The organism is Hydrogenophaga sp. (assembly GCF_026125785.1).
Lineage (GTDB): Bacteria > Pseudomonadota > Gammaproteobacteria > Burkholderiales > Burkholderiaceae_C > Hydrogenophaga.
In genome coordinates this window covers 1-57671 of record NZ_JAHCKL010000001.1, presented here as the reverse complement: position 1 = coordinate 57671, position 57671 = coordinate 1, and the positions used below count along the sequence as shown (strand labels likewise).

The 57671-nt window shown below is 65.9% G+C and carries 50 protein-coding genes (1 of these 50 running past the window's edge); 17 read left to right on the top strand and 33 right to left on the bottom strand.

Annotation, left to right across the window (positions count from 1 at the left end):
* Positions 1-815, bottom strand: the start of a protein-coding gene (locus tag KIT53_RS00250; protein WP_297745792.1) for an ATP-dependent DNA helicase. It extends 1120 nt beyond the left edge of the window; 815 of the gene's 1935 nt are visible here — the first part of the coding sequence; its start codon is at positions 813-815; the stop codon falls past the left edge of the window.
* A 269-nt stretch (positions 816-1084) separates the two neighbouring features.
* On the opposite strand from KIT53_RS00250, the gene KIT53_RS00245 reads away from it, so the two are divergent.
* Positions 1085-1843, top strand: coding sequence for a protein phosphatase 2C domain-containing protein (locus tag KIT53_RS00245; protein WP_297745787.1), 759 nt, complete (start codon positions 1085-1087; stop codon positions 1841-1843).
* Positions 1844-1963: 120 nt separating this feature from the next.
* On the opposite strand, the gene zapE is transcribed toward KIT53_RS00245, so the two are convergent.
* From zapE to KIT53_RS00200, 9 genes are all read right to left on the bottom strand, one after another.
* Entirely contained in the window at positions 1964-3061 is a 1098-nt protein-coding gene (zapE, locus tag KIT53_RS00240; RefSeq protein ID WP_297745784.1) for a cell division protein ZapE, read from the bottom strand.
* 10 nt (positions 3062-3071) lie between these two features.
* Positions 3072-4499, bottom strand: coding sequence for a dihydrolipoyl dehydrogenase (gene lpdA, locus KIT53_RS00235; protein ID WP_297745781.1), 1428 nt, complete (start codon positions 4497-4499; stop codon positions 3072-3074).
* 30 nt (positions 4500-4529) lie between these two features.
* Complete coding sequence (locus KIT53_RS00230; RefSeq protein WP_297745778.1) at positions 4530-4850, bottom strand: PspC domain-containing protein; 321 nt, start codon at positions 4848-4850, stop codon at positions 4530-4532.
* Positions 4851-4864: 14 nt separating this feature from the next.
* On the bottom strand, positions 4865-6124 hold the full coding sequence (gene odhB, locus KIT53_RS00225) for a 2-oxoglutarate dehydrogenase complex dihydrolipoyllysine-residue succinyltransferase (RefSeq protein ID WP_297745775.1): 1260 nt from the start codon (positions 6122-6124) through the stop codon (positions 4865-4867).
* A 90-nt stretch (positions 6125-6214) separates the two neighbouring features.
* Complete coding sequence (locus tag KIT53_RS00220; RefSeq protein WP_297745772.1) at positions 6215-9106, bottom strand: 2-oxoglutarate dehydrogenase E1 component; 2892 nt, start codon at positions 9104-9106, stop codon at positions 6215-6217.
* A 175-nt stretch (positions 9107-9281) separates the two neighbouring features.
* On the bottom strand, positions 9282-9656 hold the full coding sequence (locus KIT53_RS00215; protein ID WP_297745769.1) for a metalloregulator ArsR/SmtB family transcription factor: 375 nt from the start codon (positions 9654-9656) through the stop codon (positions 9282-9284).
* Positions 9657-9736: 80 nt separating this feature from the next.
* On the bottom strand, positions 9737-11638 hold the full coding sequence (locus KIT53_RS00210) for a propionate--CoA ligase (protein ID WP_297745766.1): 1902 nt from the start codon (positions 11636-11638) through the stop codon (positions 9737-9739).
* 116 nt (positions 11639-11754) lie between these two features.
* Entirely contained in the window at positions 11755-12357 is a 603-nt protein-coding gene (locus KIT53_RS00205) for an isochorismatase family protein (RefSeq protein WP_297745763.1), read from the bottom strand.
* An 88-nt stretch (positions 12358-12445) separates the two neighbouring features.
* Positions 12446-13129, bottom strand: coding sequence for a TetR/AcrR family transcriptional regulator (locus KIT53_RS00200; RefSeq protein WP_297745760.1), 684 nt, complete (start codon positions 13127-13129; stop codon positions 12446-12448).
* A 309-nt stretch (positions 13130-13438) separates the two neighbouring features.
* On the opposite strand from KIT53_RS00200, the gene KIT53_RS00195 reads away from it, so the two are divergent.
* Both KIT53_RS00195 and KIT53_RS00190 read left to right on the top strand, forming a co-directional pair.
* Positions 13439-13996, top strand: coding sequence for a C40 family peptidase (locus KIT53_RS00195; RefSeq protein ID WP_297746900.1), 558 nt, complete (start codon positions 13439-13441; stop codon positions 13994-13996).
* A gap of 86 nt (positions 13997-14082) precedes the next feature.
* Entirely contained in the window at positions 14083-15450 is a 1368-nt protein-coding gene (locus KIT53_RS00190) for a hypothetical protein (protein ID WP_297745758.1), read from the top strand.
* 67 nt (positions 15451-15517) lie between these two features.
* Here KIT53_RS00190 and lpdA (KIT53_RS00185) read toward each other — a convergent pair whose 3' ends face one another.
* Genes lpdA (KIT53_RS00185) through aceE form a run of 3 tightly spaced genes read right to left on the bottom strand, consistent with a single transcriptional unit; the run spans position 15518 to position 21740 of the window.
* Positions 15518-17350, bottom strand: coding sequence for a dihydrolipoyl dehydrogenase (lpdA, locus tag KIT53_RS00185; RefSeq protein ID WP_297745755.1), 1833 nt, complete (start codon positions 17348-17350; stop codon positions 15518-15520).
* Positions 17351-17363: 13 nt separating this feature from the next.
* A complete protein-coding gene (aceF, locus tag KIT53_RS00180; protein WP_297745753.1) occupies positions 17364-19010 on the bottom strand; it encodes a dihydrolipoyllysine-residue acetyltransferase in 1647 nt (548 codons plus the stop codon).
* 15 nt (positions 19011-19025) lie between these two features.
* The gene (aceE, locus tag KIT53_RS00175; protein WP_297745750.1) at positions 19026-21740 is read right to left on the bottom strand and encodes a pyruvate dehydrogenase (acetyl-transferring), homodimeric type; all 2715 of its coding nucleotides are present in this window, start codon (positions 21738-21740) and stop codon (positions 19026-19028) included.
* A gap of 168 nt (positions 21741-21908) precedes the next feature.
* Here aceE and KIT53_RS00170 point away from each other — a divergent pair, with 168 nt between their 5' ends.
* The 3 genes from KIT53_RS00170 to folD all read left to right on the top strand — a co-directional run bounded on the left by KIT53_RS00170 (position 21909) and on the right by folD (position 26020).
* Positions 21909-24464 carry a PAS domain-containing sensor histidine kinase gene (locus KIT53_RS00170; protein ID WP_297745746.1) on the top strand — a complete coding sequence of 852 codons (2556 nt, stop codon included), beginning with the start codon at positions 21909-21911 and terminating at the stop codon, positions 24462-24464.
* On the top strand, positions 24461-25087 hold the full coding sequence (locus tag KIT53_RS00165) for a response regulator transcription factor (RefSeq protein ID WP_297745743.1): 627 nt from the start codon (positions 24461-24463) through the stop codon (positions 25085-25087). The genes KIT53_RS00170 and KIT53_RS00165 overlap by 4 nt, the downstream gene beginning before the upstream one ends.
* A 75-nt stretch (positions 25088-25162) precedes the next feature.
* Positions 25163-26020 carry a bifunctional methylenetetrahydrofolate dehydrogenase/methenyltetrahydrofolate cyclohydrolase FolD gene (gene folD, locus KIT53_RS00160; RefSeq protein ID WP_297745740.1) on the top strand — a complete coding sequence of 286 codons (858 nt, stop codon included), beginning with the start codon at positions 25163-25165 and terminating at the stop codon, positions 26018-26020.
* Between the two features lie 44 nt (positions 26021-26064).
* Here the strand turns inward: folD and KIT53_RS00155 are convergent, their stop codons facing one another.
* From KIT53_RS00155 to KIT53_RS00135, 5 genes are read right to left on the bottom strand one after another with little or no spacing between them, the layout of a single operon-like run.
* On the bottom strand, positions 26065-26979 hold the full coding sequence (locus tag KIT53_RS00155) for an SDR family oxidoreductase (RefSeq protein WP_297745737.1): 915 nt from the start codon (positions 26977-26979) through the stop codon (positions 26065-26067).
* A gap of 52 nt (positions 26980-27031) precedes the next feature.
* Complete coding sequence (locus KIT53_RS00150; RefSeq protein ID WP_297745733.1) at positions 27032-28195, bottom strand: acyl-CoA dehydrogenase family protein; 1164 nt, start codon at positions 28193-28195, stop codon at positions 27032-27034.
* A 27-nt stretch (positions 28196-28222) separates the two neighbouring features.
* Entirely contained in the window at positions 28223-29389 is a 1167-nt protein-coding gene (locus tag KIT53_RS00145) for an acyl-CoA dehydrogenase family protein (protein ID WP_297745730.1), read from the bottom strand.
* A gap of 34 nt (positions 29390-29423) precedes the next feature.
* Positions 29424-30299, bottom strand: a complete 876-nt coding sequence (locus tag KIT53_RS00140) for a CoA ester lyase (protein ID WP_297745728.1) — start codon at positions 30297-30299, stop codon at positions 29424-29426.
* Entirely contained in the window at positions 30299-30796 is a 498-nt protein-coding gene (locus KIT53_RS00135) for a MaoC family dehydratase (protein ID WP_366521877.1), read from the bottom strand. Before KIT53_RS00135 ends, KIT53_RS00140 begins: the two co-directional genes overlap by 1 nt.
* Positions 30797-30858: 62 nt before the next feature.
* Between KIT53_RS00135 and KIT53_RS00130 the strand changes: the two genes are divergently transcribed.
* A complete protein-coding gene (locus KIT53_RS00130; protein WP_297745721.1) occupies positions 30859-31878 on the top strand; it encodes an NADP-dependent oxidoreductase in 1020 nt (339 codons plus the stop codon).
* 21 nt (positions 31879-31899) lie between these two features.
* On the opposite strand, the gene KIT53_RS00125 is transcribed toward KIT53_RS00130, so the two are convergent.
* The 9 genes from KIT53_RS00125 to KIT53_RS00085 form a co-directional block, all read right to left on the bottom strand.
* On the bottom strand, positions 31900-32367 hold the full coding sequence (locus KIT53_RS00125) for a PaaI family thioesterase (protein WP_297745719.1): 468 nt from the start codon (positions 32365-32367) through the stop codon (positions 31900-31902).
* A 2-nt stretch (positions 32368-32369) separates the two neighbouring features.
* A complete protein-coding gene (locus tag KIT53_RS00120) occupies positions 32370-33614 on the bottom strand; it encodes an acetyl-CoA hydrolase/transferase C-terminal domain-containing protein (RefSeq protein ID WP_297745718.1) in 1245 nt (414 codons plus the stop codon).
* Positions 33611-34012: a MaoC/PaaZ C-terminal domain-containing protein gene (locus tag KIT53_RS00115; RefSeq protein WP_297745715.1), complete on the bottom strand. Its 402-nt coding sequence runs from the start codon at positions 34010-34012 to the stop codon at positions 33611-33613. Before KIT53_RS00115 ends, KIT53_RS00120 begins: the two co-directional genes overlap by 4 nt.
* Entirely contained in the window at positions 34005-34466 is a 462-nt protein-coding gene (locus KIT53_RS00110; RefSeq protein WP_297745713.1) for a MaoC family dehydratase N-terminal domain-containing protein, read from the bottom strand. Before KIT53_RS00110 ends, KIT53_RS00115 begins: the two co-directional genes overlap by 8 nt.
* Entirely contained in the window at positions 34463-35977 is a 1515-nt protein-coding gene (locus KIT53_RS00105) for an enoyl-CoA hydratase-related protein (protein WP_297745711.1), read from the bottom strand. Before KIT53_RS00105 ends, KIT53_RS00110 begins: the two co-directional genes overlap by 4 nt.
* A gap of 78 nt (positions 35978-36055) precedes the next feature.
* A complete protein-coding gene (locus KIT53_RS00100; protein WP_297745709.1) occupies positions 36056-36853 on the bottom strand; it encodes an enoyl-CoA hydratase-related protein in 798 nt (265 codons plus the stop codon).
* Positions 36854-36870: 17 nt separating this feature from the next.
* Positions 36871-37641 (bottom strand): glucose 1-dehydrogenase, encoded by a 771-nt coding sequence (locus tag KIT53_RS00095; RefSeq protein ID WP_297745708.1) that lies wholly within the window; start codon positions 37639-37641, stop codon positions 36871-36873.
* A gap of 51 nt (positions 37642-37692) precedes the next feature.
* Positions 37693-38898: an acetyl-CoA acetyltransferase gene (locus tag KIT53_RS00090; RefSeq protein WP_297745707.1), complete on the bottom strand. Its 1206-nt coding sequence runs from the start codon at positions 38896-38898 to the stop codon at positions 37693-37695.
* A 14-nt stretch (positions 38899-38912) separates the two neighbouring features.
* On the bottom strand, positions 38913-40358 hold the full coding sequence (locus tag KIT53_RS00085; protein ID WP_297745706.1) for a 3-oxoacyl-[acyl-carrier-protein] synthase III C-terminal domain-containing protein: 1446 nt from the start codon (positions 40356-40358) through the stop codon (positions 38913-38915).
* 161 nt (positions 40359-40519) lie between these two features.
* Between KIT53_RS00085 and KIT53_RS00080 the strand changes: the two genes are divergently transcribed.
* The 10 genes from KIT53_RS00080 to KIT53_RS00035 all read left to right on the top strand — a co-directional run bounded on the left by KIT53_RS00080 (position 40520) and on the right by KIT53_RS00035 (position 52505).
* Positions 40520-42505, top strand: a complete 1986-nt coding sequence (locus KIT53_RS00080; RefSeq protein WP_297745705.1) for an acetoacetate--CoA ligase — start codon at positions 40520-40522, stop codon at positions 42503-42505.
* A 52-nt stretch (positions 42506-42557) separates the two neighbouring features.
* On the top strand, positions 42558-43463 hold the full coding sequence (locus KIT53_RS00075; RefSeq protein ID WP_297746897.1) for an SDR family NAD(P)-dependent oxidoreductase: 906 nt from the start codon (positions 42558-42560) through the stop codon (positions 43461-43463).
* 63 nt (positions 43464-43526) lie between these two features.
* The gene (locus KIT53_RS00070; RefSeq protein WP_297745704.1) at positions 43527-43991 is read left to right on the top strand and encodes a MarR family transcriptional regulator; all 465 of its coding nucleotides are present in this window, start codon (positions 43527-43529) and stop codon (positions 43989-43991) included.
* A gap of 71 nt (positions 43992-44062) precedes the next feature.
* Positions 44063-45709, top strand: coding sequence for an AMP-binding protein (locus tag KIT53_RS00065; protein WP_297745703.1), 1647 nt, complete (start codon positions 44063-44065; stop codon positions 45707-45709).
* A 178-nt stretch (positions 45710-45887) separates the two neighbouring features.
* Entirely contained in the window at positions 45888-46679 is a 792-nt protein-coding gene (locus tag KIT53_RS00060) for an ABC transporter ATP-binding protein (RefSeq protein WP_297746894.1), read from the top strand.
* Positions 46676-47548 (top strand): branched-chain amino acid ABC transporter permease, encoded by an 873-nt coding sequence (locus KIT53_RS00055; RefSeq protein WP_297745702.1) that lies wholly within the window; start codon positions 46676-46678, stop codon positions 47546-47548. Before KIT53_RS00060 ends, KIT53_RS00055 begins: the two co-directional genes overlap by 4 nt.
* A 3-nt stretch (positions 47549-47551) precedes the next feature.
* A complete protein-coding gene (locus KIT53_RS00050; protein WP_297745701.1) occupies positions 47552-48592 on the top strand; it encodes a branched-chain amino acid ABC transporter permease in 1041 nt (346 codons plus the stop codon).
* Between the two features lie 34 nt (positions 48593-48626).
* Positions 48627-49829: an ABC transporter substrate-binding protein gene (locus KIT53_RS00045; RefSeq protein WP_297745700.1), complete on the top strand. Its 1203-nt coding sequence runs from the start codon at positions 48627-48629 to the stop codon at positions 49827-49829.
* The gene (locus KIT53_RS00040; protein WP_297745699.1) at positions 49826-50638 is read left to right on the top strand and encodes an ABC transporter ATP-binding protein; all 813 of its coding nucleotides are present in this window, start codon (positions 49826-49828) and stop codon (positions 50636-50638) included. The genes KIT53_RS00045 and KIT53_RS00040 overlap by 4 nt, the downstream gene beginning before the upstream one ends.
* A 40-nt stretch (positions 50639-50678) precedes the next feature.
* Complete coding sequence (locus KIT53_RS00035) at positions 50679-52505, top strand: AMP-binding protein (RefSeq protein WP_297745698.1); 1827 nt, start codon at positions 50679-50681, stop codon at positions 52503-52505.
* Between the two features lie 56 nt (positions 52506-52561).
* On the opposite strand, the gene KIT53_RS00030 is transcribed toward KIT53_RS00035, so the two are convergent.
* From KIT53_RS00030 to KIT53_RS00005, 6 genes are all read right to left on the bottom strand, one after another.
* Positions 52562-53059 carry a hypothetical protein gene (locus KIT53_RS00030; RefSeq protein ID WP_297745697.1) on the bottom strand — a complete coding sequence of 166 codons (498 nt, stop codon included), beginning with the start codon at positions 53057-53059 and terminating at the stop codon, positions 52562-52564.
* On the bottom strand, positions 53056-54093 hold the full coding sequence (locus tag KIT53_RS00025; RefSeq protein WP_297745696.1) for a phosphotransferase family protein: 1038 nt from the start codon (positions 54091-54093) through the stop codon (positions 53056-53058). Before KIT53_RS00025 ends, KIT53_RS00030 begins: the two co-directional genes overlap by 4 nt.
* Before the next feature lie 17 nt (positions 54094-54110).
* Entirely contained in the window at positions 54111-54704 is a 594-nt protein-coding gene (locus tag KIT53_RS00020) for a histidine phosphatase family protein (RefSeq protein ID WP_297745695.1), read from the bottom strand.
* Between the two features lie 21 nt (positions 54705-54725).
* Positions 54726-55604 (bottom strand): SDR family oxidoreductase, encoded by an 879-nt coding sequence (locus tag KIT53_RS00015; protein ID WP_297745694.1) that lies wholly within the window; start codon positions 55602-55604, stop codon positions 54726-54728.
* A gap of 23 nt (positions 55605-55627) precedes the next feature.
* Positions 55628-56776, bottom strand: a complete 1149-nt coding sequence (locus KIT53_RS00010; protein WP_297745693.1) for an acyl-CoA dehydrogenase family protein — start codon at positions 56774-56776, stop codon at positions 55628-55630.
* Positions 56777-56881: 105 nt separating this feature from the next.
* The coding region (locus tag KIT53_RS00005; protein WP_297745692.1) for an enoyl-CoA hydratase-related protein at positions 56882-57671 on the bottom strand (790 nt) is incomplete at its 5' end.

Genomic DNA, 57671 nt, shown 5'->3' with positions numbered 1-57671 from the left:
CACCGGCTGCGCTGGCCGGGTGGCCTGGGCACCGTCGCCAACGCACGGCTGGCCTGCTCCAACGCCAGCGCAAGGTGGTTCCAGGGGCGCATGCCGCGCGCCCATTGCCCACCCTGCGTGGCCACGTCGCGGGCGAGCTCGCGCAGGGCGCCCGAACTCAATTGCTGCCCCAGGAAACCGATGCCAATGTCGTTGAGCTGATGGGCCTCGTCGAACACCACCACCTCGGCCGAAGGCAGCAATGCGGCCACGCCCGACTCGCGCACGAGCTGGTCGGCAAAAAAAAGATGGTGGTTGACCACCACCCAGTCCGCCGCCAGTGCCTCGCGCCTTGCCTGGTTGACATGGCATTCGCCATGGCGCGGGCATGCGGCACCCAGACAGTTGTCACGCGTCGAGGAGATCAGTGGCCGCAAAGGCGAGCGTTCGTCCAGGCCCGCGAGTTCGGCCAGGTCTCCGGTGCGCGTGGTACGCGCCCAGTGCGTCACCTGCAGGAGGCCTGCCGACACGGCCGGGTCGCGCAAGCCCCGCGACGGAGCCCCGGTCAGCGACCGCTCCAGGCGGTGGAGGCAGAGGTAGCTGCCGCGACCTTTGAGCAGCGCCACACGCACAGGCAGGTTCAGCGCCTGGACGACGGCGCGGACATCGCGCGCAAACAACTGGTCCTGCAAGGCCTGCGTCGCGGTGGACAACAAGGCTCTTCGCCCACTGAGCAGGATCGGTACCAGATAGGCGAAGGTCTTGCCCACCCCGGTTCCCGCTTCCACGACCAGATGCCCACCCGATTCGATGGCCTGCGCCACCGCACGTGCCATGGCCATCTGTCCCGGGCGTTCGCGCAGGCCGGCAAGCCCCCGGGACAGGGGGCCCTGTGCGGCAAAAACCGCCTCGACTTGGGACTCCAGCGTGCTCAGCTTGCGTGCTCCTTGCCCTCCAGGCACCCAGCATGGTGGGCAAATGTCACGGGCGAAGCGCCGTCGCGCGGACTGGAAGGGCGTTTGATCATATGCCGGGCCCTGCGCCGGGCATAAATGGATAACATGGCGACGACCTTTTCCCCCACCCTTCGAGCCCGCCAACGCACATGAGCAAAGGCTACCGCATTCAGGCCTCCACCGGCATCCACCGGGGCGACCGCGACTACCAGCAAGACCAGGTCGCGTTGCTCAGCCATCCGCGCCACAGCGGTTGCATGCTGGCGGTGCTGGCCGACGGTATGGGCGGTCGCAGTGGCGGTCGCAAGGCCTCGGACCAGGTCATGCTCACGGCCCGCCAGCTTTTCGAGCGCTACGACCCTGATACCGACGACGCGGGCGCACTTCTGCGCCAGATCGTCGAGGAGTCTCACCTCGTGATCAAGCTCACCGCTGTGTCGGCCGAACAGGAGCCCCACAGCACCATTGCAGCCTTCGTGATCAATCCGGGCGGCGACAGCCATTGGGTGCACGCCGGGGACTCGCGCATCTACCACTTCCGCAATGGCAAGCTGGTGTTCCGCACCATGGACCATTCGTATGTGCAGACCTTGGTGAACCAGGGCGAGATCAGTGAAGAAGAGGCGCTGGACCATCCACACGCCAACATCCTGATGGGTTGCCTGGGCACGGAAAACGATCCTCCCGTGGACATCCATGTCGTGCCCCAGCTTCACCCTGGCGATGCCCTGATGTCCTGCAGCGACGGCATCTGGCACTACTTCACCCCGGAAGAACTCTCCAGCACGATCGCCATGCTCTCCCCGCGCGAAGCCTGTGAGTTCCTCATCCAGAAGGCCCGTACACGCGCCAAGGGCATGGGCGACAACCTGTCGCTGGCCATCGTGAAGCTGGAGCCGTTGGGGTAGGTGGCCCCCACGCTCCGCCGCTGCGCGGGTCGCTGCCCCCCAAGGGGGCTGACCCCGCCTTGGGAGCGGCCCGGCGGCGGGGTCCGTGGCCCCCACGCTCCGCCGCTGCGCGGGTGGCGTTCAGGTCAGTCCGGTATCCACCAGCCGGTGTTCCAGCGCCAGGAATTCGGCCGACTGCATTTCCGTCAGGCGCGAGACCGTGCGCGGAAACTCGTGTGACATCGGGCCTTCCAGATACAACTGCTCAGGTGGCACGGCGGCGGACATCACCAGCTTGACGCGCCGGTCGTACAGCACGTCCACCAGCCAGGTGAATCGCCGAGCCTCCGAAGCCTGGCGCACCGACATCTGCGGGACGTTGGAGAGCAGCACAGTGTGGAACTGGGAGGCAATCTCCAGGTAGTCGTTCTGGGAGCGTGGCCCGCCACAAAGGGTGGCGAAATCGAACCAGATCACGCCGCCGGCCCGGCGCAAGGCCCGTATCTGCCGCGCCTCGATGTGCATCACCGGATCCTCGTCACCGATTTCCGCGAGCTGGTCGAAGGTCTTCGCCATGGCGGCGTCCGCCTCGGGTCCCAATGGGCAGTGATAGAGCTCGATGTGGGTCAGCGTGCGCTGGCGGTAGTCGGTGCCGTTGTCGACATTGATCACCTCCAGGCGCTCCTTGAGCAAGGCGATCGCCGGCAGGATGCGGTCGCGGTGCAGGCCATCCGGGTACAAGCCATCGGGATGGAAGTTGGAGGTGGTCACGAAACCCACACCCGCCTTGAACAGTGCGTCCAGCAGGCGGTGCAGGATCATCGCGTCCGTCACATCCGCCACGTGAAACTCGTCGAAGCAGATCAGCTTGTAACGCTTGGCGATGCGGGCACCGAGCTCATCCAACGGGTTGACGGTGCCCTGCAGCTCTCTCAGTTCGCGGTGCACCTCCCGCATGAACTCGTGAAAATGCAGGCGGGTCTTGCGCCGCAAAGGAACGGCATTGAAGAAGCAGTCCATCAGGAAGCTCTTTCCGCGCCCAACCCCGCCGTACATGTAGACCCCGCGAGGGATCTCAGGGTTGACGAAGAGCTTCTTGAATGAGTTGGAACGGCGCTGCTTGTAAACCGTCCAATCGGCGGCGCAGCGCTCCAGCGCCGCGACCGCGCGCTCCTGGGCGGGGTCGGACGTGTAGCCGCGCTCCTTGAGCGCGGCCTCGTAGGCGCTGCGGACGCTCAAGATGCGCAGATCAGAAGTTCAACGTGCGCTTGTCCACCGCGAGCGCCGCTTCCTTGGTCGCTTCCGACAAAGATGGGTGCGCATGGCAGATGCGGGCAATGTCCTCGGCGCTGGCCTTGAACTCCATGGCCACCACGGCCTCCGCGATCAGCTCCGATGCCATCGGACCCACGATGTGCACCCCAAGGATCTCGTCGGTGGTGGCATCGGCCAGGAACTTCACCATGCCTGTGGTGTCGCCGAGCGCGCGCGCGCGCCCGTTGGCCAGGAACGGGAAGGTGCCCGCCTTGTAGGCCACGCCGGCTTCCTTGAGCTGCTGCTCCGTGCGGCCCACCCAGGCAATTTCAGGGCTGGTGTAGATGACCCAGGGAATGGTGTTGAAGTTGACATGGCCATGCTGGCCCGCGATGCGCTCGGCCACCGCCACGCCCTCTTCCTCTGCCTTGTGGGCCAGCATGGGGCCCCGCACCACATCACCCACGGCCCACACGCCCTTGAGGCTGGTGCGGCATTCGTCGTCGACGACGATCGCGCCGCGCTCGTCGAGCGCCAGTCCCACCGCTTCGGCGTTAAGGCCCGTGGTGTTGGGCACACGGCCAATGGAGACGATCAGCTTGTCGGCCTCCAGGGTCTGGGCTTCGCCCTTGGCGTTGGTGTAAGCCACGCTCACGCCCTTCTTGGCGGTCTTGACTTCGCCCACCTTCACACCGAGTTCGATCTTGAGGCCTTGCTTGTCGAAGGCCTTCTTGGCTTCCTTGGCAATCTGCTGGTCCACCGCACCCAGGAAGGTGGGCAGCCCCTCGAGGATGGTCACTTCCGCGCCCAGGCGGCGCCAGACCGACCCCATCTCCAGGCCAATCACACCGGAGCCGATGAGAACCAGTTTCTTGGGCACGGCGCCGATGCGCAGAGCACCGTCGTTGGAGAGCACCAGTTCCTCGTCGAACGGCACACCGGGCAGCGCGCGCGCATTGGAGCCGGTGGCCACGATGATCTGGCGACCCACCAGCAGTTCTTCCTGAGCGCCCTTGACCTGGATCTCGTACCCGGCCTCGACCGCCTTCACGAAGGAGCCGCGGCCGTGGAAGAAACTCACCTTGTTCTTCTTGAACAGGTAGAGAATGCCGTCGTTGTTCTGCTTCACCACCGCGTCCTTGCGGCCGACCATCTTCGCAACGTCGATCTTCACGTTGGTCGCGCTGATGCCATGGTCGGCGAAGTGCAGGTTGGCGTGCTCGAAGTGTTCGGACGACTGCAGCAGCGCCTTGCTCGGGATGCAGCCCACGTTCGTGCAGGTACCACCGGGCGCCGGGCCGCCAGCCGCATTCTTCCACTCGTCGACACAGGCCACCTTGAAGCCGAGTTGGGCTGCGCGAATGGCGGCAATGTAGCCACCGGGACCGCCACCGATCACGACGACGTCAAATGCTTGAGACATGATGTTGAAACTCTCGTGTTGTGGCCCGCCTCATTCGGCGGGCACGAATATCCACAGCAGGACGTAGAGCACAAGGCCCGTGCCGCCCGCAAAAAACAGCAGCGCCAGCAGCAGGCGCCAGATCCAGGCCTCCACGCCCGTGGCTGCGGCAATACCGCCGCAGACGCCCGCGATCCATTTGTCCGATGAAGACCGGCGCAGGCGATTGAGCGACTGCGCCAGCTTCGGCGGAAAGGGCTCACCACCGGCCTCGTTGAGCAAGCGGGCCTTGGCACGCTCGAACTCCGCCGCACTGAGACTGCCACGCTCGCGCAGCTGCTCCAGTTTGAGGAGTTCGTCGGCCAGTGACATCGTGCAGCGTGGACTCAGATGTCGAACAGCAGGCGCGCCGGGTCTTCCAGCGCCTCCTTCATCGCCACCAGGCCCAGCACGGCCTCCCGGCCGTCAATGATCCGGTGGTCGTAGGACATGGCGAGGTAGTTGATCGGACGAATCACGATCTGTCCGTTCTCGACCACCGGGCGATCCTTGGTCGCGTGCACGCCCAGGATGGCCGATTGCGGCGGGTTGATGATGGGCGTGGACAGCATGGAGCCGAAAGTGCCGCCGTTGGAGATGGAGAAGGTACCGCCGGTGAGATCGTCCAGGCCGATCTTGCCTTCCTTGGCCTTCTGGCCGAATTCGGCAATCTTCTTCTCGATGTCGGCAAAGCTCATCTGGTCGGCGTTGCGCAGGATGGGCACCACCAGGCCGCGGGGCGAACCCACGGCGATACCGATGTCGAAATAGCCGTGGTAGACGATGTCATTGCCATCGACCGATGCGTTGATGATCGGGAACTTCTTGAGGGCGTGCACCGCGGCCTTGACGAAGAAGCTCATGAAGCCGAGCTTGACGCCGTGCTCCTTCTCGAACTTCTCCTGGAACTTCTTGCGCATCTCCATCACCGGCGCCATGTTCACTTCGTTGAACGTGGTCAAGATGGCGTTGGTGGATTGGGACTGCAGCAGGCGCTCGGCAACGCGTGCACGCAGACGGGTCATGGCCACACGCTCTTCGGGGCGGTTGCCCAGGTCGGGGCCGGAGACCGCCACCTGCGGCAGCACCTTGGTCGGCGCGCCGGTGGGAATGGCCACGGGAGCGGGCGCAGCCTTGGATGCGGCGCCACCGCTTGCCACGGCAGAGAGCACGTCACCCTTGGTCACGCGGCCATCCTTGCCAGACCCGGCGACCGAGCCGGGGGCGAGGTTGTTGTCCGCCATGAGTTTGGCTGCAGCCGGCATGGCGACACCTGCCTTGGATGGGGACGCAGCGGCGGCCTGCGCAGCAGCAGGCGCGGTCACCGCTGCGGCCGGTGCGGGCGCGGCACTGGCACCAGCGACGGCTTCGGTATCGATGCGCGCGATCGGTTGCTCGGCCGTGACCGTGGCGCCATCGCCTTGCAACACTTCAGCCAGCACGCCGGCCGCCGGTGCCGGCACTTCCAGCACCACCTTGTCGGTCTCGATCTCGATCAGGATTTCATCGGCGGCGACGGCTTCGCCTGCCTTCTTCTTCCACGTCAGCAGCGTGGCCTCGGCCACCGATTCGGAGAGCTGCGGAACCTTGACTTCTACGATTGCCATTTCTTTTCCTGGGTTATGCGTTCAAGGCTGGGCGTTGAGCGCGCGCTGGCATGGTCATATGCCCAGCGCCGCCACTTGAAGCCCAACGAATTACTTGGTGAGGATGAAGCCCTTGAGCTTGCCGAAAGCGGCTTCGATCAGGTTCTTCTGCTGCTCCTGGTGCAGGTGGGCGTAACCCACCGCCGGCGACGCCGACGCCGCACGGCCTGCGTAGCCCAGCCGCTGACCATCGAGCATGTTCTCGTGGATGTAGTGCTGCACGAAGAACCAGGCTCCCTGGTTCTGAGGCTCGTCCTGGCACCACACGATGTCGGTCGCGTTCGGGTACTTGCGGATCTCGGCGCCGAAGCTCTTGTGCGGGAAGGGATACAGCTGTTCGATGCGCAAAATGGCGACATCGTCCGAACCGCGCTCCTCACGCTTCTTGACCAGGTCGTAGTAGACCTTGCCCGAGCAGCAGATGATGCGCTTGACCTTCTCGGCCTTCTTCACCACGTCCGCGTCGTGTTCCGGGATCACGGTCTGGAAACCACCTTTGGTGAATTCCGACAACGGCGAAGTGGCGTCCTTGTTGCGCAGCAGAGACTTGGGCGTGAAGATGATCAGCGGCTTGCGCAAACCCCGAATCATCTGGCGGCGCAGTACATGGAAGATCTGGCTCGCGGTGGTGGGTTGCACGATCTGCATGTTGGTATCGGCAGCCAGCTGCATGAAGCGCTCCAGGCGGGCCGAGCTGTGCTCAGGCCCCTGGCCTTCGTAGCCGTGTGGCAGCATCAGGGTGATGCCGTTGACGCGGCCCCACTTCACTTCGCCAGAGGCGATGAACTGGTCGATGACCACCTGGGCACCGTTGGCAAAGTCGCCAAACTGGGCTTCCCAGACCACCAGCGTGTTCGGGTCGTTGGACGCGTAGCCATACTCGAAGCCCAGCACCGCCTCTTCGGACAGGATGGAGTCGATCACCACGAACGGTGCCTGGTTGTCGGCCACGTTCTGCAGCGGCACATAGGTGCCCTCGTCGTACTTCTCCCGGTTCTGGTCGTGGATCACCGCATGGCGGTGCGTGAAGGTACCGCGGCCGCAGTCTTCGCCCGAGAGGCGCACCGGGAAGCCGCTGGCCACCAGCGAGGCGAACGCCATGTGTTCGCCCATGCCCCAATCCACCGGAATCTCGCCACGGCCCATGGCCGCGCGGTCCGCATACACCTTCTTGACCAGTTGGTGCGGCGTGACGTTGTCCGGTATGGTCGTGAGGCGGTCGGCCAGGCGCTTCCACTCGGCCAGCGGAATGGCGGAGTCGGCGTTGTCGGACCATTTCTTGCCCAGATACGGGCTCCAGTCGACCGCGAACTTGCTCTTGAAATTGGTCAGCACCGGGTCCACCGTGTGGCGGCCCGCGTCCAGCGCGGCGCGGTAGGTCTTGACCATGTCGTCGCCCAGCGTTTCGCCCAGACCCTGCGCCGCCAACTTGTCGGCATAGAGCTTGCGCGTGCCCGGGTGAGCCGCGATCTTCTTGTACATCAGCGGCTGGGTCAGGCTGGGCGTGTCCTGCTCGTTGTGACCCAGTTTGCGGAAGCAGACGATGTCGACGACCACGTCCTTCTGGAACGTGGTGCGGAACTCCAGCGCGAGCTGGGTGGCGAACACCACCGCCTCGGGGTCGTCGCCGTTGACGTGCAGCACCGGCGCTTCGATCATCTTGACCACGTCCGAGCAGTACAGCGTGGAGCGGCTGTCGCGCGGATCGGAGGTCGTGAAGCCGATCTGGTTGTTGATGACGATGTGCACCGTGCCGCCGGTGGAATAGCCTCGGGTCTCGGCCAGCGCCAACGTCTCCATCACCACGCCTTGGCCTGCGAAGGCCGCATCGCCGTGCACCAGCACCGGCAAGACCTGCTTGCCCAGCGGATCACCGCGGCGGTCCATGCGGGCACGCACAGAGCCTTCCACCACCGGATTGACGATCTCCAGGTGCGAGGGGTTGAACGCGAGCGACAGGTGAACCGGACCTCCGGGGGTGGTCACGTCGGAGCTGAAGCCCTGGTGGTACTTCACATCGCCCGCAGGCAGGTCCTCAGGGGCCGTGTGATCGAACTCGGCGAACAGGTCCTTGGGCATCTTGCCCAAGGTATTCACCAGCACGTTCAGGCGGCCGCGGTGGGCCATGCCGATCACGATCTCCTGAATGCCGATCTGGCCAGCCTGGCTGATCAGCTCGTCCATCGAAGCGATGAAGCTCTCACCACCTTCGAGCGAGAAACGCTTCTGCCCCACGTACTTGGTGTGGAGGAAACGTTCCAGGCCTTCTGCCGCAGTCAGGCGGTCCAGGATGTGCTTCTTCTTTTCCGCATTGAACGCCGGCTTGGTGCGCGTGGCTTCCAGGCGTTCCTGCCACCAGCGCTTTTGCGACTGGTCCGTGATGTACATGTACTCGGCCCCAATGGAGCCGCAGTAGGTCTCGCGCAGCGCGTTCAGCAGATCGCGCAGGGACATGGTCTCCCTGCCGAAGAACGTGTTGCTGGTATTGAATACCGTCTCGAGGTCGGCGTCGGTGAAGCCATAGAACGACAGTTCGAGCTCGGGAATGTGGTCGCGCTCGGCGCGCTTGAGCGGATCCAGGTCGGCCCAGCGGGCACCCACATTGCGATAGGCCGCGATCAGTTGCTGGACGGCAACACGCTTGCGACCCAGTTCAGAGTCGGCTCCCGTGGCCATGACCACCTGCGTGCCGCCCTGCTTGGCGCGCTCGGCAAAGGCGTTGATGACGGGCTGGTGGGGAACGTCGCGCGCGTCGCTGCCATCGACGGCCGGCACATGCTGCAGCGCATCGAAGTAGCCGCGCCAGTTGTCAGGGACGCTGCCGGGGTTTTCCAGGTAGTTCTCGTACATCTCTTCCACGTAGGGCGCGTTGCCGCCGAAGAGATACGAGTTGTTCTTGTAGGCAACGTAGACGTTGCCCCCGTTCGATTGGGAATCGCTCATGGATTCGCTGACCTCCGTTTCCCTTGGGGAAACATTAGCTGGTTAAGAAAACCTTCCGCGGCCCGGCTGAACCGTTTGGCGGATGCGACAGTGACTGTGGAAGGACCTGACTGCAATCCGGGATTGTGCCACCTCGGAGGCCATCAGGGTAGAAAGTTTGCGTGACGAATGTGCGTCAGGATGCAACCCGCGGCGACAGACGCTCGGAAGCAGGCACCGAACTGGGCTCATCCATTTCGATCGCGATCTGCGTGCACACCGTACGGCACAGCGTCACCGCCTTCTCGCTCTGCACTCTGTAGATGACCTGTGTGCCTTCCTTGCGCTTGGCCAGTACGCCAGCCCGGTACAGCAGATTCAGGTGCTGCGACAGGTTGGGCTGGGTGGTGTCGATCTCCTGCAACAGTTGCGAGACGGATTTCTCCTTGTCGCAGAGCGCGCTGAGGATTCGCAGACGCATGGGCGTGGCCAGCACGCCAAACAGCTCGGCAGCCAGTTCGAACACCCGTACCTTCTCCACCTGCCCGGAGGACTCGATCATTTGTTCCATGGCGATCTTCGCTAGTGTCTATATAAGCATGGATGATACTTACAAAGACCTGCGGCGACCACCCGGAGCCCATACGGAGATCAGGCGAGCAAATCCTTGATCTGCTGCAATGCAGCAGGATCATCCATGGTGGTCAGGTCGCCCGGATCGCGGCCTTCACAGACCGCCTGGATGGCGCGGCGCAGCAGCTTGCCGCTGCGCGTCTTGGGCAGCACGCTGACAAAACGCACACGCGCCGGGCGGGCCACCGCTCCGAGCTGTTCGTCGACGAGCTTCATGACCTCGCCCTCCAGCTTGAGACAACCCGCGTCGGTGTCCAGCGCCGAGGCATCCTTGGCCACCGCGAACGCCATCGCCACCTGGCCCTTGAGCTGGTCGGCCACGCCAACAACCGCCACTTCCGCCACGTTCGGGTGGCTGGCAATGCTCTCCTCGATCTCGCGGGTACCCAGCCGATGACCCGCCACGTTGATGACGTCGTCGGTACGGCCCAGGATGTAGAAATAGCCGTCCTTGTCGCGCACGCCCCAGTCGAAGGTGCTGTAGACCAGCTTGCCCGGGATGCTCTTCCAATAGGTGTTGACGAAACGCGCGTCGTCTCGCCAGACGGTCTGCATGAATCCCGGTGGCGTTGGCCCCTCGATCACGACGACCCCCTTCTCGTCGGCCCCGGTCAGTTCCTCGCCGGTGTGCTCATGCAGCAGTTTGACGGCATAGCCATACATGGGCACACCCGGACTGCCAAACTTGCTGGCCTTCTTCTCCACGCCGTTGGCAATGGTCAGAATGGGCCAGCCGCTCTCGGTCTGCCAGTAGTTGTCGATGATGGGCACGCCCAGCCCGTCGCTGATCCAGCGCGCGGTGGGCTCATCCAGCGGCTCCCCAGCCAGGAACAGCGCTCGCAGGCTGGAGAGGTCGTATTTGCCCAGGAAGGCCGGGTCCTGCTTCTTGAGCACCCGCACCGCCGTCGGGGCGCTGAACATGACCGTCACCTTGTACTTCTCGACCAGGCTCCACCAGATGCCGCCATCGGGCCGGATGGGCAGCCCCTCGTACATGATGGTGGCCATGCCCGCGATCAGGGGACCGTAGACGATGTAACTGTGCCCCACCACCCAGCCGATGTCGCTGGTGGAGAAATAGGTTTCGCCCGGCTCGCCCATGAAGATGTGCTTCATGCTGGCCGCCAGCGCCACGGTGTAGCCTCCCACGTCACGCTGCACGCCCTTGGGTTTGCCCGTGGTCCCGCTGGTGTAGATGGTGTAGCTGATGTCGGTAGACGCCAGCCACTCACAGGGCACCTGGGCATTCAGGTGCTGCGCCCGCAGCGCGGCATAGTCCTGATCGCGACCGGCCACCAGGTCCATGGGCGCCAGCCCGCGGTTGACCAAAATCACCGAAGCCGGCTTGTGGCTGGAGAGGCGGATGGCCTCGTCGAGCAGCGGCTTGTAGGGCACCACCTTGCCGCCGCGCGAACCCGCGTCCGCGCTGACGATGGCAACCGGTTCGGCATCCTCGATGCGGTTGGCCAACGAGTGGCTGGCGAAGCCACCAAACACCACCGAATGGATGGCGCCGATGCGCGCGCAGGCCAGCATGGCAAACGCTGCCTCCGGGATCATGGGCATGTAGATCAGCACCCGGTCGCCGCGCCGCACGCCCTGCGCCTTGAGCACGGCTGCCATGTGCTGCACTTCGGCATGAAGCTCGCGAAAGCTGTAGGTCTTCTCGGTATCGGTCTCCGTCGAGACAAAAATCAGCGCCGCCTGATCCCCACGGTCCTGCAAGTGGCGGTCCACGGCGTTGTGGCACAGGTTGAGCAGGCCACCCTCGAACCAGCGGGTGAAAGGCGGGTTGTCGTGGTTGCAGACGCGGCTGAACGGTTGGCGCCAATCCACCAGCGCCGCCTGCTCGGTCCAGAAAGCGTCACGGTCTTCAATGGAGCGGCGGTAGAACTCGGCGTAAGCCTGGGGCGCGGTCATGGGTGTCTCCTGCAGTGGAATGACGAACGGGATCAAACTGAATTCATAATTATGAGAACCAGCCTTGCGACAGGCTGACACAGCCCCGTCTGGGTACCCGCTGTTCTGCGAGCGGGCTACTTGATCAGCGCCTGAACCTCCTTGAAAGCGGGGTGTTCGGCGGACCTCAGCCACTCGAACGCCACCATCTCCGTGGTCAACAATTCCGCCCCGGCGCCGGCCAGCCGGTCAAAAGCGGCATCGCGGTTGCGCTCCGTGCGCGAACTGCAGGCGTCGGTAACCACCCAGACCTCGAACTCCTGCTCCAGCAACTCCAGCGCCGTCTGCAGCAGGCAGACGTGGGCCTCACAGCCCGCCAGCACGATGCTGGCGCGTTCGGGGGCTGCGGCGGCGGGCTTCTGCAGGTGCTTGGGCAGGCTGCGTGCGTTGCCTTGACTGGCGCGCGCAGCGGGCCTGAGCCAATCGGCCAGGCCTTCGGGCACGGCGCTGAAATGCATCTTGGCCAATGTCTTGCGGCACAACCCGCGCAGCTCCGGCGGGTTCTGGCCCAGCCTGTCGGGGTTCTGCTCCGTTCCCAAGGTGGGCACCTTGAGCAGGTCGGCGAGGCGAGCCAGGCGCAGGGCATTGGCCAGCACCAGCGGGCCTTCGTGGAGTGCGGGCATCAGGCGGGCCTGGTAGTCCACCAGCACCAATTGGGATTCGGAAGCGTCCAGAAGCATCGGTATCTTTCGGTCTGTGCGTCGTGTGGTTCAGCGCGATCGGTGCGGCATTCTCGCAGCGCTAGCACCACCACGCACATGAGCGGCGTCAAAGATCGAACAGATCGCCCTGCTCTGCTTCAGGCGTTGCCGGGGGCATCGCCGGCCCGACGCGCTCCAGCAACTGAGCGAGGTAGCGATCGAACAGGATCTGCGCCTGTGGCTCGCCCCCAGGCAAACCGACCTGCCGCAGCACCAGCAACCCCAGGCCATAGGCCAGCAAGGCGGTTCGCTCCTGTACAGCGGCCTCTTGGTCGAGGCCCAGCGACAGCAGCGCCTGCTCGCACGGACGCATGGCCTCCAGCACCCGCGCATCCAGCAGCGACTGCGCGCCACCCTCCGGTCCATGCGTGCGCAACAGCGCCAGGTCCAAATCCTGCGGGTGCGCGACATAGAAGGCGAACCAGGCACGTGCCCGGGCTTCCAATGCGGCACGGTGCTGACCACGCGGCACGCGAGGTGCCTCCATCGCCAAGCGAAGGCGCTCCAGCGACTCCCCCAGAAGCGCCACGTGGATCGCCTCCTTGCTGTCGAAATAGCTGTAGATGGCCCCGGCCGTGTAGCCCGCGCGCCGCGCGATCTCCCGGATGCTGGCACCGTCCAGCCCCCGCTCGGCGAACACCCGGCACGCAGCCTCAAGCACCAGACCACGTCTTTGCATGGATTGCGCGGCCTGTCGCTGCTGACGTTGAGCCTGGTGCTCGCGCAGGGCCAGCATCTCCGTCTCGCTCAAGACAGGTTTGAGATCGTGGATTTGCACCCGCATAGGCATACCCTTTTTCAACCAGGCACATAAAAATGAATCCCGGATATTTTATTGAACGATGTTCAAATTTTTATCGAAAGATCAAAATTTCAAGGTGATCTCCAGCTGTCCAACAGGCTTCAGCTGCTTCTATGAGGTTCAATTTACCGTCGGTCAGACATGGTTTGCCGTTGACCATTCCTCACTGTCGCAACGCCTTGAAAAGCCAGGAAAATCAAGGAGTTGATTGAAGATCCTCACTTGACTTCGAACGCCATCCCCGATACGCTGCGCGCCATGATTCGCTGGCTTCCCGCCCTCCTCCTGACTTGCTCGGCCGTGGCACACGCCGCGCCGGGAAACAGCGGCTTCAACGACATCGACGGCTTTCTGGCGGAGAAGGGCCTGATGTCCCGGATGGGCGATCAGATCCAGCAGGCCCGCGACACCGTGAGCGAACAGGCTTCCAGCCTGGTCATCAACGCACTGGCGTTCCTCGATATTCCCTACCGCTACGGCGGCAACAGCGCCGATACGGGTTTTGACTGCAGCGGCTTCGTGCGCGCGGTCTACGAACAGTCGCTGGGCAAGGTCTTGCCACGCCGCTCGGACGAGCAGGCCGCCGCCACCCAGACCATAGACCGCAGCGAACTCAAGCCAGGTGATCTGGTGTTCTTCAACACCATGCGCCGCGCGTTCAGCCATGTGGGCATCTACGTGGGCGAAGGCAAGTTCATCCATTCTCCGCGTGCCGGTGCCCAGGTGCGCATGGAAGACATGCGCATGAGCTACTGGAACTCCCGCTTCAACGGCGCCCGGCGTGTGCCATTGAACGACAAGGACAAAGCCCCCTGATCCCGCCTTGGCGTTGCGGCATTTGACGCAAGCGCCCCCCTGGCCCTATCGTTCAGGCCACGCGCCGACCACGACAGGAGACCGACATGCCCTTTCATGCCTTCGGCCGCCGGCTGGCCATCCGTGCCGCAGCGGCAGCCGTGCTGCTGAATGCCAGCTTCGTCTTGGCGCAGGGTCCGTCAGTGCCCCAATCCCGTCCCTGTCCTGCGGAGGTGCCAACGGGCTCATCCTGCTTCAGCGGTGAGGATGGCCTGGGTGGCTTTTATTGGATGGCACTGCCTCCCGGGTGGCGTGCCAGCACGGGCGTACTGGTCATGCATGCGCACGGAGGGCCGGCCGACACGGGTCCGGCCAGACCAGAACGCAGCGAAGAGGACCTCCAACGCTGGGCGGTAACCGTCAAGGCCGGGTACGCCTGGGCGGGCGCCACCTACCGGCGCGGCGGCTACGGCGTGAGCATGGCGGCGGAAGACACCGAGCGCCTGCGCCGCCTGTTCGTCAGACAGTTCGGGCCACCGCGGCGAACGCTGCTGCATGGACAGAGCTATGGCGCAGGCGTGGCATCCAAAGCCGCCGAACTCTATGCGACGGTCGATGGCCCCCATGGCCCCGTCAAAGGTCCCTACGACGGTGTCCTGCTCACCAGCGGCGTGCTGGGAGGCGGCACCAAGGCCTATGACTTCCGTCTGGATCTGCGTGTGGTCTACCAATACGTCTGCAAGAACCACCCGCGCGCCGACGAACCGCAGTACCCCTTGTGGCAGGGCCTGCCGATGGGCACCCGCCTCAACCGGGCAGAACTCGCCGCCCGCGTGGACGAGTGCACCGGCGTGCGCAAGCCGGCAGCTCAGCGCACCGAACAGCAGAAAGCCAACTTGGCTACGCTGGTGAAGGTGATCCAGATTCCCGAACGCTCGCTGATTCCTCACCTCAATTGGGCCACCTGGTTGTTCCGCGACCTGACCCAGTTGCGCCTGGGCGGGCGCAACCCGTTCGACAACACGCGCGCGGTGTACAAAGGTTCCGCGGACGATGCGGCACTCAACGCAGGCGTCCTGCGCTACGCGGCCGACCCCGCCGCGGTGGCGGAATTGGCGCAGGACAGCGCGCCACAAGGCCGAGTGAACATGCCGATCATCACCTTGCATGCCGTGCACGATCCCACAGCGTTCGTCGAGCTGGAGTCTGCCTACCGCGACGAGTTGGAGCGCGCGGGCAATGGCCACTGGCTGGTACAGAACTTCAGCGACGAATCCGAACACAGCTACCTGGCCGACGCCCAATACCCCGCACTGTTCACGGCATTGCTGGACTGGATAGACCACCGCCAGAAACCCACGCCGCAGAAAGTCGCGGCGCTCTGCAAGGGCTATGAGGCGACGTATGGCGGCTCGTGCAAGCTGTTGCCCGACTACAGGCCTCCACCGCTGGCCAGCCGCGTCGCTCCACGCTGAAACCGAAGGCATGAAAAAGCCGCCGCCCTTGCGGGCTGGCGGCTTTTCTGCCTGTGGCGCAGCCTGGTTAGCGGCGCTGCGGCGGCACGTCGGTGCAGGAGCCGTGCGCCACCTCGGCAGCCATGCCGATGCTCTCGCCCAGCGTCGGATGGGGATGGATGGTCTTGCCGATATCCACGGCATCGGCCCCCATCTCAATGGCCAGCGCGATCTCCCCGATCATGTCGCCTGCATGCGTGCCCACCATGCCACCGCCCAGAATGCGGCCATGGCCGTGCGCCTCAGGCGAGTCATCGAACAGCAGCTTGGTCACGCCTTCGTCCCGGCCGTTGGCGATGGCACGGCCCGAGGCGCTCCAGGGGAACAAGCCCTTCTTGACCTTGATGCCCTGCGCCTTGGCCTGGTCTTCGGTCAACCCGACCCAGGCGACCTCGGGATCGGTATAGGCCACGCTCGGAATCACGCGCGCGTTGAAGGCGGCGGATGCCAACGCCTTGTTGTCCTGGAGCTCGCCAGCGATCACCTCCGCCGCCACATGCGCCTCGTGCACCGCCTTGTGTGCCAGCATGGGCTGGCCCACGATGTCGCCGATGGCGAAGATGTGCGGCACGTTGGTGCGCATCTGGATGTCCACCTCGATGAACCCACGGTCGGTCACCGACACCCCCGCTTTGTCCGCACCAATCTTCTTGCCGTTGGGTGTACGCCCCACCGCTTGCAGGACCAGGTCATAGGTCTGCGGCTCGGGCGCCTTGCCCCCCTCTTCGGCCGGCGCAAAGCTCACCTGGATACCTTCGGGCGTGGCCTTCGCCGCCACCGTCTTGGTTTTCAGCATGATGTTGTCGAAGCGGCGGGCGTTCATCTTCTGCCAGATCTTCACCAGGTCGCGGTCGGCGCCCTGCATCAGACCATCGAGCATTTCCACCACGTCCAGGCGAGCACCCAGCGTGCTGTAGACCGTGCCCATTTCAAGGCCGATGATGCCGCCGCCGAGGATCAGCATGCGCTTGGGGACTTCCTTGAGCGCCAGGGCGCCGGTGCTGTCCACCACACGGGGATCGTCCGGCATGAAGGGCAGGCGAACCGCCTGCGAGCCGGCGGCGATGATGGCCTTGCGGAAGCCCACCACCTGCTTCTTGCCCGTGCGCTCCTGGCCGGTGCCGCCGGTCTCCTCCACCTCCAGGTGGTTGGGGCCAACGAAGCTGCCGTAGCCGCGCAGCACAGTGACTTTGCGCATCTTGGCCATGGCCGCCAGGCCGCCGGTGAGCTTGCCAATCACCTTTTCCTTGTGAGCGCGCAGCTTGTCGATGTGGACCACGGGTTGGCCAAAGTCCACGCCCAGGTCGGCCATGTGGCTGACCTCGTCCATCACGGCGGCAACGTGCAGCAAGGCCTTGGAAGGGATGCAGCCGACGTTGAGGCACACCCCGCCCAGCGTGGCGTAGCGTTCGACGAGCACCACCTTGAGGCCCAGGTCGGCCGCGCGGAAAGCGGCGCTGTAGCCGCCCGGACCACCACCGAGCACGAGCACGTCGCAGTCGAGGTCGGCTGGGCCGCCGTAGTTCGCCGCCGCCGGCGCCGGACTTGCGGCGGGACCGGCCTTGACCTGCGCGGGCGCAGGTGCTGCCGGGGCGGCTGCCGGTGCTGCAGCGGTGGCGCCTTGCGCCGCGTCGAGGGACAGGATCACCGAACCCTCGCTCACCTTGTCGCCGATCTTGACCTTGATGTCCTTGACCACACCCGCGTGCGACGAAGGGATCTCCATCGACGCCTTGTCGCTCTCGACCGTGATCAGGCTCTGCTCGGCCTTGACCGTGTCGCCCGGCTTGACCAACAACTCGATGATGGCGACCTCCGAGAAGTCGCCGATGTCGGGCACCTTGATATCCACAATGGCCATGTCTGCTTCTCCCTTACAGCAGCACGCGACGGAAGTCGGCGAGGATCTGCCCCAGGTAGGCGTTGAAGCGCGCAGCCGCGGCACCGTCGATCACGCGGTGATCCCAGGTCAGCGACAGCGGCAGCATCAGGCGCGGCTGGAAGGCCTTGCCGTCCCACACAGGCTCCATCTGGCTCTTGCAGACACCGAGGATGGCCACCTCAGGGGCGTTGATGATGGGCGTGAAGTAGCGCCCACCGATACCACCCAGGCTGGAGATGGTGAAAGTCGCGCCACTCATGTCGGCCGGCCCGAGCTTGCCTTCCCGCGCCTTGGCCGCGAGTTCGGACATCTCCTTGCTGATGGCCAGCACCCCCTTCTTGTCCGCGTCCTTGATGACCGGCACCACCAGGCCATTGGGCGTATCGGCGGCAAAACCGATGTGCCAGTACTGCTTGTAGACCAGCGCGTCACCGTCCAGGCTGCTGTTGAATTCGGGAAATTTCTTGAGCGCGGCCACGCAGGCCTTGATCAGGAAAGCCAGCATGGTGACCTTGACGCCGCTCTTCTCGTTCTCCTTGTTGGTCGCCACGCGGAAGGCTTCCAGCTCGGTGATGTCGGCATCATCGTGGTTGGTGACGGCCGGGATCATGACCGCGTTGCGCAGCAGGTTGGCACCGCTGATCTTCTTGATGCGCCCCAGCTCCTTGCGTTCGATGGGGCCGAACTTGGCGAAATCCACCTTGGGCCAGGGAATGAGGCCCAGGCCCGCGCCATCGCCCCCACCCGCAGGGGCCTTGGCGGCCTGTGCTTTGGTCTGCACGGCGCCAGCCATGACCGCCTTGGTGAAGCCTTGCACATCCTCCTGCGTGATGCGCCCCTTGACGCCACTGCCCTTGACCTCTTCCAGCGGCACGCCGAGCTCGCGGGCGAACTTGCGCACCGAGGGCGAGGCATGCGGGAGGCCCATGGGGGCATTGGGCGTTGGTCGCTCGGTGCTGAGCGCTGCCGGGGCGGGCGCAGCGGCAGGCGCCGGCGCCGCGGTCGCCGGGACCGGTGTTGGTGAAGCGGTCGCCGGTGCGGCGGCGGCTGGCGCGGCTCCCGTACCTTCGAGGACTGCCAGCAGGTCTCCGATGTTGACCTTGTCACCCACCTTGACCTTGAGTTCCTTGAGCACGCCAGCGGCGGAAGACGGAATCTCCATCGACGCCTTGTCGGACTCCACGGTGATCAGGCTCTGTTCCTGCTTGATCGAATCACCGGGCTTGACCAGCACCTCGATGACGGCCACATCCTTGAAGTCGCCGATGTCGGGCACCCGGACCTCGACCGGGCCGGCCGCAGGCGCAACCGTGGCGGCAGGTACCGGGGTGGAGGCAGGTGCCGCCGCGGGGGGCGCGGAAACAGGTGCAGACGCAGGCGCGGGCGCGGCTGCCGCAGCCTCGGCGGCATCGAGCACCACCAGCACCGAGCCTTCCTTCACCTTGTCGCCCAGGGCCACCTTGAGTTCCTTGATCACCCCGCCATGGGACGACGGAATCTCCATGGAAGCCTTGTCCGATTCCACGGTGATCAGGGACTGCTCGGCCTTGACCGCGTCGCCCACCTTCACCAGCAGTTCGATGACCGCCACCTCGTCGAAATCCCCAATGTCCGGGACCTTCACTTCGATCAATGCCATGTTCTTGTCTCCGGGTTATGCGTAGAGAGGATTCACCTTCTCGGTCTGGATGCCGTACTTCTTGATCGCCTCGGCCACCTTGGCCACCGGCACGGTGCCCTCCTCGCTCAGGGCCTTGAGCGCGGCGACCACGATGTAGTGCCGGTTCACCTCGAAGTGCTCGCGCAGCTTGCTGCGGAAGTCGCTGCGGCCAAAGCCGTCGGTGCCCAGCACCTTGTAGCCACGCCCCTTGGGTATGAAGGGACGGATCTGCTCGGCGTAGTTCTTCATGTAGTCGGTGGAAGCCACCACCGGGCCGGTGGTGGCACCGAGTTGCTGCGCAACGAAAGACACGCGCGGGGTCTCGGTCGGGTGCAACAGGTTCCAGCGGTCCACGTCCTGGCCATCGCGCGCCAGTTCGTTGAAGCTCGGGCAGCTCCACACGCTTGCACTCACGCCCCACTCCTTCTCCAGCAATTCCTGCGCGGCAATGCTCTCGCGCAGGATGGTGCCACTGCCCAGCAGTTGCACCGTCGGCACCGACCTGCCCTTGATCGCAGGCGCCTGCCTGCAGCAGTACATGCCCTTGATGATCTGCTCTTCCGTGCCCGGCTGGAGGCCCGGCATGGCGTAGTTCTCGTTGAGCAGCGTCAGGTAGTAGAAAACGTTCTCCTGGCGTTCCACCATGCGCTTGAGGCCGTGGTGCAGGATCACCGCCACTTCATGCGCGAAGGTCGGGTCGTAGCTGATGCAGTTCGGAATGGTGCCGGCCAGGATGTGGCTGTGCCCGTCCTCGTGCTGCAGACCTTCGCCGTTGAGCGTGGTGCGCCCGGAGGTGCCGCCCAAAAGGAAGCCGCGCGCCTGCATGTCACCCGCGGCCCAGGCCAGATCACCAATGCGCTGGAAACCGAACATCGAGTAGTACACGTAGAACGGCACCATGATGCGGTTGTTCGTCGAGTACGACGTCGCCGCCGCGATCCAGGAACTCATGCCGCCGGCCTCGTTGATGCCTTCCTGGAGGATCTGCCCGGCCTTGTCTTCCTTGTAGTACATCACCTGGTCCTTGTCGACCGGGGTGTAGAGCTGGCCCTTGGGGTTATAGATACCGATCTGGCGGAACAGGCCTTCCATGCCAAAGGTACGGGCCTCGTCCACTAGGATGGGCACCACGCGCGGCCCCAGCGCCTGGTCACGCAGCAACTGCGTCAGAAAGCGCACGTAGGCCTGGGTGGTGGAAATCTCGCGGCCTTCTGCGGTCGGCTCCAGCACCGCCTTGAAGGTCTCCAGCGCCGGCACGGTGAAGCTTTCGTCAGCCTTCGCGCGGCGGTGCGGCAGGTAGCCACCCAGCGCCTTGCGTCGCTCATGCAGGTACTTCATCTCCGGCGTGTCGTCGGCCGGCTTGTAGTACGGGATCTTGGGCAGCTCGCTGTCGGGAATCGGGATGTTGAAGCGGTCGCGGATATAGCGGATGTCCTCGTCCGACAGCTTCTTGGTCTGGTGCACGGTGTTCTTGCCTTCGCCGGCCTTGCCCATGCCATAACCCTTGACCGTCTTGACCAGCAGCACCGTGGGCTGGCCCTTGTGTTCGTTGGCCGCGTGGAAGGCGGCATAGACCTTGGCCGGCTCGTGGCCACCGCGGCGCAACTCGAACACCTCCTCGTCGGTCATATGCTCGACCAGCTTGAGCGTCTCGGGATAGCGGCCGAAGAAGTTCTTGCGCACGAAAGCGCCGTCGTTGGCCTTCATGGCCTGGTAGTCGCCGTCCAGCGTCTCCATCATGAGCTGTCGCAGCTTGCCCGTCTTGTCTCGGGCCAGCAGGGTATCCCAACCATTGCCCCAGAGCAGCTTGATGACGTTCCAGCCGCTGCCGCGGAACTCGCTCTCCAGTTCCTGGACGATCTTGCCGTTGCCGCGCACCGGACCGTCCAGACGCTGCAGGTTGCAGTTGATCACAAACACCAGGTTGTCCAGGTTCTCACGTGCCGCCAGGCCAATGGCGCCCAGCGATTCGGGTTCGTCCATCTCGCCGTCGCCGCAGAACACCCAGACCTTGCGGTTCTCGGTATTGGCGATGCCACGCGCATGCAGGTACTTGAGGAAACGGGCCTGGTAGATCGCCATCAGCGGCCCCAGGCCCATGGACACGGTGGGGAATTGCCAGAACTCCGGCATCAGCTTGGGATGCGGGTAACTGGAGAGACCCTTGCCGTCCACTTCCTGGCGGAAGCTGTCCAGTTGCTCTTCGGTCAGGCGGCCCTCCAGGAAAGCCCGTGCGTAGATGCCAGGCGAACTGTGGCCCTGGATGTACAACAGGTCGCCGCCATGGTTCTCGCTCTCGGCGTGCCAGAAATGGTTGAAGCCGGCGCCGAACATGCTGGCCACCGAGGCGAAGGAACCGATGTGCCCCCCCAGGTCCCCGCCGTCGGCGGGGTTCAGGCGGTTGGCGCGCACCACCATGGCCATGGCGTTCCAGCGCATGTAGGCACGCAGGCGCTTCTCGATGGCGATGTTGCCGGGGCAATGCGCCTCCTGCTCCGGTTCGATGGTGTTCACGTAGCCGGTGTTGGCGGAGAACGGCATGTCGATGCTGCTCTGGCGGGCCTGCTCCAGCAGTTGCTCCAGCAGGAAATGGGCCCGTTCCGGCCCCTCCTTCTCGATCACGGCGGCCAGGGCCTCCATCCATTCACGGGTTTCCTGGGCGTCCACGTCCTCGGCGTTGAGGCCGTTGCGAGCGTCATTGGCTGACATGCTTGTCTCCTTGGGTTGCGATCGAGCTTACGGAGGTCTCTCCGCAGTGTCACGGATTTTTCCACAGATCGTTTTTCATTTCAATATGTGCCTAACAATTTCTCATAATGAAATTTCAACCGGATGCCAGAGGGAGTTTCCAGGCTCTCACGTAGACTTGCACGCTTCATGATCCCCTTGCCCAAACCCTCCAGCGCCGAACGCCCGTTCCCGCAGGCCGTGTGGTGGAAACGCTGGTGGCGGCGCCTGCCGCCCTCCCGCCAAGACCGCTTTGCGACGCTGGGGCCTTTGCTGGCGGTATTGCTGTTCCTCTCGGCCATCGTGGTGGCCATCACCTACCTGCGGTACGAAGAGCTCGAACGCGAGCAAGAGGCCGTCACGCGCGACGTGGAGTACGCCCAGCAACGCCTGCGCCTGCGCCTGCTGGAGCGGCAAGAGCAGCTCATGCGCCTGGCGCGAGAGATCGGCAACAAGGAGATCGAGAACGAGGAATTCGAGTTCCAGGCCGAGTCACTGGTCAGTCAGTTTCCGGAATTGCTCGCCATCAGTTGGGTGGACAGCCGCCGCAACGTGCTGGCCAGCTACGCCTCGCCGAGCGCCCCTTCGATGCTGACGCGGCCGGTGGGCAGCGTGCTGGCGGCGGGCGAGACGGACGGCACCTTCGAACTGGCGCGGGACCTGCGCCAGCCGGTCTACTCCCGCCCGCTGGGCGAAGACGCGCGCAATGCCACGCTGATGCTGCACGTGCCCCTGAGCGAACAGGGCCGCTTCTCCGGCACCATCATGGGCGAGTACGCCATCGACGGCCTGATGCGCTTTGGCATCCCGCCGGAAATCATGGCGCGGTATGCGGTCGCGCTGGTGGACGATCGCGACCGCGTGCTCGCGGGCAGCCTGCAGACACCGGAATCGGTGCTGCGGCTGCTGCCGTGGTCCAACCCGCCGCTGGAGCATGCGGTACCGGTGTCGCCCGTGGGCAACGGCCTGATCCTCAAAGCACAGGGCTACCGCACCTCACAGGACATCGTGGGCAGCGGTTTCTTCTGGGTGATCGGTGCGCTCAGCGTGCTCACCGTCTGGATGTTGCTGGGCACCTGGCGCCATACCCGGCGGCGCGTGCAGGCCCAGCAGGCCCTGATGGCGGAGACCAACTTCCGCCGCGCGATGGAAAACTCCATGCTCACCGGCATGCGCGCACTGGACATGCAGGGCCGCATCACCTACGTCAACCCGGCCTTCTGTTCCATGACCGGCTGGACCGAAGGTGAGCTGGTGGGCCGCACGGCACCCTTTCCCTACTGGCCGGAAGAAGACCACGACCAACTCGCTGCCAGACTGGAGGACGAGCTGCGAGGGCGCTCCACGCCGGGAGGTTTCGAGGTGCGCGTGCGCCGGCGCAACGGCAGCATCTTCGACGCACGCATGTACGTCTCGCCACTGATCGACCCGAGGGGCCACCAGACCGGCTGGATGACCTCGATGACCGACATCACCGAGCCCAAGCGCATCCGGGAAGAGCTTTCCGCCTCGTACGAACGCTTTACCACCGTGCTGGAAAGCCTGGACTCGGCGGTGTCGGTGGCGCCGCTGGGCAGCGACGAGATGCTGTTCGCCAACAAGATGTACCGGCTCTGGTTCGGCACGCGCGGCCAGGGCCACCGGCACCTGGTGGACCTCGCGGGCAACCAGCCGTCCCCCAGCCCGGACGATGGCGATGCGGTGGACGCGTTCGCCGGCATGCCGACGGAAACACTGACCGACGCCGGGGCGGAGAACGCGGAGGTCTTCGTGGAGGAGCTGGACCGATGGCTCGAGGTCCGCACCCGCTACCTGACCTGGGTGGATGGCCGCCTGGCGCAGATGGTGATCGCCAGCGACATCACGCCGCGCCGCTTCGCCGAGGAACAGGCGTCCCGCCAGGCCGAACGCGCGCAGACGGCCAGCCGCCTGATCACCATGGGCGAGATGGCCTCCAGCGTGGCGCATGAACTCAATCAGCCGCTCACCGCCATCGCCAACTACTGCAATGGCATGATCTCCCGCCTGCAGGAGCAGCGCATCAGTCCGGACGAGTTGCTGGGCGCGCTGGAAAAGACGTCCCGCCAGGCCCAGCGCGCGGGCCAGATCATCCAGCGCATCCGCGCCTTCGTGAAACGCAGCGAACCCAACCCGACGCTGTCGGACGTGGGCCAGATGGTCAACAACGCCATCGAACTGGCCGACATCGAGCTGCGCCGCCAGCAGGTGCGGCTTTCACCTTACGTCGCGGCGCGCCTGCCCCATTTGATGGTGGACCCCATCCTGATCGAGCAGGTGCTCATCAACCTGCTCAAGAACGCTGGAGAGGCCATCGTGCAGGCTGCGCGGGCGCCGGGCGAACGGTATGTGGAACTGCGCGTGGGCCCGCGCCACCTCGATGGCCAGGAGGTGGTCGAGTTCTCGGTGCGCGACTCGGGCAATGGCGTACCCGACGAGCTCATTGAACGCATCTACGAAGCGTTCTACAGCACCAAGAGCGAGGGCATGGGTATCGGCCTCAAACTGTGCCGCAGCATCGTCGAATCGCACCATGGGAGGATGCAGGTTCAGAACATCTACAATGGTGAAGAGGTGGTGGGCTGCTGCTTCAGCTTCTGGATCCCCGTGGTGTCCCGGCTCCAAGGCCAGGGTGCCGCAAGCGGGCCTGCCGCCAAGCCTCTGACGGACACAGAAAGAGCGAGATGAGTTTGATCCCCAAAAAAGGCAGCGTCTACGTGGTCGATGACGACGAAGCCGTTCGCGACTCTCTGCAATGGCTGCTCGAAGGCAAGGACTACCGGGTCCGCTGCTTCGAATCGGCCGAGGCCTTTCTCAGTCGCTACGACGCCCGCGAAGTGGCCTGCCTGATCGCCGACATCCGCATGGGCGGCATGAGTGGCATGGAACTCCAGGAGCGGCTGATCGAACGCCAGTCGCCTCTGCCCATCGTGTTCATCACCGGGCACGGCGATGTGCCCATGGCGGTGGAGTCGATGAAGAAAGGTGCCCTGGATTTCATCCAGAAGCCCTTCAAGGAAGACCAGTTGCTGGCCCTGGTCGAGCGCATGCTCGAACATGCCCGCGAAGCCTTCGCCACCCACCAGCAGGCCGTCAGCCGCGACGCCCTGCTTTCCAAGCTCACCAGCCGGGAGGCCCAGGTGCTCGAACGCATCGTTGCCGGCCGGCTGAACAAGCAGATCGCCGACGATCTGGGCATCAGCATCAAGACGGTTGAAGCCCACCGCGCCAACATCATGGAGAAGTTGGGCGCCAACACCGTGGCCGACCTGCTCAAGATCGCCCTCGGCCAGACACCCGCCAAGGCCTGAGCGCCCGACCGCCACCTCAACGACGCCCGCCCTCGCGGGCGTTTCCTTTTTTCCGCAAGCCCCGAGCACCATCCCATGACCGCCCAACTGATTGATGGCAATGCCCTCGCCAAGAAAATCCGCGCCGAAGTCGCCGGCCGCACCCAGGCTCTGCGCGCACGGGGCATCGTGCCCGCGCTCTCCATCATCCTGGTGGGCGAGGACCCGGCCAGCCAGGTCTACACCCGGCACAAGGTCAACGACAGCACCGAGACCGGCTTGCAAGCCACGCTGGAGCGCTACCCGGACAGCATGACCGAGGCCGAGTTGCTCGCCCGCATCGACACCCTCAACGAGGACCCTGCCGTGCACGGCATCCTGGTCCAGTTGCCCCTGCCCCGTCACATGAATGCGCACAAGGTGATCGAGACCATCTCGCCGTCCAAGGATGTCGATGGTTTTCACGTGGCCAGCGCGGGCGCGCTCATGGTGGGACAACCCGGCTTCTGGCCCTGCACCCCGTACGGCTGCATGAAGATGCTGGAAGACATCGGCTACGACCTCAAGGGCAGGCATGCGGTGGTGATCGGGCGCAGCAACATCGTGGGCAAACCCATGGCACTGATGCTGCTGCAGAAGAACGCCACGGTGACCATCTGCCACAGCGCCACGCAAGACCTCAAGTCCTTGACGCTGCAGGCCGACGTGATCGTGGCCGCAGTGGGCAAGCGCAATGTGCTCACGGCCGACATGGTCAAGCCCGGTGCCGTGGTGATCGACGTGGGCATGAACCGCAATGACGAGGGCAAGCTCTGCGGCGACGTCGACTTCGACGCCGTGAAGAACGTGGCCGGCTGGATCACCCCGGTACCCGGGGGTGTGGGCCCGATGACGCGCGCGATGCTGCTGGTGAACACGCTGCATGCGGCAGAGGCGTTGAGCGTTGAGCGTTGAGCGTTGAGCGTTGCCCCCCTCGCCGTACGCTCAACCCGCCCCCCTCAACCCGCGCTGCGCTGCGCTTTTTCCTGTTCGGCCTTGCCGCGCACCAGGGTCTTGGCTTCGGCCCAGTCTTCGGGCGTGAGCTTGCCGAGTTCGGCGAAGGTGCTGGGCGCGGCCAGGTGGTGACCGCCGTCGATGGCGATGTTTGCGCCGGTGATGTAGTCGCAGGCGTCGGACTGCAGGAAGGTCAGCAGGTTGCAGAGTTCAGGCATGCGGCCGTAGCGGCCCAGCGGAACCTGCTCGGCAGATGCGGCGCCCACGTTGGCCTTGGGAATGGGAGCCAGCTTTTCCCAGGCGCTCTCGGTGGGAAATGGGCCGGGCGCCACCGCGTTGACGCGGATGTTGTGGCGCCCCCATTCGACGGCGAGTGACATGGTCATGGCGTGCACCGCCGTCTTCGCCATGGTGGAGGGCAGCACGTAGGCCGATCCGGTCCAGACCCAGGTGACCAGCATGCTCACCACGGAGCCCGGCAGGCCTTGCGCGATCCAGCGCCGGCCGCAGGCCAGGGTGGCGAACAAGGCGCCGTCCATGACGGTGGAGCGCACCGCGGCGAAGCCGCGCGGGCTGATGTCCACGGACGGGGAAATGAAGTTGGCCGCCGCGTTGTTGACGAGGCCGGTGAGCGGGCCGTCTTGCCAGAACCGCTCTACCATGGCTTCGATCTGATCGGCATCGCGCACGTCGCAGATGGCGGACTCCACACGGCCGCCATGGGCGGCGCTTTGCATCAGCTCCGCCACGGCAGCGTCCAGCACGGCCTGGCGACGGCCACAGATGTAAACGGTTGCGCCCTGGGAGACGAAGGCGCGCGCGAGCTCCTTGCCCAGTCCCGTGCCGCCGCCGGTGATGAGGATGCGTTTGCCAGCGAGTACGTCTTCTCGGAATGGGGTCTGCTTGCCAATGGGGGACATGGAAAACCTCGTGAAGGGGGTGGAGTGCGTCTGCGGCATTGTGCCGGCAGTGTCAGGCGTTGTTTTTGCGGTAGTCGGCCACCAGTTGGCGACCGATGATGTGCTTCATCACCTCGATCGATCCGCCCGCGATCTTGACGATACGGGCGTCGGCATAGGCTCGTGCGATCGGGTATTCCCACATGTAGCCCCAGCCGCCAAAGAGCTGGAGGCATTCGTCGACCACCTTGCAGTGCAGGTTGCTCAGCCACATCTTGGCCATGGCGGCGTCGACCGCATCCAGCTCGCCTTTCATGAACAGCTCGATGCACTTGTCGGTGAACTGGCGGCCCACCACCGCTTCGGTCTTGAGCTCGGCCAGCTTGAACTGGGTGTTCTGGAAGTCGGCGATGGTCTGATTGAACGCCTTGCGTTCTGCGGTGTAGGCCACGGTGTAGTCGATCACCGTTTCGCTCACGGTGGCGGACCGGATCGCCTGCGCCAGGCGTTCCTGGGACAGCTTGGTCATCATGAGCTGAAAGCCTTCGCCCTCGCCCCCCAGCATGGCGGAGGCGGGAACACGAACTTCGTCGAAGAACAGTTCCGACGTGTCCTGTCCCTTCATGCCCAGTTTCTCCAGGTTCTTGCCGCGGCGGAAGCCCGGCAGGCTGGTGTCCACGAGGAACAGGGTCACGCCCTTGGCACCGGCGTTGGAGTCGGTCTTGGTGGCCAGCACGATCACGTCGCACAACTGGCCGTTGGAGATGAAGACCTTCTGGCCGGAGATCACGAAGTCGTCGCCATCGCGCACCGCGCGGGTCCGGATGGCCTTGAGGTCGGACCCCGCGTGCGGTTCGGTCATGCCCAGCGAGCCAATGGCTTCTCCACGCACCATCTTGGGCAGCCAGTGGCTCTTCTGCGCCTCGGTGCCGAAGGACTTGATGTAGGTGGCCACCAGGTCGCAATGGATCAGGAAGCCCGGTCCGGTGAAGCCGGAACGGGCCATCTCCTCGAACACCACCACATCAAAAAGGTAGTCCAGCCCCAGCCCGCCGTATTCCTCCGGGATGGTGCAGCAGAGCATGCCAGCGGCTCCGGCCTTGAGCCAGAGTTCGCGCGGCACGACGCCGTCGGCTTCCCATTGGGCGTGGTAGGGGGCGATCTCTTTGTCGATGAAGCGGCGTACCGTGTCACGGAAGGCCTCGTGCTCCTCGTTGAACAGGTCTCTCTTGATCATGTCGGGCCTCGCGTGGTGGGTTCGGGTTCAGTAGGACTTGGGCAAGTCCAGCACCTTCTCGGCGATGAACGAGAGGATGAGCTGCTCGGTGATGGGCGCAATGCGCGTGATGGTCACCTCGCGCAGCAGCCGCTCGACGTGGTATTCCTTGGCGTAGCCGAAGCCGCCATGGGTCATGACCGCCTGCAGGCAGGCATCGTGTCCTGCGCGCGCGCCCAGGAACTTCGCGGTGTTGGCTTCGGCGCCACAGGGTTGGTGGCTGTCGTAGAGCCAGGCCCCTTTCATGGTCATGGCCCAGGCGGCTTCCAGCGACATCCAGCGCTCGGCCAGCGGGTGCTGGATGCCCTGGTTCATGCCGATCGGCCGGTCAAAGACGATGCGTTCGCGCGCATACTGCGTGGCGCGCCGCAGCGCATCCTGCCCGATGGCGATGGCCTCGGCGGCAATCAGGAGGCGCTCCGGGTTCAGGCTGTGCAGGATGTAGCTGAAGCCCTTGCCCTCCTCGCCGATGCGGTCGGCCTCGGGAATGAACAGGCCGTCGATGAAGATGGCGTTGGAATCCACCGACTTGCGACCCATCTTCGGGATCTTGCGGACCTCGATCTTGCTGCGGTCCAGATCGGTGTAGAAGATGGTGATGCCGTCGGTGGGCTTCTTGCAGTCTTCCAGGCGGGTGGTCCGCGTGAGCAGCATGATCTTGTTGGCCACCTGGGCGGTGGAGGTCCATACCTTCTGGCCGCGCACCAGGTAACCGCCCGGCACCTTTTCGGCGAAGGTCTTGATGGCCGTGGTGTTCAGGCCGGCATCCGGTTCGGTAAAACCGAAACAGCATTGGTCCTCGCCCGCGATGAGGCGCGGCAGCCAGCGCTGACGCTGTTCATCGGTTCCGAACACCACGATGGGGTGCGGACCGAACAGATTGATGTGCACGGTGGAAGTGGCAGACATGCCGCCGCCATGGCTGGCCACCTCGTGCATCATGATCACCGCCTCGGTCACTCCCAGGCCGGCACCGCCATACTCCACCGGCATGGTGATGCCCAGCCAGCCCGCGTCCGCCATCGCACGGTGGAAGTCACGCGGAAACTCGCCGTCCTCGTCGCGCGCAAGCCAGTACTCGTCGCCAAAGCGGCGCGCGACGGCGCCAACGCCCTCGCGTATGGCCCGGTGATCCTCGCTGATCGAAAAGTCCATCCGGCTGTCTCCTGCTGTTCGGTATGAGGTCTGGTCAGGCGGGCAGGCCCAGGGTCCTGCGCGCCTGCTTGAGGTGCGGCATGTCCAGCATCGCGCCGTCGAGGCTCAGCGTGCCGGCATCCGGGTTCAGGGCAAAGGCCTCGACCACGCGGCGCGCATGCGCCAGTTCGGCCTCGCTCGGGGTGAATGCGTCGTTGATGGTGGCCACCTGGTCCGGATGAATGGCGATGCGGCCGCCAAAGCCGCGTCGGCGTGCTTGGCGGCAGGTGGCCGCCAAGCCCTCGGAGTCGCGAAAGTTGGCGTGCAGCGTGTCAATGGCCACCGCACCCGAACTGGCCGCCACGCACAGGCACAAGGATTGCGCCCAGACGTAGAGCGGCGAGAACTGGCCGTCGTCATCGCGGTTGCTCACCGCGCCAATCGCGGCAGAAAGGTCCTCGGCGCCCCAGGTGACGGCCACCACGCGCGGCTGCGGCGTGCTGAACGTGTTCATGTTCAGCATGGCCTGCGGTGTCTCGGTGATGACCGGCATCACACCCACGCTTGCGGGCGCCATGCCGGCGCGCACCTCGAGCGCTTCAAGCATGTGGTGCAGACGCAGCAGGTCCTGGGCCGAGGTCGGCTTGGGCAGCACCAGGCCATCGAGCCCCGGTTGCACCACGGCGGCCAGGTCTTCGAGCGCGAGGCCGGAATCCAGCGGATTGATGCGCACGAAACGGCGCGGGCCCTCGCCGTGCGCGCTGGCCTGCCGGCCCAGCCAGTCGCTGGCCATGCGGCGCGCTTGGGGCTTGTTGCTCCAGGCCACCGCATCCTCCAGGTCGAGAATGAGCGCATCGGCGCCGCTGTCCACGCCCTTGGCCAATTTGCGTTCGCTGTCGGCCGGCACGAACAGGAAGGAGCGCAGCGGCATCACGCCTCCCGCCGCAGCATGAGCGCCTGGCGCTTGCAGCGCGCCACTTCCTCGCCGCGCTGGTTGAGACCTTGATGCAAAAAGGTCACGATGCCCGCGTTGGGGCGTGACTTGCTCTCCCGTGTTTCAAGCACCGTGGTGCGCGAACGCAGCGTGTCACCCGCAAACACCGGCTTGGGAAAGGTCACATCGGTCATGCCCAGGTTGGCCACCGTGGTGCCCAGGGTCGTGTCCTGCACCGAAAGGCCAATGACCAGGCCGAGCGTGAAGATGCTGTTGACCAGCGGCTGGCCGAACTCCGTGCCCTTGCAGTACTCGGCGTCGATGTGGATGGCCGCCGGGTTGTACGTGGCGTTGCAGAACCACATGTTGTCCGCCTCGGTCACCGTGCGCCGGATCTCGTGATCGAACACCTGCCCGATCTGGAAGTCTCCAAACCACAACCCTGCCATGTCTCTGTCTTTCGTTTCGTTAGTGTTCGTACCTGTATCGTACACCTGCGTACTTTACCACACGAGTACAATTAGCATGTTGGTAGAAACCATGATCGGAGACACGCATGACCACGCCCCGGAACCGCCAGGTACTGCTCGCACGCCGCCCCGCAGGGGTCCCGCAGGCCGATGACTTCGAGCTCACCAGCACTCCGGCGGTGGAGCCGGGGCCCGGCCAGGTGCGGGTGCGCAACGCCTACCTGTCGGTGGAGCCCGCCATGCGAGGCTGGGTCAGCGCCGTGGCCAACTACTCGCAGCCCGTGCCCATCGGCGGTGTGATGCGTTCGTTCGCGGCCGGCTGGATCGACCGCTCCAACGTGCCTGACCTGCCCGTCGGCACGCGGGTGACAGGGTCCTTCGGCTGGCAGGACTACGCCGTGGTGGAGCCTGCCGCCATCGAGCAGGTGGTGGCCGACGAGGGCCTGCCCCTGCAGGCGTACCTGGGTGTGCTGGGCATCAACGGCGTGACCGCGCACTACGGGTTGCTGGAACTGGGTCGTCCGCGCGCTGGCGACACCGTGGTGGTCTCCACCGCTGCGGGGGCCGTAGGCTCCTGCGCCGGGCAGATCGCGCGCTTGCACGGTTGCCGCACCGTGGGCATTGCGGGTGGTGAGCACAAGACGCGGCTGTGCAAGGACACCTTCGGCTTCGATGTCGCCATCGACTACAAGGCGCCCGACTTCAACGAGCAACTGGCGCAGGCTTGTGCCGGCGGCGTGAACGTGTACTTCGACAACACCGCGGGACCGATCAGCGACGCGGTCATGGGCCATCTCGCCATCGGCGCGCGGGTGGTGGTCTGCGGGACGGCCGCGCTGTCCAGCTGGAGCCCCTGGCCCCAGGGTCCACGGGTCGAGCGCCATCTGCTGGTCAAACGCGCCAGCATGGCCGGCTTCGTGATCTTCGACCATCCGCAACACCAGCCGGTGGCGCGGCGCGACCTCGTGCAGTGGATACGCGCGGGTGACCTGGTGTACCTGGAGGACGTGCTCGATGGCCTGGAGCAGGCGCCGGACGCCATCGCCGGTCTGTACCGGGGCGAGAACCTGGGCAAACGGCTGATCCGCATCGCCGAGCTGCCCTGACGCGCTACCCGGCGCGCTACCCTACTTGCGGTGCATGCCGGGCAATGTGAGGAAGGTGTCGCTGGCGCTTTCAGGCAACAGAGGGCCTCGCTTGAACACCCCACTGGCGCGCACCACGGGCTCGCCATCGGCGGTGATCAGGCCTTGGGAGAAGATGAGGTTGCGCGTGACCTTGAGCACATCGGCCCGGCCCTCGATCCAACTGCCCAGCGGCGCGCCTGCAAGGAAATCCAGGTCCAGGCTGATGGTCGGCAGGAACTGGCGCGGGATGTCGGTCTGGTACTGCGCCGCGGTGGAGATGAAGATGTCCGCGAACAGACCCAGCATCCCTCCATGGCACTGGTTGCCGGGGTTGGTGTGGCGCTCCTCGACGCGAAAGCCCAGCACCAGGCGCTGGTCGGTCGTCCAGCGTGCGAAGAGCGGTCCGTTGTGGATGGCGAACCGGCCGCCCACGGGGGCTGGATGGAAACCTTCGGGTGGTGTGTGCATTTTCAGAGCTTACCCCGCATGCCCGACCAGGCCTCGGACAGCGCGGCACGGTGCTCAGGCGCGGCGATCTCGATCAACGCCTGCGCGCGGCGATCCACGTCGAGGTCCCGCACATCGGCCACGCCGTGTTCGGTGACGACGATGTCGGCCATGTGGCGCGGCAGCGTGCACAGGGCCGAATCGCTCAGGCTGGGCACGATGCGCGAGACCGAGCCGCCGCGTGCGCTCGCGGCCAGGCAGATCAGCAGACGCCCGCCGCGCGAAGCCCTCGCGCCCAGCGCGAAGGCAGGCAGGCCACCAGGGCCAGCCTGGATGCCCTGGGCCATGCGCTCTGCATTCACCTGGCCGAAAAGATCCACCTCCACCGCGCTGTTGATGGCCATGAAGCGAGGGATGGCGGCCAGCGTGGACAGGTCGTGGGTGCGGTCCACCGAGGTCAGCCGCAGGGGGCTCAGCCGCGCAGCGAACTCGCGCAAGCCGGCATCGCCGAGCACCACGCCGGTGGTCACCACGGAGGGCTCGTGCATCGCGCCGGCTTCCCAGAGTTTCTGCACCCCGCCACTGATGAGTCCGCCATGAAAGCGCAGGCGGCGGTGGCCGACGAGGGCATCGGCCAGGGCCAGGGGCACCGATCCAATGCCGAACTGCAAGGTGTCGCCGTCGTCCACCAGGCCGGCCACGTGCGCGCCTATGCGCCGTTCCACCTCTCCCGCGGTGGGCTCCTTGAAGTCGAGCAAGGGTTCTGGCGAAATCACCTGGGCGTCGAGTTCAGACACGTGCACACGGAAACTGCTCTGCAGGCTCGGCATCAGCGGATTGAGGTGGGCCACGCGGCGACGCGCGCGCGGCCACACGAGCGGCAGGAAGTCGGCGGCCATGCCCGGGGAGCACCAGCCGTCGGCGTCGGGCAGGCTCAGGTGCGCGATGGCGAGGTCCATGGGCTCACCCGTCTGCAGGTGACGAGCCAGCGCCACGTAGTCCATGGACACCAGCTCGGCGCGACCTTCTCGCAGGCCGGTGCGCAGGCCTGGCGTCATGAAGGCGGACCACTGGCGCGCCCGCGGATGCAGGGCGAGCGGGTCGAAGCTGTCGATGCCGGGAAACTGCACGCCGCAGAAGGTCACGCCGGCCGCGCGCTCCGGGTCTTGCGTGAGCTCACGCACCAGCAGTGCAGACTCGTTGGACATGCCGGGCTGGAACACCCGCATACCGGGCCGCAACCCATCGGTGAGGTGTAACGCGCTCATTGCAGGGGCTGGCCGCGCACCAGGGCCTGGCCGTCGATCAAGGCGGTACCCGCCTGGTTGCGGGCCTGCAGGCGGTAGCGCGCCGTGCCGTCCTTGCGCACTTCTTCCCGATCGGCCCGCAGGGTGATGGTGTCCCCGAGGCTGGCGGCGGCGGTGAAGCGGGTCTGCAGGTGCGCCAGCGCTCCTGGGCCCCAGCGCGTGGTGAACAGGCGCCCGGCGAAAGCCATGCTGAGCATGCCGTGCACCACCGGACGCTCAAAGCCCGCCGCGCGCGCCACCTCGGCATCCAGATGCAGGGGGTTGTGGTCGCCCGAGGCGGCGGCGAACAGCGCCAGGTCGACCGCCGACACCGGCCCGCACCGCAGCTCCAGCGTTTCGGGGAATGTGGTTTCACTCATGGGTGGGTTGCGGGTTGCGCACCAGGATGGACTGGCGGCTGCTGGCCACGGCGCGTTCGCCGACATGGTAGTCGGTGTCCACCAGTACGAAGGTCAGCGCCCCACCCTTCTTGTCCTGAATGTCGCTGATGCGGCGGCGGATGCGCACGCGCTGGCCCACGTACAGCGCGGCGAAGTAGTCGAAGCTCTGCTCGGCGTGCAGCACACGCCGCACCGGCACCTGCAGGTGCTGCAGGATGGCGGCGCTGCTGAAGTGCTCGCCTTCGAGCGCCTTGAGAAAGGTGGGGGGGACCGGGCAGCCGGGCAGGCCACGCTCGCGCGCCACGCCGGGCTCCCAGTACACGGCGTCGGTCTCGCCGATGGCCTGGCAGAACAGCTTCACGCGCCAGGCGTCCACCACCGCCTCGGTGGGTTCGGTGGTGAAGCCGATGTGGGCGCGGTCCACAACGCTCATGCGAAATCGCGTGCCAGACGCGGCCGCACCGCTTCCAGGTTTGCGCGGGCCCGCGTGTCCAGTGCGACCTGCGCCTGCTCGTCCCAGAACCAGGCCAGGGGCCCGCCGCTCCATCCGGGCGACACACCGGCCAGGCAGGCGGCCACGTCGTAGAACGCGGGCTCGCCAGCGCCAGAGCGGGCCACCCAGGCCAACGCCAGCGCGGCCTGCGCCGGCAGATCCTGGCCGGCCAATGCCCGCAGCTCGCTGGCCTGCCCTCCCGAAGGCCAGGGCAAGGCCCAGAGGCGCTGGGCCAGCGCGGCGAGCAGGCTGGCGGCCTCGCCGTCCCCCTGCCCCACGATCTCCATCACCCGTCCATACGGCCCGGCGGGCGCGAGCACCGCCACCGTTTCCTGCGCAGCCGCGTGCACCTCGTCACCCAGCACACGGGCCAGAACGTGGTGCGAACCGTTCAGCACCAGCGTATCGGCGGGCAGACTGGCGTCCTCGGCCACGTCCAGTTTCTTTACCCGGGCCAAGGCTTGCACCCAGGACTGCCGGCCGGCACCGAACGCGCCATGGCGCACGGACGTCAGCTGTGCACCCGGCGGCGGAGCCAGTTCGCGCTCTGCGCGCAAACGCTCCAGGAACAGGGTGCGCACCATGCGGCCAGCCACCGGGCTGAACATCAGGCGCAGGAACTCGTTCATCTCGGTGGCCGTGGCTTCGGCCAGCGGCTGTCGCGCCCCCTTGAGCACGCTGTCGATGATCGAGCTGTAGGCGGGATAACGGTCAAAGGTTTCGGCGTCAACGCCATGCTGGCGCGCCAGGGCGCGCGCGGTGTCTTCGCTGTACGCGGGGACGTCGGCCTGCCCGAGGTGTGCGAACTTGCGCGCGGGATCATGGGCCTGCCCCATCAGGGCACGCGCCCGGGCACGGGCAGCGTCGAGCAGCTTGTCGCCCGGCACGGCCTCGGCAAACAGGCCACTGGTGACCGCCTCCGCAGGCGCCATGGAGCGCCCGCTGAGCAACATCTCCAGACCACGCTCGAAGCCCAGCAGCCGCGGCATGCGCTGCGTACCACCGGCTCCGGGCAGCAGGCCCCAGCGGATTTCCGGCAGGCCGAGCTGGATGCGCGGGTCGTCGGCCACCAGGCGTTCACGGCAGGCCATGGCCAGTTCCAGCCCCCCACCCATGGCCAGCCCGTTGACCGCAGCGACCCAAGGCTTGGCACTGGCTTCCAGACGAACGAACTGGCGGCCCAGGCGACCGCAGCGTTCGAACATGGCCTCGTGCGTGGCGGAGCGCGCCTCCGCGCAGAAGCCCTTGACCATGACCAGGTCGGCACCGGCCAGAAAGCTCGCCTTGCCCGAGGTCAGCACCACGGCACGCACCGCCTCGTCGTCCTCGACGCGCGCCATCAGCGCGTCGAGCGCGTCCATGAGCTCGAACGAGAACACGTTCATGGTGCGGCCGGGCATGTCGATGGCGGCCAGCAGCACGCCATCCTCTTCCAGGTTGGTATGAATCATCGGTGCCCTATCAATCGTTCATGGCGTCGAGCGCCGCCCCGCGCGCCCCAGCCGCGAAGCGGCGCAGGAGGATACACCTCAACTTGCGTACTTCTTGAAGTCGGGCTTGCGGCGCTCGTTGAACGCGCGCACACCCTCCTTGGACTCTTCGGTCTGGTAGTAGTGCTTGACGGTCTGGATACCCTGGAAGCTGATGCCGCGGATGTGCTCGGTATCGGCCGCGAAGGAACGCTTGACGATGGTCAGCGCCGTCGGGCTCATCTCGTTGATTTCCTTGCACCATTGCGCCACTTCGGCATCGAGCTGGTCGTGCGGCACCACCTTGTTCACCAGCCCCATGGCCGCAGCCTCGTTGGCGCTGTACTTGCGGCACAGGAACCAGATTTCCCGCGCCTTCTTTTCGCCCACGATACGCGCCAGGTAGGCGGTTCCCCAGCCAGGATCGGCCGAGCCCACGCGGGGGCCCACCTGGCCGAAGGTGGCCTTCTCGCTGGCGATGGTCAGGTCGCAGATGGTGGCGAACACATTGCCGCCGCCAATGGCAAAGCCCTGTACCTTGGCAATGGACACCTTGCGCAGATCGCGCAGCGCGGTCTGCATCTCTTCGATGGGCATGCCCACCGTGCCGCGCGGGCCGTACAGGCCATCCTCGCTCAGGTGGACCTTCTGGTCGCCGCCGGTGCAGAAAGCCTTGTCACCGGCGCCGCTGAGCACCATCACGTTGGCGCTGCGCTCCTCGTCGGCGCGCCGCAGCGCGTCGATCAGTTCTTCCAGCGTCTGGTTGCGGAAGGCGTTGTAGACCTCCGGCCGGTTGATGGTGATGTGGACGACGCCATCGCGCACGTCATAGAGGATGTCCTTGTAGGTCTTGCTCATCGTCTGTTCTCCAGTTCTCAACCGTGCATGGAAAGGCCGCCCGAGACGCTGATGGTCTGGCCGGTCATGAAAGCGGCGTCGTCGCTGGCGAGGAAAGCCACGAGGCCAGGGTAGTCGTCGGGCAGGCCGATGCGGCCCAGCGGCACGCCACGCACCATGGCGTCGCGGATTTTCTGGCCCTGCTCGCCGGTGCCCACGAAGGCATCCATGGCGGGGGTGTCGGTCGGCCCGGGGCAGACGGTGTTGATGGTGACGTTGCTGCGCGCCAGCTCGCGCGCCAGCGCTTTCGCAAAAGCGATGGTGGCGCCTTTGCAGCCCGAGTACACCACCTCGCCGGTGGAGCCCACGCGGCCGGCGTCGGAAGCGATGTTGATGATGCGGCCACCCTTGCGCGCGGCCATGCCCTGGGCCACCGCATGCGTGACGTGCAGCGGACCGAACCAGTTGATGGCGGTGACCTTCTTCCAGAACGCTTCGTCCGTCTTGAGGAAGGGCATGGGCGTGTCCCAGCCGGCGTTGTTCACCAGGATGTCGGCCGGGGCACCTGCGGCCTTCTCGAACTCGGCCACGGCCGCCGTGACGCGCGCATAGTCGGTGATGTCGCAACTCACGGCCACACCGCGCCCGCCCTCGGCAGCGATCGCCGCCACGGTCTCCTCGGCAGCCTCCGCACGGATGTCGAACACACCGACCACGATGCCTTCCTGCGCCAGGCGGCGTGCGATGGCACGGCCGATGCCGCTGCCGGCACCCGTGACGATGGCGGTCTTTCCCTTCAGTCCTCGCATGAAAAGTCTCCTGATTGAGCGATGTAAAACGAAAAAGCGGGTAAACAGGCCCTAGGCGCCATGGCGGCCAACGATGGACACCGAACACACATTCTGATGGGGGTGTCCGCCCAGGTTCTGGGCCAGCCCCAGATCGATGCGCGAAAGCTGCCGCTCGCCCGCCCGTCCCAGCAGTTGCAGATAGATCTCATAGACCATGCGCAGGCCCGAGGCGCCCACCGGATGCCCGAAACACTTGAGGCCGCCGTCGGGCTGCACCGGCAGGCGGCCCGCATGGTCGAACACGCCGTCCAGGATGTCGTGCGTGGCGCGGCCCGGCGCGCTGAAGCCCAGGTCCTCCATCAGCACCACCTCGGTGATGGAGAAGCAGTCGTGCACTTCGGCCATGTGGATCTGCGCGCCGGGATCGGTCACGCCCGCGGCATCGTAGGCGCGCGCGGCGGAGCGGCGCGCGGTGGCGATACTGGCGCCATCCCATTGCTGGAATGAGGCCTCTTCCCCGTTGCTCACCGAGATCTCCAGCGCCTTGACGGTCACCAACTCCTGGCCCGGCTTGAGCGCCCGCGCGATATCAGGCGTTGTGACGATCGCGCAGGCCGAGCCGTCGCTGACCCCGCTGCAGTCGTACAGCCCCAGAGGCGCGGCGATGGTGGCCGCGCGCAGCACATCGTCTTCGGTGATGCGGTTGCGCAGATGGGCCTTGGGGTTGCGCGCGCCGTTGTCGTGGCTCTTGACCGACACATGCGCCATGGCGCGCTTGAGGTCGCGCATGTCGATGCCGTGGCGCGCGGCGTACGCCGATGCCAATTGCGCGAAGGCGCCCGGGGCGGTGCTATTGGGCAGCCAGAGATCGTTGTTCACGCCGCGCGTGCGCACCGGCAGGCCACCGTATCCGGTGTCCTTGAGCTTCTCCACGCCCAGCGCCAGCACGATGTCGTAGGCGCCGGATGCCACCGCGTACGCGGCTCCGCGCAAAGCCTCGGTGCCGGTGGCGCAGGCGTTCTCCACCCGCGTGACCGCAATGCCGGGCAACCGCAGAGCCTGGGCCAGCGGCCCGGCGGTCTTGCCCACGTTGTTTTCTTCCAGGCACACGCCCAGCCACGCGGCCTCGATCTGGCGCGGCCCGATGCTGGCATCGGACAGCGCCTCATTGAAGGCCTCGACCATCAAATCCTCGGGACTGGCATCCCAGCGCTCGCCAAAGCGCGAACAGCCCATGCCGACGATGGCGACCTTGTCGCGAATTCCACTGGCCACGGTGTGCTCCTTGTTCAGGCAGCGGCCGCGCGCACCGGCGTGGCCTTCCAGAAATAGCGGCGAAAGCCCCGCTTGCTGTCGTATTCCTTGATGCGGTAGACCATGCGCACGGCCAGGCCCGGCTTGAGTTCGTCCTGGTCGGTGTCGGTGAACTCCATCAGCACGCGCCCACCGCCGTCGAAATCGATATGGCCGAACTGGAACGGGGGGTGTGGCGTGTAGGCCAGAAAGTCGCTGGTGTGCGAGAGCACGCGCGCCGGCGCCTGCGCTAGGCTCACCGGGTCCTGGCTGTCCTGCTGGTTGCAGTCCGGGTTTACGCACACGCGCAGCGACGGGAACTGCACGGTGCCGCAATGCCGGCAGCGGCCTCCCATGAACCGCGCCACGCGGTCGTGGTCGCGCCAGGCCGCGGTCAGTGCGGTCTTGTTGTCCATCTCGGCACGCATGCCCCATTCCAGGTCGAGCTGGCCGGTGAAAGACAGGTACTTGAGGTAGCTGGTCTCGGGCTTGCCCGCTCCCGGCACCGAACCCGGGCAAGGCACCTCCGTGCGACGCAGCAGCAGCACGTCGCAGCCGCCGCCAAAAGCGGTGAGCACGATCAGCGCGCCAGGCGCAGCGCGGCGCATCACCTCGTCCAGCATCGCCAGGGGCTGGGCACAGCCCAGGTCACCGACGTCATCGGCCAGCGTGGGCGCCACCGCCTCGGGTCGAATGCCAACGCGCTTGGCCACGGCGTCGTTGACGCGCGCGAGCACCGCGGGCATCACGAAATGATCCACGTCGGCCGCCTCGACACCATGGCGTTTCAGCGTGTCGCGGATCGCACCGGCACCGATCTTGAGGTACCCCTCCTCGCGCACCCAGCGCTCTTCCCAGCCATAGTCGTAGCGCTGCCCGCTCTCGCGGAAATGGTCGACGAAATCGGCATGCACGGTGTGCGCACCCACCAGCGTCGCGATCGGGGCGCCCCAGCCCACGGATACCGCGGCGGCACCATCGCCGCTGATCATCTCCAGCACGCTGGCGGGTCGGTGCGCCCGGCGTTCCGCCGCAGCCACCCAGCACGGCCCCACGCCAGGCTGCGGCAGGGTCAGCGCGCTCAACAGTTCGGTGGTGGCCGCGCGCGCGCTGGACGTCACGTCGCGCACCTGAGCCGCAGCCGGCAGGCCCAAGGCACTGGCCACGATGCCGGCGTTGATGCGTTCGGCGAACGGCAGCGACGTGGAGGCCAAGGTCAGGCCACTGGCGTCCTCGACAGAGCCACCCGATCCACGCACCGCCTCCAGCGCCATGGTCACGGCATCTTCGTCCCAGTTCGCCATGGACCGCTGGCCACGCGCCCGGGACTTGAGACCCGGTGCCATCCAGCGGTGCTGGGCAAAAATCTCGCTGCGCTCCAGCCGCAGCCGGGGCACATAGCGGCCGGTGGTGAGCAGGCCATGCTCGGGTTGCTTGCTCATGGTTCGACGTTGTCTCGATAGGTATTTGTTGCGAACTTTGCTACACCACATGATACACTAGTGAACAACAAATGCGGCAGTACCGAAGCATGCGCAACCGCTAGGGTTTTCCCCATTGGACGCGCAGAAGCAAGGACCAGAGCAACGACAACGGAGACAAGATGAAGGCCAACACGCAAGGGTTCCGCGAATGGGTGAATGCCCGGCACGGTCTGACGCTGTCGGACTACGACGCCTTGTGGCGCTGGTCGGTGGCCGATGTGGGCGTGTTCTGGCAGGCCATCTGGGACTACTTCGACATCCAGTCCCCCTCGCCCGCCCGTCAGGCCCTGGCCTCGGTCGCCATGCCGGGAGCGCGCTGGTTCGAGGGTGCGCAACTCAACTACCGCACGCAGGTTTTCCGCCATGCCGAGGCCGCGCAGTCCTCGGACGTCCCGGCCATCGTGTTCCGCAATGAGCGCCTGCAACGGGAGGGCCGCTCGCTGGAGATCAGCTGGGACGAACTGGAGCGCCAGGTGTCCGCGCTGGCCGGTGCACTGCAGGCCATGGGCGTGCAGCGCGGCGACCGGGTGGCGGCCTACCTGCCCAACATCCCGCAGGCGGCCATCGGCCTGCTGGCCTGCGCCTCGCTGGGCGCCATCTGGAGCCTGTGCGCAACCGACATGGGCGTGGCCACGGTGCGCGACCGCTTCCGCCAGATCGAACCGAAGGTGCTGATCGGTTGCGACGGCACGGTCTATGGCGGCAAGGTCGCCGAACGTGTCGGCCTGCTGGAAGAACTGCTGGGCGAACTGCCCAGCGTGCAACACCTGGTGCTGGTGCCCTACCTGGCGCAGGCCGGCGCGGCGCCCGCACAGCCGGTGCCCGCACGCTGGCCAGGCCAGCGCCACGCCTGGGCGGACTGCCTGGCCCATGCGCCGCTGACCGAGGTGGAGCCGGTGCCTTTCGACCACCCTCTGTGGATCGTCTACAGCAGTGGCACCACCGGCATGCCCAAGCCCATCGTGCACGGTCACGGCGGGGTGGTGCTGGAGATGCTCAAGCTGCACCACCTGCATCTGAACCTGGGGCCGAGCGCCGAAACCGGTGACCGCTTTCACTGGTACAGCAGCTCAGGCTGGGTGATGTGGAACCTGCAGGTGTCCGCGCTGCTGCTGGGCACCACCATCTGCCTTTACGACGGCCACCCTTCCCTGCCGCAGGCCGACACGCTCTGGCGCTTCGTCTCCGACACCGGCACCACCTTCCTCGGCGCTGGCGCCGCCTACTACACGGGCTGCATGAAAAACGGCGTGCAGCCCGGCGCGCTGCCAGGCATCCGGGCGCTGCGCGGCCTGGGCTCCACCGGTTCGCCGCTGCCGTCCGACGCCTACCAGTGGGGCGCCTCGGTGGTCCGCGACGATGTCTGGTGGGCCGTCATCTCAGGGGGTACGGACCTGGCCAGCGCCTTCCTCGCCGGAACGCCCGAACTGCCCACGGTGCCCGGCGAGATGCAGGGCCGGGCCCTGGGCGCCGACATTCAGGCCTGGAACGAGCAGGGACAACCCGTCGTCGACGACGTCGGCGAAATGGTCTGCCTGCAGCCCATGCCATCCATGCCGCTGATGTTCTGGGGCGACGACGGACACCGCCGCTACCGCGACAGCTACTTCGACCTGTTCCCTGGCGTCTGGCGGCACGGCGACTGGCTGCGCATCACGCCCACGGGCGGTGCCGTGGTGTACGGCCGCAGCGACGCGACCCTTAACCGCCATGGCCATCGCATGGGCACGAGCGAGCTGTACCGCGTGGTCGAGGCCCTGCCCGAGGTGCTGGACAGCCTGGTGGTGGACATCGAGTACCTGGGCAAGCCCAGCTACATGCCCTTGTTCGTCGCGCTGCGCGATGGCGTCACGCTGGACGACGCGCTGCGTGCGCGCATCCGGCAGGCCATCCGCGACGACCTCTCGCCGCGCTTCGTGCCCGACGACGTCCTGCAGGTGCGGGAGATCCCCCGCACCCTCACGGGCAAGAAGCAGGAACTGCCGGTCAAGAAGCTGCTGCTGGGCCGTGCGCTGGCCGAGGTGGTGAACAAGGACGCCTGCGCCAACCCGGGCGCCTTCGACTGGTTCGAACGCTTCGCCAGGGACCGCCAGGCCGGGACCTGAACCTCTCAAACCCATACGTACTCACCGACGGGAAGAAAGATCCATGAAGAAACTGCTGGAAGGAAAGGTCGCGCTGGTCACCGGCGGCGGCCGCGGCGTGGGCCGGGGCATCGCACTGGCCATGGCGGAGGCCGGCGCCTCCGTGGTCGTCAACGACCTGGGCGCGACGCTGGATGGCAAGCCGGAGAGCGGCGAGCCCGCCGCCGAGGTGGTCGCTGCCATCGAAGCCATGGGCGGCAAGGCCATTGCGGACGGCGGCTCGGTCTCGGACTGGGTGCAGGCTCAGCGCATGGTCAAGACCGCGGTGGACACCTTCGGCCGCATCGACATCGTGGTCAACAACGCCGGCATCCTGCGCGACGTGATGTTCCACCGCATGTCCGAGCCCGAGTTCGACGACGTGATCGCGGTGCACCTCAAGGGCAGCTTCAACGTCAGCCGCGCGGCAGCGCCCTTCTTCAAGGAACAGGCCGGCGGCGCCTTCGTGCACATGACCTCCACCTCCGGCCTGATCGGCAACTTCGGTCAGGCCAACTACAGCGCGGCCAAGCTGGGCATCGCCGCGCTGTCCAAGTCCATCGCGCTGGACATGCAGAAGTTCGGCGTGCGCTCCAACGCGGTGGCGCCATTTGCCTGGACGCGCATGATCGACTCGATTCCGAACGAGACGCCCGAGCAGAAGCGCCGCGTGGAAGGCCTGAAGAAGCTGGTGCCCGAGAAGGTGGCACCCTTCGTGGTGGCGCTGTGCGCGGACGAAGCCCGCCACGTCAGCGGGCAGATCTTCGGCGTGCGCAACAACGAGATCTACCTGTTCAGCCAGCCCCGCCCCATCCGCAGCGCCCATTGCGGCGAAGGCTGGACACCACAGGCTGTGCTGGACACGGCCATTCCTATGCTCAGCGCGGACTTCTTCGCGCTCGATCGCTCGGGCGACATCTTCACCTGGGATCCGGTATGAAGAGATCCTAGAATGTACGCTTCTTTACTTTATAGGTGAGCCCGAAAAGGCTCTCAGATCCACATGGCACCTCAGGTCACCACCACCGACTGGGAATTGCGTCTGGGCTTCCTGATCCACGACGTCTCGCGCCTGCGCCGCAGCGCGTTCGACCGCTGCCTCAAGCCCCTGAGCGTCACGCGCTCTCAGTGGTGGGTGCTGGCCTATCTCTCGCGCGAGGACGGCATGACGCAGTCCCAGCTCGCAGAAGAACTGGATCTGGGCAAGGTGGCCATCGGCGGCCTGATCGACCGGCTGGAAAAGTCCGGCCTGGTGCGCCGCCAGCCTGATGCGACGGACCGCCGCGTCAACCGGGTGTTCCTGGAGCCACAGAGCAAACAGCTCATCGCCAAGATGCGCAAGGTCAGCCACCAGATGAACGAGCTCATCCTCAAGGGATTGGCCGAGTCGGAACTGGAAACCACGGCACTGACCTTGGACATCATGAAACACAACCTGCTCGACTACCTCAACAACGCCGATACCTGAGCGGGTGACCGCGCAGGCCCAGGCCGGCGCAGGCTCGCGTTCGGGCAAAGGCCCAACCCAGAAGAAGGCCAATGGAGACCACCGCGTACGACCCGAACAACCGAGGCCCCGCCATGCGTGCGGCGGGTCTGTGGATGGACGAGACCATGGACGATTTCCTGGCGCGCCATCTGCAGGCCTTCCCCGACAAGCAGGCGGTCGTTGGCTACCGCGTCGACCGCGCGCAACCCTTTCGCCTCAGCTACCGGGAGCTGGCCGACCGCGTGAACCGCGCTGCGGCGGCCATGCACCGCATGGGCATAGGCCGTGGCGACGTGGTGTCGGTGCAGATGCCCAACTGGTGGGAATTCGCGGTGCTCGCCCTGGCTTGCGGGCGTGTGGGTGCGGCGCTCAACCCCCTGATGCCCATCTTCCGAGAGCGTGAACTCGGCTTCATGCTGGACTCCGCCCAGAGCAAGCTGCTGGTGGTGCCCAAGACCTACCGCGGATTCGACCATGAAGCCATGGCGCGCGACCTCAAGGCGCAACTGCCTGGCCTGCGGCATATCGCGGTGGTCGATGGTGAAGGACCCGATGGTTTCGAACAGAGCATGCAGGCCGGCCCCGCCACCCAGGGCATCGTGGTGCCCGAGGGCGCCACGCCGCTGGCGCCGGACGACCTCGCCGGACTGATGTTCACCTCGGGCACGACCGGCTCGCCCAAGGGCGTGATGCACAGCAGCAATACCATGATGGCCTGCATGCACGCGCTGAGCACACGCTTCGGCATCGGCGCCGACGACGTGTACCTGGCCTCGACCCCGGTCGGGCACACCACCGGCCACGTCGCCGTCGTGCTGATCGGCTTGCGCCAGGGCGGTACCGTGGTGATGCAGGACCTCTGGGATGGCCGCAAGGGCGTGGACATCATGCGCGAGGAGAAAGTCAGCTACTTCGCCGGCTCCACACCGTTCCTCAACGACGTCTGCGATGCCGTGGCCGAAGGGCGCCCCGCACCGACCGCGCTGCGCATCTTCCTCTGCGGCGGCGCGCCCATTCCTCCGGTGCTGGTGGAGAAAGCCCGCGACCAAGTCGGCATCACCGTGTGTTCGCTCTGGGGCATGACCGAAGTCCTGTCCGGCACCCTGACCGAACCGCAGCGCGCCTCGCAGAAATCGGCGTCCACCGACGGCAGACCGCTCGAAGGCATGGACATCCGCATCACCGACGACGACGGCCGCGAAGTACCCGCGGGCCAGGCCGGCCGGCTCAAGGTCCGGGGCGCACAGATGTTCCTGGGCTACCACCGCCGCCCCGACATCGTCGCCTTCGATGCCGAGGGCTGGTTCGACTCCGGCGACCTGGCCCGCCAGGACGACGAGGGCTACATCCGCATCTGCGGCCGCACCAAGGACGTGCTGATCCGCGGCGGCGAGAACGTGCCGGTGGTGGAGATCGAGTCGCTGCTGCTCAAGCACCCGGCGGTGCAGACCGCCGCCATCGTCGGCTACCCGGATGCGCGTCTGGGCGAACGTGCCTGCGCCTTCGTCACGCTGCGACCGGGCCATGCCCTCAGCCTGCAGGACGTGCAGACCCACATGCTGCAGTGCAAGGTGGCCAAGCAGTACTGGCCGGAGCGCCTGGAGGTGCTGCAGGCCATGCCTGCCACACCCACCGGCAAGGTGCAGAAGTTCAGGTTGCGCGAACTCGCCAGCGCCTTCTCCACACCGCAAGCCTGACCTCGTTCAGGGTAAACACCGATGACTCTCATGTATATCGTACGGTAGTGTACATACCTGTAACGTACCTTCCTGTTGCGAAGATTCGAGAACCCATTCTGACCGCGGCCCAAGGGCCCGATGAGGACAGCGCCTGATGCACGCGATAGCCAGTTCCGTTGACCCCGCCACCGTCGGCATGGCCAGCCCGGGCCTCTCGCTTTCGGTCAACGATGTCGCCCTGCGCTTCGGGGGCATCCATGCGCTGAAGAACGTGTCGTTCTCGGCCGAACCGGGCAAGATCACGGCGGTGATCGGCCCCAACGGCGCCGGCAAGACCAGCGTCTTCAACACCATTTCGGGTTTCTACACGCCCAACAGCGGCAGCATCTCTCTGGGTGGCCGGGACATCACCCGCGTGCCCGTGAATGCACGCGCCGGCATGGGCCTGGCGCGCACGTTCCAGAACATCTCGCTGTTCCACGGCCTGTCCGTCCTGGAGAACATCAAGCTCGGCGGCCACCACACCATGTCCAGCAACGTGCTCTCGGCGCTGACCTACTCACGCGCCGCGCGCGAGCAGGAGCTGGCGCTGCGGGAAGAAGTGGAGCGCCGCGTCATCGACTTCCTGGAGATCGACCACATCCGCCACCAGTCGGTCGACGTGCTGCCTTACGGTCTTCAGAAACGCGTCGAGCTCGCGCGGGCTCTGGCCATGCGCCCGCGCGTTCTGCTGCTGGACGAGCCGGTCGCCGGCATGAACCGCGAAGAGACGGAAGACATGGCGCGCTTCATCCTGGACGTGCAGGAGGAATGGGGTGTCACCGTGCTGCTGGTGGAGCACGACATGGGCATGGTCATGGACATCTCCAACCACGTGGTGGTGCTCAACTTCGGCCAGGTCATCGCCGCCGGCACGCCGGCGCAGGTGCGCAGCCACCCTCAAGTCATCGAAGCCTACCTGGGTGCGGACAGCACGGCGACCTCATGATCGAATTCATCGAATACAGCATTCTCGGCCTGCTCAGCGGTGGCGTCATGGCGCTCATCGCGCTGAGTTTCGTGCTGGTCTACAAAGGCACCGGCGTGGTGAATTTCGCGGTGGGCGAGGTCATGATGCTGGGCGCCTACCTCTACTACGCCTGCGCGGTCACTTTCGAGCTGCCGCCGGTCGTTGCCTTCGTGATCGCCATGGGCGTGATCTCCCTGTTCGCCATTGTGGTGGAACGTTCGGTGCTGCGACCGCTTTCCGGCCAGCCAGGCGTCTCGGTGATGATGGCCACCATCGGCATGGCCGCCATCATCCACGGCGGCGTGGAGGCCATCTGGGGCGGCGACACCTACTCGCCGCCCAGCCTGCTGCCTCGCACGCCGCTGTTCATCGGCGACATCCTGATTCCCGGCACCGTGCTCGGCAACTTTGCCATCGCAGCGGTGCTGATCACGGCCTTCCTGCTGTTCTTCCGCTACTCGCGCACTGGCGTGGCCTTGCGGGCGACCGCCAGCGATCCGGTCACGGCGGCCACGCTGGGCATCAACATCAACTTCGCATCGCGCCTGACCTGGATGCTGGCCGGCTCGGTGGGCACGGTCGCGGGCGTGCTGATCTCCAGCTCCGCCGGACTCTCGCCGGCCCTGGCGGCCGCGGCACTGGGGGTTTTCGCCGCCATCATCCTGGGCGGCATGGACAGTGTGCTGGGCGCCATCGTCGCCAGCCTGATGATCGGCCTGGTCGAATCGCTTGCAGCCGGCTATCTCGGCGGCAAGGCGCGCGACATCGTGCCCTACGTCGTCGTGCTGCTCATCCTCATCGTGCGCCCCTACGGCATCTTCGGCACCCGCACCATTGAAAGGCTTTGACGCGTGAGAACCGGTGTCTTTTTCGAAACGTTCCGAGCCGAGGAGCGGCTGTGGAACTCTCCCGCGGCGCGCTGGTGGATGGTGGCGTTCGCGGTGGCGCTGTTCACCCTGCCTTTCTGGGGCAGCAACTACATCCTGGCCATCGCGTGCATCATCGGCATCCACGTCATCGCCACCTTCGGCCTGAACCTGACCACCGGCAACACCGGCCTGATCTCGCTCAGCCACGGGGCCTTTCTTGGCGTGGGCTGCTACACGGTGGCCTACCTGGGCAAGCTGGGCGTACCTTTCTATCTCACACTGCCGATCGCCGGCTGCGTCGCGGCCCTGCTCGGCGTGATCGTGGGGCTGCCCAGCCTGCGGGTCAAAGGCATCTACCTGGCCATCGCCACGCTGGCCGCCCACTTCCTGCTGACCTTCATCTTCCGTGAGTGGACGCCGGTGACCGGCGGCATCCAGGGCACCAGCATCCCCAAAGCCGAGCTGTTCGGCTACAAGCTCACCGGGGACCGCGACCACTTCTACCTGATCTTCGTGATCGCGTTCATCATGGGCATCATGGCCCGCAACCTGGGTCGCACCTACATCGGGCGCGCGTTCATCGCCGTGCGCGACCGGGACATCTCGGCCGAGATCCTGGGCGTGAACCTGCTGCGCACCAAGCTGCTGGCTTTCGCCATCGGTGCTTTCTACGCCGGCGTGGCAGGCGGCGTGCTGGGTTACTTCTACGGTGCCATCACGCCGGAGTACTTCACCCTCACCCTGTCCATCTTCTACCTCGCCGCGGTCATCGTCGGCGGCCTGGGCAGCGTGCTGGGCAGCATCTTCGGCGCGGTCTTCATGACCTTCGTGCCAGAGACCCTGCGCCTGCTGGCCAACATCGGTGCACAGTGGATGCCGGGCCTGGCGGGCATCGTGCTGCCCATGGGCCAGGTCGTCTTCGGCCTGCTCATCATCCTCTTCCTCGTGTTCGAGCCGCATGGCATCACCGCCATCTGGCGCCGCACCAAGCGCTTCTTCCACCTATGGCCTTTCAAGACCTGAGGCCGCCTTCCCACCAACCACCAAGGAGACAAGCATGAAACGACTCAACCGCCGCCAGGTCGTCCAGGGGATGGGCGCCGCCGCCCTCAGCCCCGTCCTGGGCCATCTGCCTCTGGCCAGCGCGCAGCAAGGCGACATCGTCGTCGGCGCCGCCCAGCCCGTCACCGGGGTGTTCGCGTTCGCCGGCACGCAGATGCACTACGGCCTCAATGACTTCATCCAGTGGAAGAACGAGAAAGGCGGCGTGCAGGGCCGCCGCCTGCGCTACGTGATGGAAGACAGCGGTTTCAAGGTGGACCAGGGCGTGGCCATCTTCAAGAAGATCATGGCGGCGGAGAAGCCCAACTTCTTCTACTGCGACGGCACCCCGCTGGTGAAGGCGATCACGCGCGATGCGGTGGACTCCAAGCACGTGATGACCTCTTCCACCTCGCTCGCCGCGGCGGTGGCCGACCCCGTGGCCACGCCACAGAACTTCGTGCCCGGCGCCACCTACAGCCGCCTGCATGAGGTGCTGATGGAGCACATCAACCGCACCTGGAAGGGTGCCGAGAAGCCGCGCATCGCCTACGTCTACACCGAGGCCGAGTTCGGCATCGACGGCATTCCCGCCGCCAAGGCCCGCGCGGCCAAGCTGGGCCTGCCCATCGTCGCCGAGGTCATCACCAAACCCGGCGGCGTGGGCGTCGATGTGTCGACCGAAGTCGCCAAGCTGCGCCGCGCACGGCCCAACATCGTCGTCTTCCAGGGCTACATCAATTCGCCGATGCCCGAGTTCGCGCGGCAGATGAAGGAAGCCGGCATGGAAGTCGAGATCTACGGCACCGCCTGGGGCCTGGACAAACCCGCCTTCGACGCCCTGGCCGCGGTGGGCCAGAACCTCACGGGCGTGAGCCTGTACGCCACCGGCGATGAGGACGTGCCCATGATCCGCGAGATCCGCCAGTACCTGAACAAGGCGCGCCCGGGCACCACCCACATCTCGCCCTTCTACATCTCCGCCTGGTTCAGCGGGATGGTGTTCGCGGAGATCGCCGACCGCTGCCTCAAGGACAAGAAACCGCTCACGCTGGACAACATGAAGGCGGCGATGGAATCCATCAAGAACTGGGATACGGGTGGCCTGATTGGTCTGCCGGTGGACATGAGCGGCCATGAAACGCAGGTGGGCCGCGTGATCCGCTACAACCCGGCCAAGAAGGCCATGGAACCCGCCGGGGAGTGGATCAAGGCATGACAACGGACGCGGCACTGGCCATCGAGAACATCGAGGTCGTCTACAACCACAGCGTGCAGGCGTTGCGCGGCCTCTCCATCGAGGTGCCCGCCGGCAAGATCGTGGCATTGCTGGGCTCCAATGGCGCCGGCAAGAGCACGACGCTGAAGGCGGCCTCGGGCATCCTGCCCTATGAGAAAGGACACCTGGCCGCTGGCCAGATCCGCTTCTATGGGCAGGACATCGAGGGCAGTGCCGCGCATTCCCTGGCCCGCCAGGGCCTGGCCCATGTGCGGGAAGGTCGGCACATCTTTGCCGACCTGACGGTGGAGGAAAACCTCATCGCCGCGGGCAACGCCCTGACCGGCCGGGTCAAAGGTCCGCTGGACATCGAGCTGGTGTTCAACTACTTTCCGCGCCTGGCCGAGCGCCGCAAGCAGGTGGCCGGCTACCTGTCTGGCGGCGAGCAGCAGATGCTGGCGATCGGGCGCGCCATCATCGGGCGGCCGCGCCTGATCCTCTTGGACGAACCCTCCCTGGGCCTGGCGCCGCTGGTGGTGCAGGACATCTTCGGCATCATCGCCCGCTTCAACCGCGAGCAGAACGTGGCCATCCTCGTGGTCGAGCAGAACGCCCACGTTGCGCTCAAAGTCGCCCACTACGGCTACATCATGGAAAACGGCCGCATCGTCATCAACGGCCCGACCGACAAGCTCGTCAACGACCCCGACGTGCAGCGCTTCTACCTCGGCAGCGGCGAGCACGGCGAAGCACATGTGAGCTTCCGTGACGTCAAGCACTACAAGCGGCGCAAGCGCTGGCTTTCCTGAACGCGCCTGCAAGCCCCCGTCCCATCCACTGCCTTCCGCGATGCCTGACCAAGCCACCGATCTCGCGCAACTCCCCTTGCCCCAGCAACTGAGGCACTGGGCCCGCACGCGTCCGAACGACACCGCCCTGCGCCAGAAGCTCTATGGCATCTGGCAACCCATCGCCTGGGCGGAATACGAGCGCCAGTCGCGCTGGTTCGGGCTGGGCCTGCTGCAGTTGGGCCTGCTGCCCAGGCAGTGCCTGGCGGTGCTCGGTGAAAACTGCAAGGAGTGGGTCTACGCCGAAATGGGCGCCGCCATGGTCGGCGCGATCACCGCCGGCGTCTACCCCACTTCGCCGGGACCCGAGGTGGAATACCTGCTGGCCCTGTCGGAAGCACCCATCATCGTCTGCGAAGACCAGGAGCAGCTCGACAAGGTCCTGGGCATACGCCACAACCTGCCTCACCTGCGCAGTGTGATCGTGATCGACCCTCGCGGGCTGCGCCACTACGACCGCGACGGCCTGCACGAATTCACCGACATCGTCGCCCTCGGACGCGCGTACGAGGAAAACCATCCGCAGGAGGCCGCTCGTGCGACCGAGGGCCCCGGCATGGACGACATCGGCCTGATGGTGTTCACATCCGGCTCCACCGGAAAACCCAAGGCCGCCATGATGTCCTGGCGCGGACTGGGCTGCGCGGCGCGCGGGCTGAACACCGTCCTTCGCTGCACCGAGCACAGTTCGCTGGTGTCGTATCTGCCGCTGTGCCACGTGGCCGAGCAGATGTTCTCCATCCACATTCCGGTGGCCACGGGAGCGGTGGTGAACTTCGCGGAGAGCTTGCGCACCATCCAGGAAGACTTGCGGGAACTCGCTCCCCGGATCTTCTTTGGTGTGCCCCGCATCTGGGAGAAGTTCCACTCCTCCATGCAGACCAAGATCCGGGAGTCCGGTGCGCTGCGGCGCTGGATCTACGAGCGGGCCATGCAGGATCTGGCCCAGCACGGTGTACAGCCGCGCTCCACGTGGAGCCTGGCGCAGCGTGCACGCTGGAATCTCTGGTACGTGCTGGTGCTGCGTTCGCTGCTCAATTTCATCGGGCTGCGCCGCTGCGAGGTGGCGGTGTCCTCCGGTGCGCCCATCGCCCCGGACATCCTGAAGTTCTTCCGCATCCTGGGCCTGCCCATCCGTGAGGCCTACGGGCTCACAGAAGCCTCGGGCGCCACGACCATGCAACCGTCGGAGCTCTCGCCGGTCGGGACCGTGGGTGTCCCCTACCCCGGCATCGAGGTCCGCCTTGCGGACGATGGTGAGATTCTCATCCGCGGTGACGTGGTCTTCCGTGGTTACTACAAGAACGAGGACGCCACGCGCGAAGCCGTCGACGCCGAAGGCTGGCTGCACACCGGAGATGTGGCGCGCTGGGAGGACGGTCCGGCCGGACGGGAACTGCGCATCATCGACCGCAAGAAGGACATCATGATCACGGCCGGCGGCAAGAACATCACGCCCTCGGAGATCGAGAACGCGATGAAGTGCTCACCCTACGTGAAGGAGGCCATCGTCGTGGCGGACCGGCGCCGCTTCGTGTCGGCGCTGATCCAGATCGATTTCGAGAACGTCAGCAAGTGGGCCACCGACCAGGGCTTGATCTTCACCAACTTCCGCAGCCTGGTGGAAAACCCGACGGTGCGCGAACTGGTGCAGCGCGAAGTCGATGCCGCCAATGCCCACATGCCGCAGGTGCAACAGGTGCGCAAGTTCCACCTCTTCGTCAAGGAGCTCGACCACGACGACGGTGAAGTCACCGCCACCATGAAGGTCAAGCGCAAGAGTATCTACGAGAAATACGCCGAGGTGATCGAGGCGATCTACGTCTGATGACGTCGGCCGTGGCGTCGGGCGTTTTGCGCTGCTGATCGCGGCGCAACGCCCTTTCAGACGGCCGGATCCTCTCGCCCGCTGGACATTTCCGAGAACAACGGGCGCGGCGAGTACTTCAACTCCAGTTCGATCTCGGTGCGCATCGCCTGGCGCAAGGCCCGCTCGGCCTCCTGCGCGGCCGCTTCGGGCAGACTGGCGCGGTGGTCGGCGACCCAGTTCATCAATGTGCCGATCTCGCGGTTGCCCTGGTCACGCCGCGCGAGCAGCTCCGCCGCCGGCACGGGTACCGGCCATTCACGTGCTGCCGGCAGCGGCGCCCCCTGAGCCACCGTCTGCAAGGCTGCACTGGCCTGTGCCAGGGCCTCGCTCTGCGCCTTGACCTGCAGTGCCAGCCACTCGGGCGACCAGTCGGCGCGCGTCTTGAAGGTGTTGAGCAGGTTGATCACGCCATACACCTGGCCGCGCGCGAACTCGTCGTCCAGGCGGGAGAGCACCTCGGCGCGCAACGTGGCGCACATGCCATCGATCAGGCGGGCAAAGGAGTTGTTCATGGTTTGGCCTCTATGGTCTTTTCCAACTGGCGCAGGCAGGTGCCGATCTGGCTGCCCATCGCCGGCATGCGCATGTCGTTGAACCGCCCCTCCTCGAAGCAGCGCGCGGCCGCCATGTGGGTGGCCGCCAGCTTCAGCAACGAGAAGGCACGGTAGTAGCGAACCGAATCCATGGAGACCTCGAAACCCGCTTTCTCGCTGTAGCGCTCGTAGAACCACTCGGGTTCACACAACCGGCTGATGAATTTGCTGCCGCCCATGTACATGGGCAGGCTGGCCCAGCCCAGGTCCTCGTGCGGATCGCCCAGGTGCACAAGCTCCCAATCCAGGATCGCGGTGATGCGGCCGTTCTCCTCAAGGAAGTTTCCGGTGCGGTAGTCACCGTGCACGATGGACACGCGCGGCGCCACCGGGCAATGCTCCTTGAGCCAGCGCACAGCCCAGTCGGCAGCAGGATAGGGCCGCATGGCCCACTGCGCGATGCGCTGCTCCCAATAGGCCACGTTGCGCAGCGCGGCGTTGGTGGTGTCTATGCCCTCCCCCATGGCGGCGATGGGCTTGTGCCGCCAGTCCACGCGGTGCAGCGCCGCCAGCGCATCGATGAACTGGGCTCCCAGCGAGCGCCGGTAACCTTCGTCCAACGGCGGCGTGCCCGCGGGCACCCACGGCACCACCGCCGCGCCGGCCATGCGCTCACCAAACAGGAAAGGCGCGCCGAAGAGCGAAGGGTCATCCCCTGCCCAATACGCCTTGGGCAAGGGCACTTCGCTGCCTTCGAGGGAGCGCATGGCCAGCCATTCCGGCATGGCGCTGTACGGAGCGAAAAGCCCGTAGTCGGGCCCCAGGCGCAGGATCAGCTCGCGCGTTTCGGGCATGTCCTTGAGGCCGCTCACCGGGACCAGGTACGTGCGCCAGGAGAAGCCCACCGCGAAACGCTTGAGCGCACCGATCTCCACCGCCTGACCGGTCTGTTCCTGCAGGTAGCGCTGGATGCGTTCGCGCAGCAGGTCGTCGTTGTGCAAGGGGTCGTTCATCTGTCTGTCTGCTTCTGCTATCGGGTCTGTGTGGGTTGGTGCCCCAGCTCGTTGACGCTGAGCACGCCGATGGCATCGATGCTGGGCGCGGCCAGACGCGTGACGGAGCCATGGCCAATGCCGAACCGGCTGACCTTGCTCAGGCCCAGCGCGGTGGACAACAGGGTGTTGATCACCATGCCATGGGTGAACACCGCCACCACGCCCGAAGGTGCCAGCGCCATGCTGCTGGCCATGGCCTGCCTGATGCCAGCCCGGAACACCACGGGATCGACACCAAAGTAGCCGATCGGGTCGTCCAGGAAGCGCGCCCATTCGACCTCGCCCTGCGCGCGTATCGTGTCGATGGAGCGGTAGCGCTCGGTGCCCTGGTCGACCTCGGCCCAGCCATCGAACACGTGCATCTGCATCGCCAGTTGCCGGGCCAGGGGCTCGGCCGTCTGGCGTGCGCGCAGCATGGGGCTGCTCACCACATGCGTGACGCCCTCGCGCGCCAAGAAAGCGCCCACGGCCTGCGACTGCGCATGCCCCAGGTCGGTCAGCGGCGGGTCGCCCGGTCGTTCGTGGTGAGCCTCGTCAGGCTGACCGTGCCGTACCAGAATCAGTCGCATGCACTCTCGCTTTGCCTTGCATTACCCCGCCTGCTCCGTTCCGCGCAACAGCTCGGGCGGCACGGATCGGTGAAAACCGTTGAAAGACTGCCCGTGCCGCGCGGGCTCCAGCTTCCAGGTGCTGCGGGCGTTGGGCGTGCCACCGTCCACGCGGATGCACGAGCCTGTGATGTAGGCCGCCGCGGGCGACAGCAGGTAGACGATGGCAGCGGAGATTTCGGACTCGGTGCCAAAGCGTTGCAGCGGCACCTGCGGCGGAAACTCCAGGATCTTGGCCTTGGCCTCGGGCGCATAGGTGTCAAAGCCGCTGGACGCGATACCGCCCGGAGCCACCGTATTCACCCGCACGCCGGCCGCCGCCCATTCGCAGGCGGCCGTCTCGCTCAGCGTGAGCATGCCGCCGCGCGAAGCGGCCGAATGGGCAAAGTCGGGCCAACCGTTCCAGATGTCCGCAATGATGTTGACGATCGCCCCGCCGTTCTGCCCCATCCAGCGGTTGTAGGTCTCGCGCATGAAGATGAAGCCGCCGGTCAGGTTGTTGCGCACCACGGCCTCGAATCCTTTGGTGGAAATGGTGTGCATGGGCGCTCGGTACTGCCCCCCCGCGTTGTTCACAAGACCGTCGATGCGCCCGTGTGCGGACAGCACGCCGTCAATGACACCGATGACCTGCGACTCCTCCCGGATGTCGCACACCTGCGTGCTCACGCGCCCACCATCCTCCAGGATCTCGGCTCGCACCTTCTGCAGCTTCTCGTCGTTGCGCCCGACGATCACCACGTGCGCACCCAGCGCGGCCAGCTCGTGCGCGGTACAGCGGCCCAGGCCACTGCCGCCACCGGTGACGATGACCACCTGCCCCTCGAACAGACCGGGACGGAATATCGATGCATAACTCATGGCAACTCCTTGCTGGCCGTGATTCAGTACTGGACCGCCGCCTTGCCGATTCTCTCGCGGGCAATGATCAGCTTCATGATGCCGGCCGTGCCGTCACCGATCTCCAGGCCCATGACGTCCCGCAGACGCTGCTGGTGTGGCGTCTCCTTGGTCCAGCCATAGTGGCCCATGGTCAGCAGGCACTGGTGAATGATGTCGAAGGCGTGGCGCGGCCCCATCCACTTGCACATGGCGGCCTCGGCCGTGTGCGGTAGGCCCGCATCGCGCAGCGCCAGGGTGTGCAGACAGAGCTGGCGAATCGCGGCAATCTGGGACTCGCCCTCGGACAGCGGAAAGGAAACGCCCTGGAACTGTCCGATCGGACGGCCGAAGGCCTCGCGCTCGCGCGCATACGCCCAGGCCTCGTCGAGAGAGGCCTGCGCCGCCCCGCAGCACTGCAGACCGATCAACGCACGGCTGTAGTCGAAACCCTGCATCACCTGCGTGAAGCCCTTGCCCTCATCGCCCAGGCGGTGGCTCTGCGGCACGCGCACATCGTCGAAGAACACCGAGCCGCGACCAACGATGGTGCTGCCCACGTCGTCGAAATGCGTGGCCGAGAGGCCCGGTGTATCGCCAGGAATGAAAAAAGCAGACACGCCCTTGGCGCCCTGCTCGGGCGTGCCAGTGCGTGCAAACACCAGGTAGGCGTCGGCCCGGTCCGCAAAAGTGATGGACGTCTTCTCGCCGTTGATCACGTAACCGTCGCCATCACGACGGGCCTTCAGCTGCAGGTTGCCCGCATCGGAACCGCCACGCGGTTCGGTCAGGCAGATCGCCACGATCGCCTCACCCCGGATCATGCGCGGCACCCAGGCCTCTACCACCTCGGGCTGGGCATGACGGATCAGAATGGCCGCATTCAACGAGATGCCCACCGGCACGGCACTGATGTTGAAGTCGCCGTAGGCCAACTCCTCCGCCAGAAGACCCGTGGTCACACTGTCCACACCCAGGCCGCCGTACTGTTCTGGCAGATCCACGCCCAGCAGCCCCAGCGAGCCCATCTCGGCGATCAGCGCGCGGTCCAGCACGCCCTCTCGTTCACGTTGCTGGTAGTGCGGCAGCAGGCGCTCGCGCGAAAAGCGCCTGGCCATGTCCTGCAAGGCGCGCTGGTCCTCGGTCAACACCATCGAAGGCTCCGATCAGAATGGTTGCTTACGGTTGTATACGTTGGCGTATCTTACGCTAGCGTAACAAATAAACATCGGTAGTTCCCCTGAGCCCAGGCCAGGAGGTCAGCCGCCGCGTGGGCGGCTCTTCATGGCGCGCGCGGCCTTCGCCAGCCCGCCCGTGGTACGGGCCAGTATCTGCGTGCGGTTCTCCAGCTCCAGCGCGGCGTGCAGGCTGCCCGCCTCCAGGTTGGCCCACATGCCGCGCTTGGTCATCCAGACCGCGAAGCTGTCGTGTGCGGCGATCTCCTGGCCCAGTGAGCGCGCCGCTGTCCACAACGCGTCGGCCGGCACGACACGGCTGACCAGACCGATGCGCTCGGCCTCCTCCGCCCCCACCATGCGTCCTGTGAGCATGAGCTCGTTGGCGCGGGACACGCCCACGCAGCGCGGCAGCAGATAGCTCACGCCGATGTCGCAGCCCGACATGCCGACACGGATGAAGGCGGCATTGAAACTGGCGGCGGTCGAGGCGATGCGCAGGTCCGCCCCCAGCGCCAGGCCCAGGCCCGCGCCATTGGCCGGCCCGTTCACCGCCGCAATCACCGGCATCCTCAGCTCCCGCATGCGAAGCAGGATGCTGGCGAACAGCTCCTGGCGTGCCATCCATGCGGGCGTCTCGCCATGTTCGATGCCCGGCGCGCTGTCCGCCAGCGACAGGTCAAAGCCGGCACAGAAGCCGCGCCCCTCGCCCGTCAGCACGAGTGCCCGGCAGGCCCGTTCACCCACCAGGCCGGCCAGCAGGTCGTGCAGCACCCGCACCGTGTCGTCGTCCAGCGCATTGAGGCAATGCGGCCGGCTCAGCCGCAACGCCCAGATGCCGTCCGCATGCCGATCCAGTTTCACGGTCATGGAG

What these genes read in the sequence shown, in the direction of transcription:
- lpdA (WP_297745781.1), bottom strand. Translation starts at nt 4,499, where the DNA reads ATGTCTCAAGCATTTGACGTCGTCGTGATCGGTGGCGGTCCCGGTGGC.
- KIT53_RS00140 (WP_297745728.1), bottom strand. Translation starts at nt 30,299, where the DNA reads ATGCCGCTGCGCTCCTTCCTGTTCGTGCCGGCCGACAGCGAACGCAAA.
- KIT53_RS00170 (WP_297745746.1), top strand. Translation starts at nt 21,909, where the DNA reads ATGATCCCCTTGCCCAAACCCTCCAGCGCCGAACGCCCGTTCCCGCAG.
- KIT53_RS00215 (WP_297745769.1), bottom strand. Translation starts at nt 9,656, where the DNA reads ATGGAACAAATGATCGAGTCCTCCGGGCAGGTGGAGAAGGTACGGGTG.
- KIT53_RS00125 (WP_297745719.1), bottom strand. Translation starts at nt 32,367, where the DNA reads ATGCACACACCACCCGAAGGTTTCCATCCAGCCCCCGTGGGCGGCCGG.
- KIT53_RS00080 (WP_297745705.1), top strand. Translation starts at nt 40,520, where the DNA reads ATGAAGGCCAACACGCAAGGGTTCCGCGAATGGGTGAATGCCCGGCAC.
- KIT53_RS00145 (WP_297745730.1), bottom strand. Translation starts at nt 29,389, where the DNA reads ATGGACTTTTCGATCAGCGAGGATCACCGGGCCATACGCGAGGGCGTT.
- KIT53_RS00245 (WP_297745787.1), top strand. Translation starts at nt 1,085, where the DNA reads ATGAGCAAAGGCTACCGCATTCAGGCCTCCACCGGCATCCACCGGGGC.
- KIT53_RS00100 (WP_297745709.1), bottom strand. Translation starts at nt 36,853, where the DNA reads ATGAGCAAGACCTACAAGGACATCCTCTATGACGTGCGCGATGGCGTC.
- odhB (WP_297745775.1), bottom strand. Translation starts at nt 6,124, where the DNA reads ATGGCAATCGTAGAAGTCAAGGTTCCGCAGCTCTCCGAATCGGTGGCC.
- KIT53_RS00095 (WP_297745708.1), bottom strand. Translation starts at nt 37,641, where the DNA reads ATGCGAGGACTGAAGGGAAAGACCGCCATCGTCACGGGTGCCGGCAGC.
- KIT53_RS00195 (WP_297746900.1), top strand. Translation starts at nt 13,439, where the DNA reads ATGATTCGCTGGCTTCCCGCCCTCCTCCTGACTTGCTCGGCCGTGGCA.
- KIT53_RS00205 (WP_297745763.1), bottom strand. Translation starts at nt 12,357, where the DNA reads ATGCTTCTGGACGCTTCCGAATCCCAATTGGTGCTGGTGGACTACCAG.
- folD (WP_297745740.1), top strand. Translation starts at nt 25,163, where the DNA reads ATGACCGCCCAACTGATTGATGGCAATGCCCTCGCCAAGAAAATCCGC.
- KIT53_RS00220 (WP_297745772.1), bottom strand. Translation starts at nt 9,106, where the DNA reads ATGAGCGATTCCCAATCGAACGGGGGCAACGTCTACGTTGCCTACAAG.
- KIT53_RS00015 (WP_297745694.1), bottom strand. Translation starts at nt 55,604, where the DNA reads ATGAGTTATGCATCGATATTCCGTCCCGGTCTGTTCGAGGGGCAGGTG.
- KIT53_RS00025 (WP_297745696.1), bottom strand. Translation starts at nt 54,093, where the DNA reads ATGAACGACCCCTTGCACAACGACGACCTGCTGCGCGAACGCATCCAG.
- KIT53_RS00060 (WP_297746894.1), top strand. Translation starts at nt 45,888, where the DNA reads ATGGCCAGCCCGGGCCTCTCGCTTTCGGTCAACGATGTCGCCCTGCGC.
- KIT53_RS00030 (WP_297745697.1), bottom strand. Translation starts at nt 53,059, where the DNA reads ATGAACAACTCCTTTGCCCGCCTGATCGATGGCATGTGCGCCACGTTG.
- KIT53_RS00210 (WP_297745766.1), bottom strand. Translation starts at nt 11,638, where the DNA reads ATGACCGCGCCCCAGGCTTACGCCGAGTTCTACCGCCGCTCCATTGAA.
- KIT53_RS00085 (WP_297745706.1), bottom strand. Translation starts at nt 40,358, where the DNA reads ATGAGCAAGCAACCCGAGCATGGCCTGCTCACCACCGGCCGCTATGTG.
- KIT53_RS00055 (WP_297745702.1), top strand. Translation starts at nt 46,676, where the DNA reads ATGATCGAATTCATCGAATACAGCATTCTCGGCCTGCTCAGCGGTGGC.
- KIT53_RS00040 (WP_297745699.1), top strand. Translation starts at nt 49,826, where the DNA reads ATGACAACGGACGCGGCACTGGCCATCGAGAACATCGAGGTCGTCTAC.
- KIT53_RS00110 (WP_297745713.1), bottom strand. Translation starts at nt 34,466, where the DNA reads ATGAGCGTTGTGGACCGCGCCCACATCGGCTTCACCACCGAACCCACC.
- KIT53_RS00165 (WP_297745743.1), top strand. Translation starts at nt 24,461, where the DNA reads ATGAGTTTGATCCCCAAAAAAGGCAGCGTCTACGTGGTCGATGACGAC.
- KIT53_RS00230 (WP_297745778.1), bottom strand. Translation starts at nt 4,850, where the DNA reads ATGTCACTGGCCGACGAACTCCTCAAACTGGAGCAGCTGCGCGAGCGT.
- KIT53_RS00120 (WP_297745718.1), bottom strand. Translation starts at nt 33,614, where the DNA reads ATGAGCGCGTTACACCTCACCGATGGGTTGCGGCCCGGTATGCGGGTG.
- KIT53_RS00150 (WP_297745733.1), bottom strand. Translation starts at nt 28,195, where the DNA reads ATGATCAAGAGAGACCTGTTCAACGAGGAGCACGAGGCCTTCCGTGAC.
- KIT53_RS00070 (WP_297745704.1), top strand. Translation starts at nt 43,527, where the DNA reads ATGGCACCTCAGGTCACCACCACCGACTGGGAATTGCGTCTGGGCTTC.
- KIT53_RS00155 (WP_297745737.1), bottom strand. Translation starts at nt 26,979, where the DNA reads ATGTCCCCCATTGGCAAGCAGACCCCATTCCGAGAAGACGTACTCGCT.
- KIT53_RS00115 (WP_297745715.1), bottom strand. Translation starts at nt 34,012, where the DNA reads ATGAGTGAAACCACATTCCCCGAAACGCTGGAGCTGCGGTGCGGGCCG.
- KIT53_RS00045 (WP_297745700.1), top strand. Translation starts at nt 48,627, where the DNA reads ATGAAACGACTCAACCGCCGCCAGGTCGTCCAGGGGATGGGCGCCGCC.
- KIT53_RS00065 (WP_297745703.1), top strand. Translation starts at nt 44,063, where the DNA reads ATGGAGACCACCGCGTACGACCCGAACAACCGAGGCCCCGCCATGCGT.
- KIT53_RS00020 (WP_297745695.1), bottom strand. Translation starts at nt 54,704, where the DNA reads ATGCGACTGATTCTGGTACGGCACGGTCAGCCTGACGAGGCTCACCAC.
- aceF (WP_297745753.1), bottom strand. Translation starts at nt 19,010, where the DNA reads ATGGCATTGATCGAAGTGAAGGTCCCGGACATTGGGGATTTCGACGAG.
- lpdA (WP_297745755.1), bottom strand. Translation starts at nt 17,350, where the DNA reads ATGGCCATTGTGGATATCAAGGTGCCCGACATCGGCGACTTCTCGGAG.
- KIT53_RS00035 (WP_297745698.1), top strand. Translation starts at nt 50,679, where the DNA reads ATGCCTGACCAAGCCACCGATCTCGCGCAACTCCCCTTGCCCCAGCAA.
- KIT53_RS00190 (WP_297745758.1), top strand. Translation starts at nt 14,083, where the DNA reads ATGCCCTTTCATGCCTTCGGCCGCCGGCTGGCCATCCGTGCCGCAGCG.
- KIT53_RS00130 (WP_297745721.1), top strand. Translation starts at nt 30,859, where the DNA reads ATGACCACGCCCCGGAACCGCCAGGTACTGCTCGCACGCCGCCCCGCA.
- KIT53_RS00105 (WP_297745711.1), bottom strand. Translation starts at nt 35,977, where the DNA reads ATGATTCATACCAACCTGGAAGAGGATGGCGTGCTGCTGGCCGCCATC.
- aceE (WP_297745750.1), bottom strand. Translation starts at nt 21,740, where the DNA reads ATGTCAGCCAATGACGCTCGCAACGGCCTCAACGCCGAGGACGTGGAC.
- KIT53_RS00010 (WP_297745693.1), bottom strand. Translation starts at nt 56,776, where the DNA reads ATGGTGTTGACCGAGGACCAGCGCGCCTTGCAGGACATGGCCAGGCGC.